52 protein-coding genes (1 of these 52 cut by a window edge) are annotated in these 56,560 nt (G+C 58.9%); 18 read left to right on the forward strand and 34 right to left on the reverse strand.

Going from position 1 to position 56,560, the window contains the following annotated elements:
* The first annotated feature begins 282 nt into the window (after nucleotides 1-282).
* Nucleotides 283-1,044: an NAD kinase gene (locus tag ACR0I0_RS00005; RefSeq protein ID WP_245217987.1), complete on the forward strand. Its 762-nt coding sequence runs from the start codon at nucleotides 283-285 to the stop codon at nucleotides 1,042-1,044.
* A gap of 241 nt (nucleotides 1,045-1,285) precedes the next feature.
* Here the strand turns inward: ACR0I0_RS00005 and ACR0I0_RS00010 are convergent, their stop codons facing one another.
* The 3 genes from ACR0I0_RS00010 to ACR0I0_RS00020 all read right to left on the reverse strand — a co-directional run bounded on the left by ACR0I0_RS00010 (nucleotide 1,286) and on the right by ACR0I0_RS00020 (nucleotide 7,356).
* A complete protein-coding gene (locus ACR0I0_RS00010; RefSeq protein ID WP_480489711.1) occupies nucleotides 1,286-2,737 on the reverse strand; it encodes an amidase family protein in 1,452 nt (483 codons plus the stop codon).
* Nucleotides 2,738-2,826: 89 nt separating this feature from the next.
* A complete protein-coding gene (gene prpE, locus ACR0I0_RS00015) occupies nucleotides 2,827-4,716 on the reverse strand; it encodes a propionate-CoA ligase PrpE (RefSeq protein ID WP_480489713.1) in 1,890 nt (629 codons plus the stop codon).
* 366 nt (nucleotides 4,717-5,082) lie between these two features.
* Nucleotides 5,083-7,356: an NADP-dependent malic enzyme gene (locus ACR0I0_RS00020; protein ID WP_171633733.1), complete on the reverse strand. Its 2,274-nt coding sequence runs from the start codon at nucleotides 7,354-7,356 to the stop codon at nucleotides 5,083-5,085.
* 185 nt (nucleotides 7,357-7,541) lie between these two features.
* Here ACR0I0_RS00020 and ACR0I0_RS00025 point away from each other — a divergent pair, with 185 nt between their 5' ends.
* The 7 genes from ACR0I0_RS00025 (at nucleotide 7,542) to upp (ending at nucleotide 13,929) form a co-directional block, all read left to right on the forward strand.
* Entirely contained in the window at nucleotides 7,542-8,246 is a 705-nt protein-coding gene (locus tag ACR0I0_RS00025) for a hypothetical protein (RefSeq protein ID WP_480489715.1), read from the forward strand.
* On the forward strand, nucleotides 8,209-9,312 hold the full coding sequence (locus ACR0I0_RS00030; protein ID WP_480489717.1) for a cupin domain-containing protein: 1,104 nt from the start codon (nucleotides 8,209-8,211) through the stop codon (nucleotides 9,310-9,312). Before ACR0I0_RS00025 ends, ACR0I0_RS00030 begins: the two co-directional genes overlap by 38 nt.
* 68 nt (nucleotides 9,313-9,380) lie before the next feature.
* On the forward strand, nucleotides 9,381-9,797 hold the full coding sequence (locus ACR0I0_RS00035; protein WP_171723615.1) for a cytidine deaminase: 417 nt from the start codon (nucleotides 9,381-9,383) through the stop codon (nucleotides 9,795-9,797).
* Nucleotides 9,798-9,801: 4 nt separating this feature from the next.
* The gene (locus tag ACR0I0_RS00040; RefSeq protein ID WP_210092785.1) at nucleotides 9,802-11,109 is read left to right on the forward strand and encodes a thymidine phosphorylase; all 1,308 of its coding nucleotides are present in this window, start codon (nucleotides 9,802-9,804) and stop codon (nucleotides 11,107-11,109) included.
* Nucleotides 11,106-12,317 (forward strand): phosphopentomutase, encoded by a 1,212-nt coding sequence (locus ACR0I0_RS00045; protein ID WP_480489719.1) that lies wholly within the window; start codon nucleotides 11,106-11,108, stop codon nucleotides 12,315-12,317. Before ACR0I0_RS00040 ends, ACR0I0_RS00045 begins: the two co-directional genes overlap by 4 nt.
* Nucleotides 12,314-13,300, forward strand: coding sequence for an adenosine deaminase (locus ACR0I0_RS00050; RefSeq protein WP_171723612.1), 987 nt, complete (start codon nucleotides 12,314-12,316; stop codon nucleotides 13,298-13,300). Before ACR0I0_RS00045 ends, ACR0I0_RS00050 begins: the two co-directional genes overlap by 4 nt.
* Nucleotides 13,297-13,929, forward strand: a complete 633-nt coding sequence (gene upp, locus ACR0I0_RS00055; RefSeq protein ID WP_171633718.1) for a uracil phosphoribosyltransferase — start codon at nucleotides 13,297-13,299, stop codon at nucleotides 13,927-13,929. The genes ACR0I0_RS00050 and upp overlap by 4 nt, the downstream gene beginning before the upstream one ends.
* A 6-nt stretch (nucleotides 13,930-13,935) precedes the next feature.
* Here upp and ACR0I0_RS00060 read toward each other — a convergent pair whose 3' ends face one another.
* Nucleotides 13,936-14,949: a hypothetical protein gene (locus ACR0I0_RS00060; RefSeq protein WP_480489721.1), complete on the reverse strand. Its 1,014-nt coding sequence runs from the start codon at nucleotides 14,947-14,949 to the stop codon at nucleotides 13,936-13,938.
* A 147-nt stretch (nucleotides 14,950-15,096) separates the two neighbouring features.
* On the opposite strand from ACR0I0_RS00060, the gene ACR0I0_RS00065 reads away from it, so the two are divergent.
* Nucleotides 15,097-16,032, forward strand: a complete 936-nt coding sequence (locus ACR0I0_RS00065) for a DMT family transporter (protein ID WP_171723610.1) — start codon at nucleotides 15,097-15,099, stop codon at nucleotides 16,030-16,032.
* A gap of 282 nt (nucleotides 16,033-16,314) precedes the next feature.
* Nucleotides 16,315-17,088, forward strand: a complete 774-nt coding sequence (locus ACR0I0_RS00070) for a Hint domain-containing protein (RefSeq protein WP_480489723.1) — start codon at nucleotides 16,315-16,317, stop codon at nucleotides 17,086-17,088.
* Between the two features lie 56 nt (nucleotides 17,089-17,144).
* Here ACR0I0_RS00070 and ACR0I0_RS00075 read toward each other — a convergent pair whose 3' ends face one another.
* The 8 genes from ACR0I0_RS00075 to ACR0I0_RS00110 form a co-directional block, all read right to left on the reverse strand.
* On the reverse strand, nucleotides 17,145-19,346 hold the full coding sequence (locus tag ACR0I0_RS00075) for a 3-hydroxyacyl-CoA dehydrogenase NAD-binding domain-containing protein (RefSeq protein WP_209833648.1): 2,202 nt from the start codon (nucleotides 19,344-19,346) through the stop codon (nucleotides 17,145-17,147).
* Nucleotides 19,339-19,827 carry a cupin domain-containing protein gene (locus ACR0I0_RS00080; protein WP_152457419.1) on the reverse strand — a complete coding sequence of 163 codons (489 nt, stop codon included), beginning with the start codon at nucleotides 19,825-19,827 and terminating at the stop codon, nucleotides 19,339-19,341. The genes ACR0I0_RS00075 and ACR0I0_RS00080 overlap by 8 nt, the downstream gene beginning before the upstream one ends.
* Nucleotides 19,827-21,038, reverse strand: a complete 1,212-nt coding sequence (locus ACR0I0_RS00085) for an acetyl-CoA C-acetyltransferase (protein WP_171633703.1) — start codon at nucleotides 21,036-21,038, stop codon at nucleotides 19,827-19,829. Before ACR0I0_RS00085 ends, ACR0I0_RS00080 begins: the two co-directional genes overlap by 1 nt.
* 11 nt (nucleotides 21,039-21,049) lie before the next feature.
* Complete coding sequence (locus tag ACR0I0_RS00090) at nucleotides 21,050-21,688, reverse strand: glutathione S-transferase family protein (RefSeq protein ID WP_171723608.1); 639 nt, start codon at nucleotides 21,686-21,688, stop codon at nucleotides 21,050-21,052.
* A gap of 60 nt (nucleotides 21,689-21,748) precedes the next feature.
* Nucleotides 21,749-21,961 carry a hypothetical protein gene (locus tag ACR0I0_RS00095; RefSeq protein ID WP_152457422.1) on the reverse strand — a complete coding sequence of 71 codons (213 nt, stop codon included), beginning with the start codon at nucleotides 21,959-21,961 and terminating at the stop codon, nucleotides 21,749-21,751.
* A gap of 53 nt (nucleotides 21,962-22,014) precedes the next feature.
* Nucleotides 22,015-23,796 carry an acyl-CoA dehydrogenase C-terminal domain-containing protein gene (locus ACR0I0_RS00100; protein WP_480489725.1) on the reverse strand — a complete coding sequence of 594 codons (1,782 nt, stop codon included), beginning with the start codon at nucleotides 23,794-23,796 and terminating at the stop codon, nucleotides 22,015-22,017.
* 42 nt (nucleotides 23,797-23,838) lie between these two features.
* Nucleotides 23,839-24,240 (reverse strand): MerR family transcriptional regulator, encoded by a 402-nt coding sequence (locus tag ACR0I0_RS00105; protein ID WP_152457424.1) that lies wholly within the window; start codon nucleotides 24,238-24,240, stop codon nucleotides 23,839-23,841.
* Nucleotides 24,241-24,507: 267 nt separating this feature from the next.
* Complete coding sequence (locus ACR0I0_RS00110; protein ID WP_152457425.1) at nucleotides 24,508-24,876, reverse strand: MerR family transcriptional regulator; 369 nt, start codon at nucleotides 24,874-24,876, stop codon at nucleotides 24,508-24,510.
* Nucleotides 24,877-24,991: 115 nt separating this feature from the next.
* On the opposite strand from ACR0I0_RS00110, the gene ACR0I0_RS00115 reads away from it, so the two are divergent.
* From ACR0I0_RS00115 to ACR0I0_RS00125, 3 genes are read left to right on the forward strand one after another with little or no spacing between them, the layout of a single operon-like run.
* Nucleotides 24,992-25,411: a PaaI family thioesterase gene (locus ACR0I0_RS00115; RefSeq protein ID WP_171723606.1), complete on the forward strand. Its 420-nt coding sequence runs from the start codon at nucleotides 24,992-24,994 to the stop codon at nucleotides 25,409-25,411.
* A gap of 1 nt (nucleotide 25,412) precedes the next feature.
* The gene (locus ACR0I0_RS00120) at nucleotides 25,413-25,931 is read left to right on the forward strand and encodes a PaaI family thioesterase (protein WP_152457427.1); all 519 of its coding nucleotides are present in this window, start codon (nucleotides 25,413-25,415) and stop codon (nucleotides 25,929-25,931) included.
* A gap of 2 nt (nucleotides 25,932-25,933) precedes the next feature.
* Nucleotides 25,934-27,250, forward strand: a complete 1,317-nt coding sequence (locus tag ACR0I0_RS00125; protein WP_171723605.1) for an MATE family efflux transporter — start codon at nucleotides 25,934-25,936, stop codon at nucleotides 27,248-27,250.
* On the opposite strand, the gene arsC is transcribed toward ACR0I0_RS00125, so the two are convergent.
* From arsC to ACR0I0_RS00145, 4 genes are read right to left on the reverse strand one after another with little or no spacing between them, the layout of a single operon-like run.
* On the reverse strand, nucleotides 27,247-27,588 hold the full coding sequence (gene arsC, locus ACR0I0_RS00130; RefSeq protein ID WP_480489727.1) for an arsenate reductase (glutaredoxin): 342 nt from the start codon (nucleotides 27,586-27,588) through the stop codon (nucleotides 27,247-27,249). The genes ACR0I0_RS00125 and arsC overlap by 4 nt on opposite strands.
* A complete protein-coding gene (locus tag ACR0I0_RS00135; RefSeq protein WP_480489729.1) occupies nucleotides 27,585-28,643 on the reverse strand; it encodes a quinone-dependent dihydroorotate dehydrogenase in 1,059 nt (352 codons plus the stop codon). The genes arsC and ACR0I0_RS00135 overlap by 4 nt, the downstream gene beginning before the upstream one ends.
* Complete coding sequence (locus ACR0I0_RS00140) at nucleotides 28,640-29,071, reverse strand: DUF1330 domain-containing protein (protein WP_209547141.1); 432 nt, start codon at nucleotides 29,069-29,071, stop codon at nucleotides 28,640-28,642. The genes ACR0I0_RS00135 and ACR0I0_RS00140 overlap by 4 nt, the downstream gene beginning before the upstream one ends.
* Nucleotides 29,068-29,406: a DUF952 domain-containing protein gene (locus ACR0I0_RS00145; protein ID WP_171633684.1), complete on the reverse strand. Its 339-nt coding sequence runs from the start codon at nucleotides 29,404-29,406 to the stop codon at nucleotides 29,068-29,070. Before ACR0I0_RS00145 ends, ACR0I0_RS00140 begins: the two co-directional genes overlap by 4 nt.
* Before the next feature lie 107 nt (nucleotides 29,407-29,513).
* Between ACR0I0_RS00145 and ACR0I0_RS00150 the strand changes: the two genes are divergently transcribed.
* Nucleotides 29,514-31,091 (forward strand): bifunctional metallophosphatase/5'-nucleotidase, encoded by a 1,578-nt coding sequence (locus tag ACR0I0_RS00150; protein WP_480489730.1) that lies wholly within the window; start codon nucleotides 29,514-29,516, stop codon nucleotides 31,089-31,091.
* A 61-nt stretch (nucleotides 31,092-31,152) separates the two neighbouring features.
* Here ACR0I0_RS00150 and ACR0I0_RS00155 read toward each other — a convergent pair whose 3' ends face one another.
* The gene (locus tag ACR0I0_RS00155) at nucleotides 31,153-32,649 is read right to left on the reverse strand and encodes a tetratricopeptide repeat-containing sulfotransferase family protein (RefSeq protein ID WP_480490740.1); all 1,497 of its coding nucleotides are present in this window, start codon (nucleotides 32,647-32,649) and stop codon (nucleotides 31,153-31,155) included.
* Between the two features lie 210 nt (nucleotides 32,650-32,859).
* Here ACR0I0_RS00155 and ACR0I0_RS00160 point away from each other — a divergent pair, with 210 nt between their 5' ends.
* Both ACR0I0_RS00160 and mnmH read left to right on the forward strand, forming a co-directional pair.
* On the forward strand, nucleotides 32,860-33,525 hold the full coding sequence (locus ACR0I0_RS00160; RefSeq protein WP_209547150.1) for an SOS response-associated peptidase: 666 nt from the start codon (nucleotides 32,860-32,862) through the stop codon (nucleotides 33,523-33,525).
* A gap of 47 nt (nucleotides 33,526-33,572) precedes the next feature.
* On the forward strand, nucleotides 33,573-34,625 hold the full coding sequence (gene mnmH / locus ACR0I0_RS00165) for a tRNA 2-selenouridine(34) synthase MnmH (protein WP_480489732.1): 1,053 nt from the start codon (nucleotides 33,573-33,575) through the stop codon (nucleotides 34,623-34,625).
* Here the strand turns inward: mnmH and selD are convergent.
* The 7 genes from selD to ACR0I0_RS00200 are packed head-to-tail and all read right to left on the reverse strand — an operon-like array spanning nucleotide 34,616 to nucleotide 42,708.
* A complete protein-coding gene (gene selD / locus ACR0I0_RS00170; protein WP_480489733.1) occupies nucleotides 34,616-36,775 on the reverse strand; it encodes a selenide, water dikinase SelD in 2,160 nt (719 codons plus the stop codon). The two genes, mnmH and selD, sit on opposite strands and share 10 nt — an antisense overlap.
* 5 nt (nucleotides 36,776-36,780) lie before the next feature.
* Complete coding sequence (locus ACR0I0_RS00175) at nucleotides 36,781-37,167, reverse strand: Na+/H+ antiporter subunit G (protein WP_171633669.1); 387 nt, start codon at nucleotides 37,165-37,167, stop codon at nucleotides 36,781-36,783.
* Nucleotides 37,168-37,174: 7 nt separating this feature from the next.
* Nucleotides 37,175-37,444, reverse strand: a complete 270-nt coding sequence (locus tag ACR0I0_RS00180) for a K+/H+ antiporter subunit F (RefSeq protein ID WP_152457439.1) — start codon at nucleotides 37,442-37,444, stop codon at nucleotides 37,175-37,177.
* Nucleotides 37,441-37,938: a Na+/H+ antiporter subunit E gene (locus tag ACR0I0_RS00185; RefSeq protein WP_171633666.1), complete on the reverse strand. Its 498-nt coding sequence runs from the start codon at nucleotides 37,936-37,938 to the stop codon at nucleotides 37,441-37,443. The genes ACR0I0_RS00180 and ACR0I0_RS00185 overlap by 4 nt, the downstream gene beginning before the upstream one ends.
* Nucleotides 37,938-39,482, reverse strand: a complete 1,545-nt coding sequence (locus ACR0I0_RS00190) for a monovalent cation/H+ antiporter subunit D (RefSeq protein WP_480489736.1) — start codon at nucleotides 39,480-39,482, stop codon at nucleotides 37,938-37,940. Before ACR0I0_RS00190 ends, ACR0I0_RS00185 begins: the two co-directional genes overlap by 1 nt.
* Nucleotides 39,479-39,838, reverse strand: coding sequence for a Na+/H+ antiporter subunit C (locus ACR0I0_RS00195; RefSeq protein ID WP_171633661.1), 360 nt, complete (start codon nucleotides 39,836-39,838; stop codon nucleotides 39,479-39,481). Before ACR0I0_RS00195 ends, ACR0I0_RS00190 begins: the two co-directional genes overlap by 4 nt.
* Nucleotides 39,838-42,708: a monovalent cation/H+ antiporter subunit A gene (locus ACR0I0_RS00200; RefSeq protein ID WP_480489738.1), complete on the reverse strand. Its 2,871-nt coding sequence runs from the start codon at nucleotides 42,706-42,708 to the stop codon at nucleotides 39,838-39,840. Before ACR0I0_RS00200 ends, ACR0I0_RS00195 begins: the two co-directional genes overlap by 1 nt.
* Nucleotides 42,709-42,964: 256 nt before the next feature.
* Here ACR0I0_RS00200 and ACR0I0_RS00205 point away from each other — a divergent pair, with 256 nt between their 5' ends.
* A complete protein-coding gene (locus tag ACR0I0_RS00205; RefSeq protein WP_480488124.1) occupies nucleotides 42,965-43,405 on the forward strand; it encodes a rhodanese-like domain-containing protein in 441 nt (146 codons plus the stop codon).
* Nucleotides 43,402-44,226 (forward strand): CE1 family esterase, encoded by an 825-nt coding sequence (locus ACR0I0_RS00210; RefSeq protein ID WP_171723596.1) that lies wholly within the window; start codon nucleotides 43,402-43,404, stop codon nucleotides 44,224-44,226. The genes ACR0I0_RS00205 and ACR0I0_RS00210 overlap by 4 nt, the downstream gene beginning before the upstream one ends.
* Here the strand turns inward: ACR0I0_RS00210 and mdoH are convergent, their stop codons facing one another.
* The 10 genes from mdoH to ACR0I0_RS00260 form a co-directional block, all read right to left on the reverse strand.
* The gene (gene mdoH / locus ACR0I0_RS00215) at nucleotides 44,227-46,098 is read right to left on the reverse strand and encodes a glucans biosynthesis glucosyltransferase MdoH (protein ID WP_480489740.1); all 1,872 of its coding nucleotides are present in this window, start codon (nucleotides 46,096-46,098) and stop codon (nucleotides 44,227-44,229) included.
* A complete protein-coding gene (locus ACR0I0_RS00220; RefSeq protein WP_480489742.1) occupies nucleotides 46,095-47,594 on the reverse strand; it encodes an OpgD/OpgG family glucan biosynthesis protein in 1,500 nt (499 codons plus the stop codon). Before ACR0I0_RS00220 ends, mdoH begins: the two co-directional genes overlap by 4 nt.
* Entirely contained in the window at nucleotides 47,591-48,808 is a 1,218-nt protein-coding gene (locus tag ACR0I0_RS00225; protein ID WP_171633647.1) for an OpgC family protein, read from the reverse strand. Before ACR0I0_RS00225 ends, ACR0I0_RS00220 begins: the two co-directional genes overlap by 4 nt.
* A 28-nt stretch (nucleotides 48,809-48,836) precedes the next feature.
* Nucleotides 48,837-50,207 carry a tetratricopeptide repeat protein gene (locus ACR0I0_RS00230; RefSeq protein ID WP_480489744.1) on the reverse strand — a complete coding sequence of 457 codons (1,371 nt, stop codon included), beginning with the start codon at nucleotides 50,205-50,207 and terminating at the stop codon, nucleotides 48,837-48,839.
* A gap of 179 nt (nucleotides 50,208-50,386) precedes the next feature.
* The gene (locus ACR0I0_RS00235) at nucleotides 50,387-51,571 is read right to left on the reverse strand and encodes a CaiB/BaiF CoA transferase family protein (RefSeq protein ID WP_209547179.1); all 1,185 of its coding nucleotides are present in this window, start codon (nucleotides 51,569-51,571) and stop codon (nucleotides 50,387-50,389) included.
* On the reverse strand, nucleotides 51,558-53,177 hold the full coding sequence (locus ACR0I0_RS00240) for a thiamine pyrophosphate-binding protein (protein ID WP_480489746.1): 1,620 nt from the start codon (nucleotides 53,175-53,177) through the stop codon (nucleotides 51,558-51,560). Before ACR0I0_RS00240 ends, ACR0I0_RS00235 begins: the two co-directional genes overlap by 14 nt.
* A gap of 78 nt (nucleotides 53,178-53,255) precedes the next feature.
* A complete protein-coding gene (locus tag ACR0I0_RS00245; RefSeq protein ID WP_171613504.1) occupies nucleotides 53,256-53,714 on the reverse strand; it encodes a DUF302 domain-containing protein in 459 nt (152 codons plus the stop codon).
* Between the two features lie 58 nt (nucleotides 53,715-53,772).
* Nucleotides 53,773-54,543, reverse strand: coding sequence for a precorrin-6A synthase (deacetylating) (cobF, locus tag ACR0I0_RS00250; protein WP_171633636.1), 771 nt, complete (start codon nucleotides 54,541-54,543; stop codon nucleotides 53,773-53,775).
* Nucleotides 54,536-55,264, reverse strand: a complete 729-nt coding sequence (cobA, locus tag ACR0I0_RS00255) for a uroporphyrinogen-III C-methyltransferase (RefSeq protein WP_209833613.1) — start codon at nucleotides 55,262-55,264, stop codon at nucleotides 54,536-54,538. Before cobA ends, cobF begins: the two co-directional genes overlap by 8 nt.
* Nucleotides 55,261-56,560, reverse strand: the 3' portion of a protein-coding gene (locus ACR0I0_RS00260) for a cobyrinic acid a,c-diamide synthase CobB (protein ID WP_480489748.1). The gene runs 23 nt beyond the window's last position; the window shows 1,300 of its 1,323 coding nt (coding positions 24-1,323); its start codon lies beyond the right edge, outside the window; it ends in the stop codon at nucleotides 55,261-55,263. Before ACR0I0_RS00260 ends, cobA begins: the two co-directional genes overlap by 4 nt.

A 56,560-nucleotide genomic window follows, 5' to 3' on the forward strand; every position in this document is an offset into this window, starting at 1 on the left:
CTCGATCTCGTCGCGCTGACGACCCAGTTCCGACGTGATCGAGCCAAAAAGCTCGGGATCACGATCAGAAAGGGACTGGGTAAAAAATCCGGTATCACGAAGATTGGCGTTCATGGGCGCTCCACATGGCTGGGTAAAAATCTTGCGGATTTCCTATCGGAAACGCCACATTCGCAAAAGGCTTAAAGCGACGATTTGGCCCGCTGCGGCGTCAAGACTGGCCTATCGGGGAAAGGTATGTTTGTTTCGGAACCAAATGTGCAGCACCGGAAACCGGAAAACATGAAAAAAAGAATCGCCTTTCTTGCCAGTGAGGTCAAAGTGGCGCAAACGGCCCGGGATATTCTGGTGTCCAAACACGGTAATGTGGCGCCCCGCGACGCAGATGTTGTGGTTGCTCTTGGGGGTGATGGCTTCATGTTGCACACTTTGTACAATGTGCAGCATCTCGATACTCCGGTTTACGGGATGAATCGCGGCACGATCGGCTTTCTGATGAATGAGTATCACGAAGACGATCTGATGGCGCGGTTGGAGGATGCCGAAGAAGAGGTTATCAACCCGTTGGCCATGCAGGCGATGGACCAATCAGGAAAACTGCACCAAGCCTTGGCGATCAACGAAGTGTCATTGCTACGCGCCGGTCCTCAGGCAGCAAGGCTCAAGATCAGCGTAGACGACCGGGTGCGCATGGCCGAATTGGTCTGTGACGGGGCATTACTTGCCACTCCTGCGGGATCGACCGCCTATAACTATTCCGCGCATGGGCCGATTGTTCCGATTGGCGCTGACGTTCTGGCCCTGACACCCATCGCGGCGTTTCGCCCACGGCGGTGGCGCGGTGCCTTGTTGCCGAAAATGGCGAAAGTCAGGTTCGATGTGGTCGAAGCTGACAAGCGACCCGTCATCGTGGCTGCTGATTCCGTTTCTTTCCCGGATATAGACTGGGTCGAGATCAGGTCGGAACCAGCCATTGCGCACCGTATCCTTTTCGACCCCGGCCATGGGTTGGAAGAACGTCTAATATCCGAACAATTCACGTAAAATCGGCCATCTCCAAATTTTTTCTCACGCCTATGTGAAGCAGTTCACAGGAATTCCCTTAACGATTGGCTAATGTGAAATAGCCCGGAGAACACGCCAAGGTGGGAGTGAGTGGCCACCTGAACGGCGTATTCGAATGATTGCGCAGATTTTGCGCTGGCGAGGGTGGGTGGTGCTACGCTCGTCATCAGAAATCCGGGCTTATTTTAGCAGTCGGACCCCGGGTACAATGTCCCGGGGTCTATTTTTTGCAGCCGCCCTGCAACTCTGACTTCTCCCAAAGCGGCAGGCACATTTGGCCCACGCGTGCCTCGATTGCCGAGGCCGCATCCACCGCCAGATCTTCGCGCCAGCGCTGTGCTGCAATCTGAACATTGATCGGCTGTGGGCCCTTTGGCAATTCAGCCAGCCGGGCCGGGACACATGCCGCAGGCAGGCCCAGAAAGTTCATCGCATAGGAATAAACGGCGCACCCCAGAACCTCATGCACTCCGTCGGCGCCTTCGGTGTCCCGGTCAGGTTTGAAGAACGGCTGTGGCAGGAAAGGCGACAGCACCAAAGGGTAATCTTGTAAAAACAGGGACCATTCCCGCGCATAGTGGCTTCGTTTGGCCAGCATCTGAACCATCTCGGTTTCGACAATTGGCGGGAACTCCTGGAAATAGACCGCAAAGATATTCTGAATGGTTTTCGAGCCGACCGTTTCGATATCTGATTGCATGAGCGTGAGCACTTCGCCCATCAGCGTACGGTAACCGATCCGACCGCATTCAAATACATCAGGCGGGTCAATCTCTTGCACCACATAACCCGCATCGGTCAGTGCGTCCCGTGCCGTGTCGAGCGCTTTTTCCACCTCGGGGTGCAGGGCATAGCCGAATGTGTTCTTGGTAAAGGCCACCTTGACGGGCGCGTCAGGATCGGGACCACGCCAGGGCATCGGCACGTGAAACGGGTCACGCGCGTCGGCGGCGATCAGGCTGGGCATGGACAGATGCAGGTCAGCAGCCGACCGGGTTATCAGACCCTGAACTGACATCGACTGCGCCAGCAAACCGCGTTCGACTTTCTGGCTTGGGTTCCACGCCGGGACACGCCCCAGCCCGGGTTTCACGGTCACGGCTCCGTTGGCCGCCGCGGGAAAGCGCAGGCTGCCGCCGATATCGTTGCCATGGGCCAGCGCGCCGATTCCGGCCATGACCGCGACGCCAGCGCCACCGGAAGAGCCGCCGGGCGAGATATGCCGCCCCCAGGGGTTGTGCGTACGCCCATACAGCGGATTGTCCGTGTCGGCGCGGAAAGAGAACTCGGGCGTGTTGGTTCGCCCGACAACAACAGCCCCTGCCTTTAGCAGATTGCTCACAACCGGGGCGTCATCCGGTGCAATCACATCTTTCAATGCGACGACACCGTTGGTTGTGGCATGGCCTTTTTGGTCAACGTTCACCTTGATCGTGACCGGCACGCCATGCAGCGGACCCGTGGGTTTGCCGCCAGCCCGCGCATTGTCCAGCGCTTCGGCACGTTCCAACGCTTGCTCGCGCAGGTTTTCCACCACCGCATTCAAACCGGGGTTGACCTCATCCATTCGCTCGATCGAGGCCCGAACCGCCTCGGTTGCACTCAGGTCGCCGCGTCTTGTCAGGGTGGTCAGGTCTGTGGCGCTGAGACGCCAGATATCGGTTTGTGTCATGGGTCCTCACTGTCTTAACGTGACAGTAGAGGGGCTGCTTCCGGTTGCAAGAGAAGACAAAAAATGGGCGGCTAATGCCGCCCCTCGGGTTACTTGGCGTAACCGATTGTCTGCAAGGCCTCTTTGATCTCGTCAAGAATGGCTGGATCATCGATCGTTGCAGGCATTTTGTAATCCTGACCGTCTGCAATCGACACCATCGTACCCCGCAGGATTTTACCCGAACGTGTCTTGGGCAACCTGTCGACGACGACGGCCAGTTTAAAGGCCGCCACCGGGCCGATCTTTTCCCGCACCATCTTGACGACCTCCTGAACCACGTCGCCATGATCCCGATCAGCGCCGGCATTCAGGCACAGGAACCCAACGGGCATCTGACCTTTAAGCTGATCCGATACGCCGATCACCGCGCATTCCGCGACGTCCGGGTGAGCGGCAAGCACTTCCTCCATCCCCCCGGTCGACAGGCGGTGACCCGCGACGTTGATGACATCATCGGTGCGGGCCATAATGTAAAGATATCCGTCCTCGTCGATCATGCCGGCATCGCCGGTTTCATAATACCCGGGGAAATGCTCCAGATATGACTTCCGGAACCGTTCTTCGGCGTTCCACAAGGTCGGCAGGGTGCCCGGAGGCAATGGCAGTTTGACCGCGATGGCCCCCAGTTCGCCGGCTTTCATTGGGTGGCCGCCTTCGTCGAGAATTTGCACATCATAGCCGGGCATCGGTTTCGCGGGCGAACCCAGCTTAATCGGAAGCTCTTCGATACCCAGCGGATTTCCGGCGATGGACCATCCGGTTTCGGTCTGCCACCAATGGTCGATCACCGGAACCTTCAGCGCATCCTGCGCCCAGATGATGGTGTCGGGGTCAGCCCGTTCCCCCGCAAGATACAGTGCCCGTAGATGAGACAGATCGTACTTGGCGATCAATTCGCCTTTGGGGTCTTCTCGTTTCACGGCACGGATCGCCGTAGGGGCGGTGAAGAAGCTTTTAACCTTGTGTTCCGAGATCACGCGCCAGAAGGTTCCCGCATCAGGGGTGCCGACCGGTTTGCCTTCGAACACAATCGTCGTGTTGCCGTGGATCAGGGGGGCATAGCAGATATAGGAATGTCCAACGACCCAACCCACATCGGAGGCCGCCCAGAATACATCACCGGGATCAACGTCATAGATGTTCTTCATGGTCCAGTTCAGTGCCACCAGATGTCCGGCAGTGGGACGCACGACACCCTTGGGTGCCCCCGTGGTGCCCGATGTGTACAGGATGTAGGCCGGATCATTGCCGTCGACGGGAACACATTCCGCCGGTTCGACACCGTACTGGAACCCGTGCCAGTTGTAGTCGCGGCCTTCGATCAGCTGCGCAACTTCCTGTTCGCGCTGAAAGATGACGCAGAAATCCGGCTTGTGCTTGGCAAGTTCGATGGCACCGTCCAGAAGCGGCTTGTAGTGTACGACCCGGCCAGGTTCCATACCGCAGGACGCTGCAATGACGGCTTTGGGTTTGGCGTCGTCGATGCGAACTGCCAGTTCGTTGCTGGCAAATCCGCCGAACACAACGGAATGCACAGCGCCCAGACGTGCGCAGGCCAGCATCGCCTCAAGCGCCTCGGGGATCATCGGCATGTAGATGATGACGCGGTCACCTTTCTCGATACCTTTCGCCCGCAGCGCGCCGGCAAGATTGGCCACGCGGTTGCGCAGCTCGACATAGGAAATCTCGCGCTTGGTATGGGTGATCGGGCTGTCATAGATGATGGCGGTCTGCTCGCCGCGCCCGTTTTCCACGTGGCGGTCCACGGCGTTCCAGCAGGTATTGACCCGTGCGTCGCTGAACCATTCGTACAAAGGCGCGTTGTCGTCGAACAGAGCTTTGCTGGGTTCTTTGACCCAATCGATCCCCTTGGCGGCGTTCATCCAGAATGCCTCGGGGTCTTTCTTCCAACTGTCATAAACGTCCTGATACGCCATCTCGTCCTCCTCACAACGACTTGGTCTTTGTGTTAGGACCCAGAAAACTATCGGGCAAGCGCGTCAAATGACGACGCGTCAGTTTATCGCAAAATATTTGCAGTAATTCGCGCAACAGCTTGCAAATTTTTGCAAACATCTTTTCCAGCATTGGATTTTCTGCGCCAAAGAGGCCATTTTGCAAACTTGCAAATTCGACTGTGCAAAAGATCACGTCCGAGGCGACTCGGCGCGAGGCCTATTCGTCCTTCTTCCGCGTACCCCACGGCTTCCACGGAGATGCAACGACATATAGCAGTCAAAAGGTGAGAATTGTGTTAACCGCACCCCCGTAGGGGATGCGGTTTTGGGCGTCGGGCGGTCGGCTCACCCGTAATGCGCCACCGGGGTCCCCGCGATGGCAGCCATGTTCAGCAATCCGCGTGCGGTAATGGACGGGGTGACGATGTGCGCCTTGTTGCCCATCCCCATCAGAATGGGGCCAACTTCGATACCGTCCGCTTTCATTTTCAGGATATTGCGCACGCCGCTGGCCGCATCCGCATGAGCAAAGATCAGCACATTTGCCGCGCCCTGTAGGCGAGAACCCGGAAAAATTCGTGCCCGAAGATCCGCATCAAGGGCCGCATCCAGGTTCATTTCGCCTTCATAGACAAAGTCACGCGGTTTCTGGTCCAGGATGTCCAATGCTGCGCGCAGGCGTTTTCCAGATCCTTCTGCCTGATTGCCGAATTGTGATTGCGAACAGAATGCGATCTTGGGTTCGATCCCAAATCGGCGAACATGCCGCGCGGCGCCAATGGTGGATTCCGCCAGTTCTTCGGGTGTCGGCAATTGCCGGACATGCGTATCGGCGATGAACAGAGGGCCGTCTTCCAAAATCATCAGAGACAACGCGCCGTGCGGACGCAGGTTTCCATCGTCAAGCACCTGTTCAACATAATTCAGATGCCAGCGATACTCGCCGAACGTGCCGCAGATCAGGCTGTCAGCCTCGCCCCGATGCACCATGATCGCGCCGATGGCGGTTGTATTTGTGCGCATGATCGCCTTGGCCAGATCCGGGGTCACACCTCGGCGCTGCATGATCTGATGATACGAGTTCCAGTAATCGTAATAACGCGGATCGTTTTCCGGGTTCACGATCTGGCAGTCTGTGCCCGGGCGAATGGTCAGGCCCAGTTTTTCGCATCGGGATTCGATGACTTCAGGGCGTCCGATCAGGATCGGTGTTTCCGTTGTTTCCTCAAGAATGGCCTGTGCAGCCCGCAGCACCCTTTCATCTTCGCCTTCGGCAAATACGATGCGACGGGATGCGACGGCCGCGGCCTCGAATACGGGGCGCATCAAAAGCGCCGACTTGAAAACAGACTGGTTGAGTTTTTCCTTATAGGCCTCAAGATCCTTGATGGGGCGCTTTGCGACGCCGCTTTCCATGGCTGCCTTGGCAACGGAAGACGAGACGACACCCACCAAACGCGGATCAAAAGGTTTCGGAATCAGGTAATCCGGCCCAAAGGTCAGTTGCTCGCCCTTGTAGGCGGCTGCCGCCTCGGCGCTTGTCGTCGCGCGGGCCATTTCCGCAATGCCGTCAACGCAGGCGATCTGCATTGCGTCATTGATCTCGGTCGCGCCCACATCCAGAGCGCCCCGGAAGATAAACGGAAAGCACAATACGTTGTTGACCTGATTGGGAAAATCGCTGCGCCCCGTGGCGATGATCGCGTCCGGTGCAACCTCACGCGCGGCCTGAGGCAGAATTTCTGGCGTTGGGTTGGCCAGTGCGAAGATGATCGGACGATCGGCCATTTTCTGAACCATTTCAGGCTTCAGGACATTCGGGCCACTCAGGCCCAGAAACAGATCCGCATCGCCGATCACATCATCCAGAGTCCGCAATTCCGTTTTCTGAGCAAACTGCGACTTGTGCGGGTTCATATCCTCGGCGCGCCCCTCGTAGACGAGCCCGTGAATATCGCACAGCCAGATGTTTTCCTGTTTCACGCCCAGTTTCACCAGCATGTTCAGGCAGGCAATCCCAGCAGCCCCGCCGCCGGTTGATACGACTTTGATGTCCGCAAAGGATTTCCCCGCCACATGCAAAGCGTTCTTGGCCGCGGCCCCGACGACAATGGCGGTTCCGTGCTGATCGTCGTGGAAAACGGGAATGTTCATGCGCTCGCGGCACAGCTTTTCGACAATGAAACAATCCGGTGCCTTGATGTCTTCCAGGTTGATGGCCCCGAATGTCGGTTCCAGTGCGCAGACGATATCCGCCAGCTTTTCCGGATCAGGCTGGTCTACTTCGATATCAAAACAGTCAATACCAGCGAATTTTTTGAACAGGACGGCTTTGCCCTCCATCACTGGTTTCGAGGCCAGCGCCCCGATATTGCCCAGACCAAGAACCGCGGTGCCGTTGGATACCACGGCGACAAGGTTGCCGCGCGCCGTGTACTTTTCCGCGTTTGCGGCGTCGGCTTTGATTTCAAGGCTGGCCTCGGCCACGCCGGGCGAATAGGCGCGCGCCAGATCGCGACCGTTGGCCATCGGTTTCGTGGCCTTGATCTCAAGTTTTCCGGGTTTCGGATGGGCGTGATAGTCAAGCGCGGCCTGTCGCAGGCTGGGGGTGTCAGACATTGAAGTTTCAGTTCCCTCTTAGAATTTGATTTAACATTAAACTATTCGTCCAAGCTTGGCTACGTTGCGTAATTTTGCCGACGTGGCGCAGTTGCACACCCGAAATGGGTTGAATTTTGACATATTTTTTTTAAATCTAGGCAACTTTGCGAAACGAACAAACACTCAGGCAAGACGAAGCAGTAATGACTTTCAAGGCAAATGATCAGGTCGATGGCCTGTTTTCCGGTTCTGTGTCGGATACCGGAGTTGTGCGGCTAACCCTTTGGTTTGCGGTGCTGTCAGGTGTTGTGCTTCTTGGTGCTGTTGGCATCTGGCCAGAACAGGCACTGGTTCTCAACCAGGAAGGCGGGTTGTTTGAAACAATTTCCGCCGCGTGTTTGTTTGCAGCAGGTGTGGCGGCTTTGTGGCGATATCCAGGTGTCACCCGGCTGTATATCGGGTTAGCATTCCTGTTGTTGGCCGAGCGTGAGCTGGAAGCAGACGTTTATCCTGAAGGCAGTTTGCCGTTCCTGATCCTTGACGGTCTGGATGTGGTGCTGGACGTCACTCTGGTCAGGGTCGTTCTGGCCTGCGTTGTTCTGGGCGGTGTCATCTGGCATGGGATCCCGACGGGATGGTGTGCTGTCAAACAGCGCGCGTCTTTTCTGATCGTGTTCATTGCGGCCGGCTGTCTTGCCGTCATCGCTCAGCTTCTTGAAGAATTCACCGGTCTGCACGGCCAAGCTTTGTCGTCAGTTGTGAAGACGCGCCTTTTTGTGATGGAAGAAACGCTCGAGATGTTCTTTTCGATTGGCATTTTGGCCTCTGTTCTGATCGGATGGTCAAAATCGAATTCTGACGAGACATCTCATGACAAAGACATACGTGCCTTCCCGGACCCAAGCTGAATTCCGGTTGCCTACCCAGGAAATTCGAAACGACATCCCCTTTTATACCAAGGTGTTGGGGATGCAGATGGACATGATCTATCCCGCGGACGATCCGCGCGTCGCAGTGTTTTCGGGGCACGGTCTGCGGCTGCGGATTGAAAAAGACGCGCCCGAAGCTCCGGGAACATTGCGCATCCTGACAGATGACCCGGAAAGCTTTGCAGATGGCCAACGCGTTCTTGTCGCGCCGAATGGGACCCGGATCGAAATCGAAGAGCGTAATCCGCCGCTGGTGATGCCTGAAACAGTTCATTCCTTTGTGGTGCGCCGGCTCAAGGATCAGGCGCCATGGATCATCGGTCGGGCGGGGATGCACTATCGCGATCTGGTGCCGGATCGTCTGGGTGGATCGATCATCGCCAGCCATATCCGCATCCCGGACGGGGGCCCGGTGCCCGATATGGTGCATTTTCACAAAGTCGGGTTCCAGCTGATATTCTGCATTCATGGCTGGGTGGATGTCGTCTACGAGGATCAGGGAGAGAAAATGCGCCTGATCGCAGGGGATTGCTTTATCCAGCCGCCGGAAATTCGTCACCGCGTGCTCGAGGCGTCAGACAATGTTCAGGTCATCGAGATAGGTGTGCCAGCGGAACATGTCACGGAAATCGACCATGATATGCAGCTTCCCACGCCGCATTTTCGCCCGGACCGTGAATGGCAGGGGCAGCGCTTTGTCTACAACCAGGCCAAGGATGCTGAATGGGTGCCATTCCGTCTTCCAGGTTACATCTGCCGCGATACGACAATTGCCGAGAACACCAAAGGGGTCGCTGGCGTCCAGGTCGTACGCAAAGGGCAGGGCGATACCGAATGGGCCAGTCACGATACGGACATTCACTTTACCTTCGTGATGGACGGGGCGGTAACACTGGAAGGCGAGGGGCGCGAGCCCTACCGGCTGGAGCAAGGAGATGCCTTTGTCATCCCGCCCGGGATGCGCACGCGCTTGTCCTCGCCCTCGGACAACATCGAGTTGCTGGAAGTAACCTTGCCCGGTACGTTCACGACAACACTGGGCTGACTGAAAAACACTGGCTGGGGGCTTCAATTCCTCGGCCTTTTTACGTAACGATCCAAATTTCTGACCAGATGATCAAAAAACGGGGAATCGCCATGTCGCTCAAAGACGCTGCCTTGTCAGTCCGCGAAAACGCCTATGCGCCTTATTCGAATTTCAAGGTTGGCGCAGCGCTTCGGACTTCGACGGGTCAGATCTTTTCCGGGTGCAACGTTGAAAACGTGGCCTATCCCGAAGGCACTTGTGCCGAGGCCGGCGCAATTGCCGCGATGGTCGCCGCAGGTGAGCAGGAACTGACCGAGGTCTATGTGGTCGCCTCCAGCCCTCAGCCTGTGCCGCCTTGCGGTGGGTGTCGCCAGAAACTGGCCGAGTTTGGCAAGCGCGACGTTAAGGTTACTCTGGCAACCGTGGACGGTGCTGAATTTAAGACAACCATCGGGGATTTGTTGCCGGGCGCATTCGACGCGTCTCATATGGAGGATGTCTGAACGCATGGATGCCCGCTCGATCATAGCAAAACTGCGCAGGCAGGAGGTGCCCGGTCGCGAGGAGCTGACCTGGTTTGCGCAGGGGCTTGCGGATGGAAGCGTCAGCGACGCGCAGGCCGGGGCATTCGCCATGGCTGTCTGCATGGGCGGATTGGGCCCTCGGGGGCGTGCGGATCTGACGATTGCGATGCGCGACAGCGGTGACGTTCTGACGTGGGACGTGGACGGGCCAGTGATCGACAAGCACTCGACCGGAGGGGTCGGGGATAGCGTCAGTCTGGTTCTTGCTCCGGCGCTGGCGGAATGTGGGGCGTATGTCCCAATGATCTCGGGCCGGGGTCTTGGGCATACCGGCGGAACGCTGGACAAGCTAGAGGCGATACCGGGAGTCAGCACTCAGATCGGGCAAGACCGCCTTGCGCAGATTTTACGCGATACCGGCGCGGCCATCGTCGGGGCGACCGGCCAGATCGCGCCGGCAGACAAGCGCCTTTATGCGGTGCGGGATGTGACCGCGACGGTCGAGAGCCTGGATCTGATCACGGCGTCGATCCTGTCCAAGAAACTGGCCGCCAGCCCGGACGCGCTGGTTCTGGATGTCAAAACCGGCAGCGGTGCTTTCATGAAAACGATGGAAGATGCCCGCAAATTGGCCACCGCATTGACCGAGACAGCAAACGCAGCAGGCTGCCGCACGTCGGCGGTGATCACGGATATGAACCAACCATTGGCCCCGGCGTTGGGGAATGCCTTGGAAATCGCGGAAGTGATGAAGGTGCTGACCACGTCGAATGCGTCCCCTTTGGCAGACATTTCCGCCGAGCTGGGGGGGGTCCTGCTGACCGATGCAGGAATGTGCGGAACGGTTGAGGAAGGGCGTGAGAAGATCTTTGAAACCATCCGTGACGGCCGCGCTGCCGAACGGTTCGGGCGTATGATGGCAGCGGTTGGTGGCCCGGTTCAGTTTGTCGATACCTGGGCCCGCTTCCTGCCTGAGGCGAATGTCATCCAAGAGGTTCCGGCCCCGCAGGACGGCTTCATCTCGGCCGTTGACGGAGAAGCTCTGGGTCTTGCCGTGGTTGCGCTGGGCGGTGGCCGTCAGGTCGAAAGTGATGAGATCGACCCCGCCGTCGGAATATCCAGTGTTCTTCGGCTTGGGGATCGCGTGTCAAAAGGCGCGCCGATTGCAGTGATCCATGCTGCTCGGGAAGATGCCGCGCGCCGAGCAGCTGAAACCGTGCTGAGCGCGATTGAGATCAGCGATATGGCTCCGACGTTTCCGGATCTGATCCACGAAAGGATCAGCGTATGAGCCGTGCATTTCTCGTCGTCATGGACTCCGTTGGAATAGGCGGTGCGCCTGATGCCGATCGTTTTTTCAATGGCGACGTCCCGGATAGTGGGGCAAATACGCTGGCCCATATCGCGCAAGCCTGTGCCTTAGGGCGGGCCGAAGACGGGCGCTCGGGCCCTTTGATCCTACCGACCCTCGATGCGCTGGGTTTGGGTGCGGCTGCGCGGCTGGCGTCTGGGGACGCAACCCCCGGATTGAACGCGAAACCCAATGGGCTGTGGGGCTGCGCGCGCGAGCATTCGCCCGGCAAAGACACGCCGTCGGGCCACTGGGAACTGGCAGGTCTGCCGGTGCCGTGGGATTGGCACTATTTCCCCGATACTGTTCCGGCTTTTCCCGCGGGCCTGAGCCGCGCAGCGGCCCAGGCCGCCGGGACCGAAGGCATCCTTGGCGATTGCCATGCCTCGGGCACGGCGATCATCGCCGAACTGGGTGCCGAGCATATGCGAACCGGCTGGCCGATCTGCTACACCTCAGCCGACAGTGTGTTTCAGATCGCAGCCCATGAAGAGAGTTTCGGACTGGACCGTTTGCTGGGTATGTGCCGCGCACTTGCACCGCGCTTGCACAAGATGAAAGTGGGCCGTGTCATTGCGCGCCCCTTTGTCGGCTCGCCAGAGGTGGGATTCGAACGGACTGCCAACCGCAAGGATTTCGCCATTCTGCCTCCCGCACAGGTTCTGACCAATTGGGTGCAGGATGCCGGGCGGAAGGTGCACGCGGTGGGCAAGATCGGCGACATCTTTTCCATGCAGGGTATCGACACGCTGCGCAAAGGGTCGGACGCTGAACTTATGCGGCACCTTTCAGAGCTGGTGGATGACGCCGAACAGGGCAGCCTGACTTTTGCCAACTTTGTTGAATTCGACAGTCTTTACGGCCACCGCCGCGATATCAGCGGCTATGCCCGAGCGTTGGAATGGTTCGATCACGAGATCGGCAAGATTCTGGCCAGGCTGCGCCCCGACGACCTGTTGTTGTTGACCGCCGATCATGGCAATGATCCCAGCTGGACCGGGACAGATCACACACGTGAACAAGTGCCGGTTCTGATTTCCGGGTCGGGCACGGGGCAGATCGGCCAAGTGGACTTTGCCGATATTGCCGCCAGCATCGCCCATCACCTGAACATTCCGGCGCAAGGGCCGGGAAGGAACTTTCTATGAGCGTCGCCGATCTGCCGAAAATAGAACTGCACCTGCATCACGAAGGCGCCGCGCCACCGGCATTCATACGTCAGCTTGCGCATGAAAAACGAGTGGATCTGAGCGGTATCTTCAAGCCGGACGGATCCTATGATTTCCGCGATTTCGCGCATTTCCTGAATGTGTATGAAGCTGCTTGCGAAGTCCTGAAGACGCCCGAAGACTTCCGGCGGCTGACATTGGCCATTCTTGAAGAAAGCGCCAAAAACGGTGTCGTCTATTCTGAGACTTTTCTGAGCCCCGATTTTTGTGGCGGCGGCGACCTGCACGCCTGGCGGGACTATCTGAACGCCATTCAGGACGCGGCGGACGAGGCCGAGCGCAAGTTTGACATCACCCTGCGCGGCGTCATTACCTGTGTGCGCCATTTCGGCCCCGATCAAGCCAAGCGCAGCGCCTATTGCGCGGCAGAGACTGCGGGCGACTGGATCACCGGTTTTGGCATGGGTGGCAATGAATCCGTTGGCACTCAGGGCGATTTCAAATGGGCGTTTGACTGCGCGCGCGAGGCCGGCCTGCGGCTGACGACACATGCCGGTGAGTTTGGAGGCCCTCAAAGTGTGCGCGATGCCGTCCGCGATCTGGGGGTCGAGCGCATCGGGCACGGTGTTCGCGCCATCGAGGATCCGGACCTTGTTCGCGAATTGGTCGACCGGGACATCACTCTTGAGGTCTGTCCGGGATCGAATGTGGTTTTGGGGCTTTTCCCGGATTTTGCGACACATCCAATCGCGGCCTTGCGTGATGCGGGCGTGAAGGTCACCGTCTCAACGGATGACCCGCCATTTTTTCACACGACCATGCGGCGGGAATATGAAATGCTGAACGCAGCTTTCGGCTGGGAGGCCGAAGATTTTGCGGCCCTGAACGAAACCGCCCTGGAAGCGGCCTTTTGCGATGACGCCACCCGTGCGCGGGTCAAGAAGAGACTGGAGAAAACATGAGCGAACATCTGACCATCGTCGATCACCCTCTGGTGCAACACAAACTGACGCTCATGCGGGACAAGGGCACTTCGACCGCCGTGTTCCGGCAGTTGCTGCGCGAAATAACGCTGCTGCTGGCCTATGAGGTCACGCGCGACATTCCCCTGACCACGCGTAATATCGAAACGCCGATGGAAGAGATGGACGCTCCCATACTGGCGGGCAAGAAAATGGCGCTGGTGTCGATCCTGCGTGCCGGAAACGGAATGCTGGATGGGGTGCTGGAGCTTGTTCCCTCTGCGCGTGTCGGCTTTGTCGGTCTGTATCGCGACGAAGAAACGCTGAAGCCCGTGCAGTATTACTTCAAGGCACCCGAGAGCCTGAAAGACCGTTTGGTTATCGCGGTGGATCCGATGCTGGCCACCGGCAACAGCTCGGCCGCGGCGATTGACCTGCTGAAAGAGGCGGGGGCGACGGATATCCGGTTTCTGTGCCTGTTGGCCGCGCCGGAAGGTGTGGCGCGTATGAAAGAGGCGCACCCGGATGTGCACATCGTCACTGCCGCATTGGACCGCGAGCTGAACTCGAAAGGCTATATCATGCCGGGTCTGGGTGACGCGGGCGACCGGATGTTCGGAACCAAGTAACCCGGCTTATTCACCGCATATGTTTTGTAGCCGGACCCAATCACGGTCCGGCAACACCTGTTCCAGTGTCCGGCCGGCCATGGGATCGGCCTCGATCAGACCCAGTACTGATTCACCGGTAATGTCCTGAGCGTAGGCGTAAGGGGTAGAGGGCAGGGCGTTTTGCGAGAACATCGCCAGCAAGTCATCGTCCGGAAGGGAAGGTCGGGGCTGCGAAAGGACCTGTTCGGTATAGGTGTCGATGATCTCAGGTGTCAGTTCCCCGGTCGTCAACAGCCGAAAGGCCGAGGCCGCTCCGGTTCTGTCCAGCAGATCATCCAGCGGGTCGTTGAGCGCCGCCCGCGCGCGTTCTGCAATAACATAGCCTGCTGCGACAGCAGGGTCTTCGTGGTCTTCAACCAGCGCCCGGTTCAACAGAACGGTGCCACCCGGCAAGCTGAGACTGTACTGAACGCCAGCGGGCAGAATAATGATTTGCCGTACGCCCGTACGACTGGCCAACCGATCCAGTGACGCCTGCGCATCCACAGACGAGCAGGCCTGTCCCGAGACGCGCTCGATCCGACGCAGTATCGTGTCTCCGATTTCCTGTCGTTTGATTTCGGGCACGACCGAGACAACATGGTTTTGCAACGCACCGGGCAGCCAAAACAACAATACGGCCAGAACCGCGGCCACAACGCCTCCGACGCTCATCCAGCGCAAACGGCCGGGATGGGGGCGCGAACGTTCGATGGCATGTTGCAGCCGATCGATCGCTTCAAGCATCGTGGTTTCGGATTCTCCCAGTTCCAGTGTCTCATCCGGATCACCGTCGGGGCAAAAAACAGCCGGAAAGACACCGGGGTTCTGTCTTTCAAGCGCCGCCAAAGACCAATGCGTCAAAGCCCTGTCATTGAAATCGGAGATGGTCAGGGTCGCCTTGCCAATCGATACCACAACTTCGCGCCGCTGTTCATCGGGCGAAGGGCGCCACAGACCGGTGGCTTCGATCCGCTGGTACTGTTTCAGGGCCGTCATCTGGTTGGGGTCTGCTCGAAATTGTTTTGCCGCAGCTTAGCATGGTGAAAACGCCGTGCGCAAACCTGTTGCGCAGGTATTCCGATTTGTGCTGGATACCCGTCAGGAAAAAGATCGCCGATCTTTGATCGCAACAAGGGCGCGAACATGCAGGCAGATACGACCACCTCTCCGGTGCTGGCTTCAGCCCTTATGGTAGCAGCAATGGCAATTATCGGCGTGATCGACAATGTTGTGATCCTGCTGGCCGAGACGGTCGGGCTGTGGCAGTTCCATTTTATGCGGGCATTGCTGATGCTGCCGCTGATTGTCGGGCTGTCCCTATTGGGGCTGGGCGGGCTGAGGCCGCAACGGTGGAGGGCGGTCATCTTACGCAGTCTTCTGATTACGACGGCCATGTTTTTCTATTTTGCATCGCTGTCGATGATGCCGATTGCGCAAGCTCTGGCAGGGTTGTTCACCTCGCCGATTTTCGTGCTGTTGATTTCGTCCATTGCGCTTGGGCAAAAGATCGGGCCGTGGCGCATTCTGGCTGTGTTGGTCGGTTTTTCGGGCACTCTTCTGGTTTTGCAGCCAAACCCTGTCGAATTTGACATGCGTTCGGTTTTTCCAGTTGCGGCAGGTTTTTTCTATGCTTTGAGTTCGATCATGACGCGGACATATTGCGCGCGTGAAAGCACGGTTGCGATGCTGGCTGCGATGGTCATTACCCTTGGGCTGTCGGGGGCCGTGGGCGCCGCCTTGTTCACGCTTGCACCCGTTGCCACGCTGGACGGGCCGGACGGCTTTGTTACACGGGGTTGGGTCTGGGAAGTGGGGCCCGCGCTGCAATGGATTGTTATTCAGGCGGTCGGGTCGACGATTGCGGTCTTCATGCTCATCAAAGCCTATCAGATAGGCGAGACCTCTTACGTGGCCGTGTTCGAGTACTCGGTGATGATTTTCGGGCCGCTCTTTGCATTCGTCGCACTGGGTCAGACCCTCGATTTGATGCAAGTGTCCGGGATTGTCCTGATCGCGACGGCAGGGGTTTTGCTGGGCTGGCGGGCCAGGCGGTCATCCACCCAGCAAGATTTTGCCTGACACGTACAATAGCGCTCTGCCAACGTTTTTTGCACGCTGCAACCTCAACAAGCAGGTTCATTTCAACGGAACAGGTGCAAATGGATTCGTAAGATCCATTCATGCTGACCGTTTCGGAAATTGCACAAAAGCCTGTTTATGTCTTGCAAGTGTTTACCAAATCGCCCCGGCAATGCGCTGAGACGGCCCAAAATGGGCAAAAATATGTCTGAAATAAGACAGTCCCGATTTTTGATGTTAGCTGTTTGGCATAGTGAGTTTGTGCCAAAGGGGGTTAGGCACGTGTCTGAAGTTACGAGTATTTCTGTTTATCTTGATCAGTCGTCCGACACTGATCCAACCAGTTTGAACCATGCCGTGAACGCGCGCCGTGGTGGTTTTTTGAGCGGCACGAAGGTTGCGACAACCAGCGGGTGGAAACCTGTTGAGCGCATTGCAGTCGGCGATCTCGTCCGAACTCTGGATCACGGGTTCAAAGAGGTGCGCCGCATCTCGACCAGCGTCGTGGTCATTCCTGCCGAAGAGCGCCGTTCCGAGTATTTGCCGGTTTTCGTGCCGGCACGCGCCGCGTATAACGGGCGCCCCGTTTGGCTGATGCCCGAGCAGGGCATCGCTCTGAACCTGTCGCAGTTTGATGCCAATGTCAGCGGATGTTCCGTCGTATCCGCAAGACTGCTGAATGGCGTGGGTCGGCTTATGTCGCAGGCACCGGGATCGTCGTTCGAGGTCCGTTCCCTGTTTTTCGACGAAGATCAGGTGATCTTTATCGAGGGCGGCCTGCAAGCTTACTGCCCTTCCGGCCTGTTTAACATGCGCGGCAGGGTCAGCGGGGCTGGTTACGATGTCGCCGATGAAGAGACCGGCCCAAAGCTGGTCAACCTGATTGCAAGCAGGGGAGATATGTCAGCCCTTGCCAACCCATTGGGTGCCCTGCCTGCACCCATTCCGCAGGAACCGATATTTCCGATCCGTCCGCCCTCTGGGGTCAGGCGGCCGGGTCGACCGGGGCGTCCAAACGCGCCGGTGCTGTTTCTGCGGCCCGAATGGCAGATCTAACCAAACACTGACAAAAACGATGCAGGCGCGTGATCTCACGCGCCTGCGTCACTGATTCAGGCAGCCTTTGCTTCGGGGTTGAAACGCCCGTAGAAGGTTTGACCCTTTTCTGCCATCTCACGCAGCAGCGGAGGGCAGGCAAAGCGTTCGCCATATTTCTCGGCCAGCTGATCACATCTTTCGGCTGCGTAGGGCGTACCGATTATGTCGAGCCAGCTGAGCGGACCACCGGACCACGGCGCAAAGCCCCAGCCCAGAATGGCGCCCACGTCGCCTTCACGGATGTCTTCCAGAACACCCTCTTCCAGCGCGCGGACAGCTTCCAGAACCTGAGCAAACATCAGACGTTCCTGCACTTCGATCAGGTCAGGCTGGTCATCGGCAAGCGGATACTTGTCTTGCAGGCCCTTCCAGTATTCGACGCGCTTGCCCTTCTCGTCATAGTCGAAGAAACCGGCATTCGCCTTGCGGCCCAGGCGGCCCTGTTCTTCCATCCAGAAGATCAGATCGTCCGAGGGGCTTTCCGGATAGGCATTGCCCATGGCTGCCTTGGTCGCCCGAGCGATCTTGGCCCCCAGATCAATCGAGGTTTCATCGGTCAGTTGGATCGGACCAACCGGAAAGCCCAACTGACGCGCAGCGTTGTCGATCAGCACGGGGCTCACGCCTTCGGTGATCATCCGTGCGCCTTCGTTGATGTACGGAATGATGCAGCGATTGGCGTAGAAGAAGCGCGCATCGTTGACCACGATCGGCGTCTTGCGGATCTGGCGCACGTAGTCTAGCGCCTTGGCAACGGCGCGATCACCGGTTTCCTTGCCCTTTATGATCTCGACCAGCAACATCTTCTCGACCGGTGAGAAGAAGTGGATGCCGATGAATTGGTCGGGACGCACGCTTGCCTTGGCCAGATCGGTGATCGGCAGGGTCGAGGTGTTCGAGGCAAAGATGCAGTCCTCGGGGATGATTGCCTCGACCTTTTTGGTCATCTCGGCCTTTACGCCCATGTCTTCAAACACGGCTTCGATGATCAGGTCACACCCATTCAGATGGTCCAGATCCGGTGTCGACGTGATGCGGGCCAGCATGGCCTCTTTCTTTTCGGCCGTGACCTTGCCGCGCTTGATACCCTTGTCCAGATAGGTTTCGGTGTAAGCTTTGCCTTTGTCGGCCGCCTCTTGATCGCGGTCGACCAGAACGACTTCCATGCCAGCTTGGGCCGAAACCAGCGCGATACCGGCCCCCATCATCCCAGCGCCCAGAACGCCGATCTTCTTAACACGCTGATCGGGCACACCTTTCGGACGGACCGCGCCTTTTTCAAGCGCTTCCTTGTTGAGGAACAGTGACCGGATCATCGCCGACGAGGACGGGTTCATCAGAACGTTGGTGAACCAGCGGGCTTCAATTTTCAAAGCGGTGTCAAAGTCGACCAGCGCGCCTTCATAGATTGCGCTCAGAAGGGCTTTGGCCGCGGGGAAGGCGCCTTGCGTTTTCCCATGAACCATGGCGCTCGCGCCCACGAAGGTCATGAAACCGGCAGGGTGGTAGGGCGCACCACCGGGCATCTTGTAGCCCTTCGCGTCCCAGGGTTTCACCAGGTCGGCGTCCTTGGCATTCAGAACCCATTCCTTGGCCGCAGCGACCGGATCGTCGGCAACTGCGTCGATCAACTGCGCGCCCTTGGCCTTGGCCGGGTCCATCATCTTGCCTTCAAGCAGTACCGGGGCCGCCGCCATGGCGCCCACCATGCGGCTGTAACGGATGGTGCCGCCGCCGCCGGGGAAGATGCCCAGCAGGATTTCGGGCAGCCCGATCTTGGATTTTGGGTTGCTTGTCATGACGCGGTGATGGCAGGCCAGTGCGATCTCGGTCCCGATCCCGGCGCAGGTTCCGTTGATCGCGCAGGCGATGGGCTTGCCACCTTTCTTGGTCTTGGGGTCCATGCCCGCCAATTCCAGTTTGCGCAGGATGTGATGCCCGCCCATGACGAAATCAAACAACGCCTGCGCAGGTTCGTCCCCCGCTTCCTGACGGATAGTGGCCAATGTGTTCAGGTCCATTCCGCCGGCAAACGAGCCTTCCTTGCCCGAGGTAATGACAACACCTTTGATCTCGTCGTCGCTCAGGGCCTGATCAATCAGTTGGCTGACTTCTTGAAAAGCCTCGCGGGTCAGCACGTTCATGGATTTTCCCTGGGCGTCCCAGGTCACAAAGGCGACGCCGTCCGCGTCTTTGGTCAGAGTGAAATCAGTCATTGTCATCTCCAATCTGGTCAGCCGTCAGCGGGCTGCCGTCTTTCCGGGTGAAAGAGAATCCGTTTTCATCATCCTTCACCATCATGTCTATGTCGCTGTAATAGCCAGTCTCGGTCGGGGTCCGTGTGCCCACCACCAGAAAGGTCGCGGGCGCATCGGTCTTGTTCACAAGGTGGTGGCCATTGGCCTCACCAGCGGGCCAAGCGGCGCAGTCACCGGGCAGCATCTCATGCTCACCATCGTCATCGATCAGCACGCATTTGCCGCTGAGCATGATGGCAAACTCGTCCTGCTCCATATGGTAGTGGCGCAGCGACGAGAGGCCCTGAGGCTCCAGCCGCACGATGTTGACCCCGTATTGGGTCAACCCGCCCGCATCCCCGACGCGCTGCACGAAACGACCAGCGGTCGCCTCGGCCAGCTTGCCCGGATAGGACGAGCCCCCCTTGAACGGGATCTGAGAGAGATCCAGCTTGGGCATCAGACCCGCTCGATAATCGTTGCCGCACCCATGCCGGACGCAATGCAAAGCGTGGCCAGACCGGTTTCCTTGTCCTGACGCTCCAGTTCATCCAGCAAGGTGCCGATGATGATCGCGCCGGTTGCGCCCAGCGGGTGACCCATCGCGATTGACCCGCCGTTGACGTTCACCAACGCCGGGTCGACATCAAACGCCTGTTGGAACCGCAGTACGACCGAGGCGAAGGCTTCGTTCACTTCGAACAGGTCCAGATCGCTGATCTTCATGCCGTTGTCGGCCAGAATTTTCTCGGTCACTGGAACTGGGCCGGTCAGCATGATGGTCGGGTCGGTACCGATTTTGGCGGTGGCCTTGATGCGGGCGCGCGGTTTCAGGCCGTATTTCTCGCCGAATTCCTTGTTGCCGATCAGCACGGCCGCAGCCCCATCCACGATGCCCGAGCTGTTGCCCGCATGGTGGATGTGATTGATCCGCTCAAGATGTGGGTATTTCAGCATCGCCACCTTGTCGAAGCCAGGCATCTGCTCGCCCATCATCTGGAAGGACGGGTTCAGCGCGCCAAGGCTTTGCATGTCGGTGCCTGGGCGCATGTACTCGTCGCGGTCCAGAATGGGCAGGCCGTTCTGGTCTTTCACTGTGATGATCGACTTTTCGAACCGGTTGTCGGCCCAAGCTTCGGCCGCGCGCTTTTGCGATTCAACCGCCAGAGCGTCTGCGTCATCGCGGCTGAACCCGTATTCTGTGGCAATGATGTCGGCCGAGATGCCCTGCGGCACAAAGTAGGTCTCCATCGCCAGAGAGGGGTCAACGGCAATCGCCGCCCCGTCGCTGCCCATGGGAACACGGCCCATCATCTCGACGCCACCGGCGATATAAGCGTCGCCCGCGCCGCCCTTGACCTGGTTTGCGGCCAGGTTCACGGCTTCCATCCCGCTCGCGCAGAAGCGGTTGATCGCCAGGCCGGGGATCGACTGGTCCAGATCCGAGGCCAGAACCGCCGAACGTGCCAGACAGCCGCCTTGCTCCATCACCTGCGTGACGTTGCCCCAGATCACGTCCTCGACGGCGTGGCCTTCCAGGTTGTTGCGTTCCTTCATCGCGTTCAGGGTCAGGGCGGACAGGCGTACCGAGGTCACCTCGTGCAGGCTGCCATCCTTGCGGCCCTTGCCGCGCGGGGTGCGCAGGGCGTCATAAATATAAGCTTCGGTCATGGGTCTTCTCCTCAAGCTCGATCCGACGGGTTGCCGGGCATCAGGTCATAGGGGTGTTTCCAGCCGGGCTGTTCGGACAGGCGAGTCAGCCAGGCGTCGATGTTGGGCCAGTCGGCACGGTCAAAGCCGAATGGTTCGGGGTAATACAGATAGCCGCAGCAGCTGAGATCGGCGTTGGTCACGCCGTCGCCGACGATCCAGTCACGGCCTTCCAGATGCGCGTTCAGCACCTGATAAGCGGCCTTCAGGCGGCCCTGGTTGAAGGCGATCACATCCGGGTTGCGATGCTGTTCGGGCAGAAAGTTGATCAGGAACCGGGTCAGGCCCGCCATCGAGCTAAGCTTGTGATTGTCCCACAGCACCCAGCGCAGGATGTCATAGTTCTCTTCCCGGTTTTTGCCTCCAAACTTGCCTGATTTTTCAGTTACATAGGCCTGAATGGCACCGGATTGGGAGGTTTGGAAATCGTCATCGACCATGAAAGGCGCTTCGCCCATCACGTTGATTTCCGAACGGAACTCGGGGCTTCGGGTGACGCCGTTGAAGAAATCGACAAAGACCGGTTCCCAATCGAGGCCAGACATTTCCAGCGCCAGAGCGGCCTTGTAGGAATTGCCGCTTTCTCCGAAGCAGTGCAGTTTTATGGTCATGCAATCGCCCCTCCCGTGGCGTTTAGTGCATCTTTCATCCTAGCTTGGCGGTTCTGGTGCCTAGCGCTTGCGCGCCTCCAACTCGGAATTGAAAAGACGCAATCGATGGGTAAGGTTGTCTTCATCAATGACGCTGTTGAAATTTTCGAACAGAAAAGACAGCGCTTCGCCTTCATCTAATCCTGCCTCACGGGCAAAAGCCCTGAGCTTTCGATAGCCGTCCTCGGTCATGGCGACCGGGAATCGGCGGGTCAGGCGAAATCGTTTTGGCATTGTATCTCCTCCGAAAACCGGCTCCGGGGCGGGGCCCCGGAACCGGAGAAAGATCAGAAGTTTGCAGCCTCCAGCGCCATGACCGTATCTGCGCCAGTTTGAATGCGCGACAGATGCAACGCCGTGGCGGGCAGACGGCGGGCCATGTAGAAGCGGCCGGTGTCGATCTTGGTCTCGTAGAACTCTTTGTCCGACGTGCCACTGTCCAGCGCTTCTTGTGCGGCCTTGGCCATACGGGCCCACATCAGGCCCAGGCAGACATGACCGAACATGTGCATGAAGTCATAGGAACCGGACAGCGCGTTGTTCGGATTTTTCATGCCTTCCTGCATGAAATACATACCAGCCGCCTGCAGATCCTTGGACGCAGCCTTCAGCGGTTCGATGAAGGCTTTGTCATAAGCCTCGTTCTGGCCTGAGTTTTCCTTGCAGAAGGTTTTGACCATGTCGAAGAAGGCCATGACGTGCTTACCGCCATCCTGCGCCAGTTTGCGGCCAACAAGGTCCAACGCCTGTACGCCGTTGGCGCCTTCATAGATCATGGCGATCCGCGCATCGCGGGTATATTGCGACATGCCCCATTCCTCGATGTAGCCGTGCCCGCCATAGACTTGCTGCGCCTGAACGGTCATGTCGTAACCTTCATCCGTCAGGAAGCCCTTGATGACCGGGGTCAGCAGCGAGATCAGCCCGTCCGCATCCTTGTCACCCGACCGGTGCGCCTTGTCGATCATGGTCGCGCCCCAAAGGATGAACGCGCGTGCGCCTTCGGTGAAGCTTTTCTGATCCATCAGATTGCGACGGATGTCAGGGTGAACGATCAGCGGATCAGCCGGGCCATCGGGGTTCTTTACACCGGTTACATCGCGGCCCTGCAGGCGGTCTTTGGCGTATTCCAGAGCGTTCTGATACGCCGCTTCGGCCTGCGACAGGCCCTGCATACCCACACCCAGACGCGCTTCGTTCATCATGGTGAACATGGCGCGCATGCCCTTGTGCTCTTCGCCCAGCAGCCAGCCGGTGGCTTCGTCATAGTTCATGACGCAGGTCGAGTTGCCGTGGATGCCCATTTTCTCTTCGATCTTGCCGACCGAGACGCCGTTGCGTTCGCCCAAAGAGCCGTCTTCGTTGACGATGAACTTGGGGACGATGAACAGCGATACGCCTTTGATACCCTCGGGGCCGCCCGGAATCTTCGCCAACACCAGATGGATGATGTTGTCGGCCATGTCGTGATCGCCAGCCGAGATAAAGATCTTCTGGCCCGAGATTTTGTAGCTGCCGTCGCCCTGCGGTTCCGCTTTGGTGCGCATCAGGCCCAGATCGGTGCCGCAATGCGGTTCGGTCAGGTTCATGGTACCGGTCCATTCACAGCTGACCATTTTGGGCAGGTACTTGTTCTTCTGCTCGTCCGTTCCGTGCGCCAGAATCGCCGAGGCCGCGCCGTGCGTCAGGCCCTGGTACATGGTGAAGGCCTGGTTAGAGCCCGAGAACATCTCACCCACAGCAGTGCCCAGCACATAGGGCATGTTTTGGCCGCCATACTCTTCCGGCATGTCGAGGCCAGTCCAGCCGCCTTCCTTCATCTGCTCGAAGGCTTCCTTGAACCCGGTCGGGGTGTACACAATACCGTTTTCCAACCGGCACCCTTCGGTGTCGCCAACCACGTTCAGCGGATGCAGAACATTGGTGGCAACTTTGCCAGCTTCTTCCAGAACCGCGCCGGTAAACTCGGCTTCCAGTTCGTTATAGCCGGGTATGTCCGACTGCGAGACATGCAGTACGTCGTGCAGGATGAACTGCATGTCTTTGGTTGGCGCGTTGTAAACGGGCATGTGAAGCTCCCTTAATTCATATGTCCGGATGACAGGTCGAGGTTACTCGGCTGCCTTCTTTTCCTGTTTCATCGAGGCGATGACTTTCTCGCCCCAGCGCAACTGCTCTTTCAGATCGTCGATGGCCTGCGTCAGCTCTTCGCGGCGCGCTTCCATGTCCTCCAGACGCTCGCACGCGATTTCATAGGTGCGGGTCATCTGTGTGACCTGCTGGTCGCCGACATGGTACAAATCCAGCAATTGCCGAATTTCTTCCAGGCTGAACCCAAATCGTTTGCCGCGCAGGATCAGTTTGAGCCGCGCCCGATCACGCTTGGTGAACAGACGTTTCTGGCCTTCACGGATCGGGAACAGAAGTTCCTTGGCCTCATAGAACCGCAAGGTGCGTGGCGTGACATCATAGGTCTCGCACATCTCACGGATGGTCATCACATCTTCGGTCATTCGTCATACTCTCGTCACTGGCGTCATGAGATATGAGTTGCGCAGTTGGTACGCGCTTTACAACACGAGAGTGACGTTTACGTAATCCAGACGCTGCGTCATTTCAAAGTTGACGTAACATCCGGTCACGTAAGCACGGTCTGACGCAATTTTCTTTCCGTAGCGTCATGCGGAATTTCCCGCCAAATCTGGCGCAATTGAGGAAACACCGCGCATCTGTTTGCGCAGATTCAGGGTGATCAACTCGAATTTTCGGATTGGGGGCGGCTATCCCAAGGACTTGGCCGTCTGGTCGCGCAGACGCTTGAGCTCGTCCATGGCTTCGTCCAGTTGCTGGCGCTGCTGCTGAAGCTCGTTCATCTGACGATCTGCCATTTCGACAAAAGTGGCCATCTGCGCCTCATTGCCCTGATCTTCGTAGATCAAAAGCCATTGGCGGATCTCTTCCAGGGGGAATCCGAACTTGCGGCCGCGCATGATCAGCTTCATCCGCGCGCATTCGCGCGGGCCGTAAAACCGAGACCGACCTTCACGGTCCGGTTGCAAAAGCTCGATGTATTCGTAATAGCGCAGAGTGCGCGGGGTCACGTCGAACTCGGCGCACATCTCTTTGAATGACAAACGGTTGTTGGACATTCCCGATCTCCTTGTCAGCAACCTAGGCGGTCCCGATCCCAAGCGCAACAGGTGGGCTTGCCCTTTGCGGAAACAGCGGCTCATAAAGGAGGGGCAGAGAACAGGACGTAAACCTATGGTCGACAAGACAGTTTTAGCCCGCCAGTTTATCGAGGCGATCCCCCATGCGCGGGCATTGAACCTCAAGCTCACGCAGATCGGCGAGGGCGAGGCAGAGATCACGTTGCCCTACAATGAGGATCTGATCGGTGATCCGCGCACAGGGGTAATTCACGGTGGGGCGATTTCCACAATTCTGGACACGTGCTGCGGTGCTGCCGTGATGAGCCACCCGTCGGCCCCCGGCGGGACAGCCACGATTGATCTGCGCATTGACTACATGCGCGCGGCGACACCGGGTCAGACGGTTACAGCGCACGCCGTCTGCTATCACATCACGCGAAACGTGGCGTTTGTACGCGCGACGGCTATGGACCAGGACAAAGACCTGCCGGTGGCCACGGCCTCGGGGTCCTTTACGGTTGAGGGGAAATAACATGGCGAGACCTCGTCCCGAACCAATGCAGGTGGTCAAGCAGCGACGCGATGCAGCGTTGCGAGCGCTGGTTGACGGCGTCCCGTATATCCGCTTTCTCAATATCAGCTTCGACCGGCGCGGGGACGAACTGACCGGTGTTCTGAACTTCGACGACAAGTTGATCGGCAACCCGTTTCTGCCTGCGATTCACGGCGGTGTAACCGCGGCATTCCTCGAAGTGACCGCTGTCATCACCCTAAGTTGGGAACATATGTTCCCACGTATCGAAAGTGGCGAGATCGACGGAGAGGCGATTGTGACCGACCCGAATATCCGCTTTCCCAAGACCATCGACTTTACCGTCGACTATCTGCGCTCGGGCCTTCCACGGGACGCATATGCACGGGCCTTCATCAGCAGATCCGGGCGGCGGTATGCCTCGGTCCGGGTCGAAGCCTGGCAGGATAACCATGCGAAACTGTTTGCGCAGGCTTCCGGACATTTCCTGATGCCGCAACCTCCCAGAGATAAGAGCTGACCGTGCAGGACACCTCGGCGCCCATCACGCACAGGCGGGTGCTGAAGATCGCGGTGCCCATAGTTCTGTCGAATGCCACCGTGCCGATACTGGGTGCGGTGGATACGGGCGTTGTCGGTCAGATGGGCGAGGCGGCCCCGATCGGGGCGGTCGGCATCGGGGCTGTGATCCTGTCCACAGTCTATTGGATCTTCGGTTTCCTGCGGATGGGTACGACCGGGATGGCGGCGCAGGCACGCGGGGCAGGCGATACCGTCGAAACCCGGGCGCTGCTGATGCGCGGCCTGATCCTGGGAGGCGCGGCAGGGCTGTTCTTTATCCTTGCGCAGGTGGCCGTGTTTGCGGGTGCGTTCGCGCTTTCCCCGGCAAGCCCCGAAGTCGAAGCCCTGACCCGATCCTATCTGGAAATCCGCATCTGGGGGGCGCCCGCCACCATCGCGTTATATGCCGTTACCGGCTGGCTGATCGCCGTCGAACGTACGCGCGGCGTGTTCATCCTTCAGGTCTGGATGAACGGGTTGAATATCGGTTTAGACCTGTGGTTCGTTTTGGGCCTTGGCTGGGGGGTCGAAGGGGTTGCCATTGCCACCCTGATTGCAGAATGGACCGGATTGGCTTTGGGGTTGTGGCTTTGCCGGGATGGGTTCGCAGATGGAATCTGGCGCGATTGGGCTCGGGTTTTCGATGCCGCCCGGCTGCGGCGTATGTTGCAGGTCAACGGTGATATCATGCTGCGCTCGGTTCTGTTGACCGGATCGTTCACGACATTCCTTTTTGTTGGTTCGGATCTGGGTGACGTGAATCTGGCGGCCAATCAAGTTTTGCTGCAATTTCTTGAAATCACCGCCTTTGCGCTTGATGGGTTTGCCTTTTCCGCCGAAGCGCTGGTCGGAGGCGCAGTCGGTGCCAGAGACAGGTATCAGGTGCGTCGCGCCTCTGTCATGGCCTCGCAATGGGGTGTCGGGGGGGCGCTGTTGCTGGCGGCGGTTTTCTTCGTTGCCGGACCGGCACTGATCGACCTGATGTCAACTTCACCACAGGTGCGTGAAGCCGGGCGCGAATACCTGTTCTGGGCCGCGATCGCTCCGGTGATCGGGGTGGCAAGCTGGATGTTCGACGGTATCTACATCGGCGCCACCTGGACCCGCGCTATGCGAAACGCGATGATTCAGTCGGTGGCGATCTATGTGGTCGCTTTGTTCATGCTGGTGCCTGTCTTCGGCAATCACGGCCTGTGGGCGGCGCTGATGGTTCTCAATATCGCACGTGGTGTGACAATGGGTTGGCGCTATCCCAAGCTTGAAGCCCAGGTGGCCTAGAGCAACGTCAACAGATTTTCCGGCGGGCGTCCGATGGCGGCTTTGTCTCCGGCAATTGCAAGAGGGCGCTCGATCAGGATCGGGTTTTCGGCCATGGCACGGATCAGGTGTTCGTCGGGCGAGGTTTTGGCCAGCCCCAGTTCCTTGAACCGTTTTTCTCCTGTGCGCATCATTTCGATCGGCGACAGCCCAAGGGCGGATTGTGCAGCGCGCAACTCGTCGATTGACGGCGCGTCTTCCAGGTACTTTCGAACGCAGATCTGCGCACCGTTTTCTTCCAAAAGCGCCAGACCGACGCGGGATTTGGAACAGCGGGGGTTGTGCCAGTATTCGATCACAGCCAATCCTCTCGTTTGCTGCCGACGGCTTGCGATACAGTGTCAAAACCGTCACGCGCCAGCAAGTCATCCAGCCCTTTGGCGATGTCGGCCGCCAGGGAAATGCCGCCATACACCATTGCGGTATAGAACTGCACGGCCGATGCCCCGGCACAGATCTTGGCATAGGCTTGCTCGGCAGTGCCGATGCCGCCCACGCCGATCAGGGGGATATCCCCGTCCGTCAGTTTGCTCAGCCGAGCCAGTACGCGGGTCGACTTTTCAAACAGCGGGGCGCCCGACAAACCACCACTTTCGTTTTTCTGCGCGCTGCGCAACCCGTCGCGGGACAAGGTGGTATTGGTGGCGATCACAGCGTCCACCCCGGTTTCGCGTGCGACCTCGGCAATGTCCTGCAATTCCGCCTCGGTGAGATCCGGAGCGATTTTCAGGAAGATCGGCAGCGGGCGCGGCAGCGCGTCACGTGTCTCGATCACACCGCTCAACAACGCGGTGAGAGCGGCTTTGCCCTGCAAATCCCGCAGCTTCTCCGTATTCGGGGATGACACGTTGACGGTTGCAAAATCTAGGTGTTCGGCACAATGGGCCAGCACTTTGACAAAATCTCCGGCACGGTCTTCGCTGTCCTTGTTGGCCCCCAGATTCAGGCCGATGACCGCGTCTTTGGGGCGGTCTGCCAGCCGTTTGGCCATCACCTCCATGCCTTCATTGTTGAAGCCAAAGCGGTTGATGGCTGCCTTGTCCTCGGTCAGGCGAAACAGGCGGGGTTTGGGGTTTCCCGGTTGCGGGCGCGGCGTGACCGCCCCGACCTCGACAAAACCGAACCCGGCGCGGGACAGCGGGGCCAAAACCTCACCATTCTTGTCGAACCCGGCGGCCAGCCCAACCGGGTTCGGCAAGGTCAGCCCGGCAACGACCGTTTTCAGGCGCGGCGTCGTTACCGCCCCGGGTGCGGGTGCAAGCCCAGCCTTCAACGCCCTGATCGACATCCCGTGGGCGGTCTCGGGGTCCATGCGGTGCAGGGCGGCAAGGCCCAGTTTTTCTATCAGTTTCATCCGAATGTCGCCCCGGCTTCACCAGAACCGCATCGGATCAGGCGCGACGTTTCCACCGCCGCCTGACGGTGGATCACCGCCGCCTGATAGGCCGGGTCGGTGACCATTTCCAAAAATGCATGTGCCGTCGGATAGCGGGCAATGAAAACGGCATCCCACACCTCGTCCGCCGGGCCAATCAGGGTTGATTCAAACACCCCACGCCAGAGGATGCGCGCCCCGATACGTTCAATGATCGCAGCGGTTTCAGCCCCGTAGTTCTGATAGGCTTGCGCTCCGGTCAGGTCTGCATCCGCCAGTTCATGCGCGGGTGGGTACTGCGCCTTGGCCCGAAAGTTCACCAGGTTGAGCATTTCGATCGGCTTGTCCCGATCCAATGCCTTGAAGGCCTCGAACTGGTCGCGGTCCGGGTCAATATAGGATGTCATGACATATCCTTTGGGAACTGGTGCGCGGTGCCGTCAAACGGCAGAGGGCGTGACCAGACAACATCGCTCATCCGGATCTGGCGATAGAGATGCGGGAACAGGGCACCGCCGCGCGAGACCTCCCATTTCAGGTCGTCGCCCATCGCATCTGCGTCACAGGCCAGCAAAACCAGACCATCGACACCGGCAAAATGTTTGGCTGCTGTTTCAGCGGCTTGTTCAGCGGTGGAAAAGTGGACAAACCCGTCAGCGACGTCGATCGGAGCACCGTCCGAGGCACCTTGGTTCTGCAAGGTGGCCCACTCTTCGGCTCGGAAAATCTTGTAAATCAGCATACGGACCTGATGCCCCGCGCGGAAGATGGAATCAAGTCGGATTTCTTCTTTGACTCTCTGCCGTCATGCGCGCACGATCACCACAAATAATAACTGGGAGTACCATAATGCAGACCCGAATTTTGACTTCAGTCGCGGTTCTGAGCCTGACCGCCGGAGTTGCGGCAGCCGACTACAAGTTGACAATTTTGCACACCAACGATTTTCATGCTCGTTTCGAGCCGATCAACAAATACGACAGCGGATGCGATGCGGAAGACAATGCCGAAGGGAAGTGCTTTGGTGGATCGGCGCGCCTGGTCACAGCCGTGAAAGACGCACGTGAACGTGCCGACAATTCGATTTTGGTGGATGGCGGCGATCAGTTTCAGGGGTCTCTTTTCTACACGTACTACAAGGGCAAGGTCGCTGCCGAGTTCATGAACAAGCTGGGCTATGATGCCATGACCGTGGGCAATCACGAGTTTGACGACGGCCCGGAAGTGTTGCGTGGCTTTATCGACTCGGTTGATTTCCCGGTCCTGATGTCCAATGCCGATGTTCGCGACGAAGAACTTCTGACTGACCACATCAAGAAATCCACCGTGATCGAGGTGGGGGGCGAAAAGATTGGCCTGATCGGGCTGACGCCGATCGATACGCACGAACTTGCGTCGCCCGGTCCCAACGTGACCTTTTCAGACCCGGTGCCCGCGGTTCAGGCCGAGGTCGACAAGCTGACGGGCGAAGGCGTCAACAAGATCATCGTACTCAGCCATTCGGGCTATGGCGTCGATCAGCGTGTCGCGGCTGAGACAAGCGGCGTCGACGTGATCGTTGGCGGCCATTCGAACACCTATCTTTCGAATGCATCGGACAAGGCCGTGGGCCCTTATCCGACGGTGGTCAACGGTGTGCAGATCGTTCAAGCCTATGCCTACGGCAAGTTTCTGGGCGAACTGAACGTCACGTTTGATGATGACGGCAATGTGGTCGAAGCGGTTGGTGAACCCTTGATCATGGACAACACCGTGACCGAGGATCAGGCCGCATTGGATCGAATCGCGGAACTTGCTCAGCCTCTGGATGAAATCCGAAACAAGGTTGTCGCCAGCGCGGCCGAGGCCATCGAGGGGGATCGCTCTGTATGTCGCGTACAGGAATGCCAGATGGGCAATCTTGTTGCCGATGCGATGCTGGCGCGGGTTGCCGATCAGGGCGTTCAGATTGCCATCGCGAACTCGGGTGGTTTGCGGGCGTCTATCGACCCCGGAGACGTGACCATGGGCGAAGTGCTGACCGTGCTGCCGTTCCAGAACACGCTGTCCACTTTTGAGATCACCGGGCAGACCGTTATTGACGCGCTGGAAAACGGCGTAAGCCAGGTGGAAGAGGTCAAGGGCCGGTTCCCGCAAGTGGCAGGCCTGCGCTTTACCTGGGATCCCAGCGTAGCGCCGAACGAAGGGCGTATCATTGATGTGATGGTCGCCGAGGGTGATGGGTTCGTTCCGATCGACCCGAACAAAACTTACCTGGCAGTAACCAACAACTACGTCCGCAATGGCGGCGACGGGTATTCAATGTTCGAAGGCGATAACAAGAACGCCTATGACTTCGGTCCGGATCTTGCGGATGTAACCGCGGAATATCTGGCCGAAAACGCGCCGTACCAGCCTTATGTCGACGGACGCATCCAGCAGAAGTGACTTTGTTTTTGAAAAGAACAAAAGCCGCGTCATCATGATGCGGCTTTTTTATTATTGCGGATCAACTGAAATCGTATTCCGGCCAAAATTCCGGGTCAAAGCCATCCAGCATCGGTTTGATCTGATCCGCGACCTCGCGCCAGCGTCCGATTGACTTGGTCGAGATCTTGTTGCGCACCTGATCCACGCTGGCCGTTCGCACCTGTCTGGTGTTCTTTTCGGGATGTACCATGGATTGGCACCACTCAATACCGCAAAACTCGGCAACGCGCTGGCTGTGGGTCAGGGGGTCCGCCACCAGTTCTTCATAGGGCATTGTCAGAATGCGGTTTCCGAACAGCTTATCCCAATGAGACATGTAACGGCGATACAGATTTGCGGTATGCGCGATCGCTTCAAGGTTGGATGTGTCGTTCATGCCATCTGCTAGGAACCGCTGGATCCATTTTGACAAACCGACATCGCGTGGATCCCGCAACATGTTGATGATCCGGGCATTCGGGAAGGCCGCAAGAATGAAGCCGACATTTTGATAGTTGTGCGGCATCTTGTCGACAAAGGCGATTGAATCCGCCGGAATCCCAGGCATCTGGTCCAGGTAGCTTTGGGCAATCGCCTTCGCGGCTTCTGAATCGAGTGACGTGCCAGACGAATAAAACTTGGCGGAAAGGTCGGTCATCAGCATTAGCTCGCCGCAACCGGCGATACCGGGCGCAGAGCTCAGCATCATCTCCATCAAAGTGGTTCCGGATCGCGGCTGACCGATAACAAAAATTGGTACCGGCATACTGTTTTGCTCTGCACTGACCCCAGGCGACCCTTCAGGGAACAGGTTCAGAATATCGGATATTTTGTTCTCTTCGATTTCGGGGTCGTAGGGCAGAATACTCTGTTGGATTGCGTTTGCCTTTGCAAATTGCGGCAAAGCCTTGGCCAAGCCTTCGCTTTTTTCGATCAGATGTGCTTTGGCAAACTCGAGCTCTTGCAATGGTTGATCTGTCTGAGCGATGGCCTCGTTCAACGCAGGGATCATCTGCGGCACGTTTTCCGGTGCGGTCAATATTGCGGATTGCAACAGGGCATTCGGGTTGTGGGGATCGGTTTCCAGTATGTTTTGCAGAACTTTGATCGCTTGGGCTCTGTCACCGGCCTGATGCAGATTGATGGCCGTTTGCAATGCAATCGTTGTGTTCTTTGGTGCCAACTCGTACGCGCGTTGGATATCCCGCGTGCTTTCTTCGACAAAACCGATGCTTTGGAAGGCGCGGGCACGCTTTGAAAGCAATTCCGCGTTGTCCGGATCTGACGCCAGTTTGTGTGTTGTGAACTGGATGATGGATCGCCAGTTTTCCCCTTGGCGCTGAATTTCGTCGATGACTCTGGTGAGTTCCCGATTGTTTGGAAATCGTTCAATCTTTTTCTCTGCGTAGGTCAATGCCTGCACAATTTGCCCTGTTTGCATCAAGGCGTTAGCCAGATTCTCGGCAAATTGTGGATCATCGGGCTTCATCCGCGAGGCTTCAATGAAATGCGGAATGGATTTCCTGTACTGCTTCATTTCGGTCAAAACGAAACCGGCGATGGCTTGGTAGTCAGCGTCCTTTGGGAATTTCTTGATACCCAGCTGGGCCTTTTTCAGCGCCTGTGGCAGCTTGCCGCATCCAAAAGGGCCATTGCTTTGCTCTTGAGGGATTGCGTTATTTGGTTATCCATATGACCCCGTAAGATCCTGTGCCAGTATCAAGATTGTATCGTCGGTTGATTACCCATGTGCGGACGGTTTGCAATAACTCTTCCCAATGACGCGATGGCGCAGCTGTTTTCCGCGCGCCCGGCGAACGCATTGCCAACCGTGCCGAACTTCAATGTTTGTCCGACAAATCAGGTGCATGTGGTTCGGGGTGGTGACTCAGGTCGGCGTCTGGATGCGCTGCGCTGGGGGTTTTTGCCGCATTGGTACAAGACGGAAACCGCCGGGCCTTTGCTGATCAACGCCCGTGCCGAGACTTTGGCGGAAAAGCCTGCCTTTCGCGATGCCTGCCGGTCGCGTCGCTGTCTGATTGTCGCAACAGGGTTCTACGAATGGACCAAGACGGACGAGGGAAAGCGCTTGCCCTGGTACATCCATCGCAGGGACGGCGCCCCCACTGCCTTTGCGGGGATCTGGCAGGACTGGGGGGTGGATGAAAACCGTCAGAGCACCTGTGCCATCGTGACGACGGCGGCCAACGAAAACCTTGGCACCATCCATCACCGGATGCCCCTGATCCTCGAACCCGAGCATTGGTCATTGTGGTTGGGAGAAGCGGGAAAGGGCGCTGCTCGTCTGATGCAGCCGGGGGCAGAGGATGTGCTGACGTTTCATCGCGTTGATCCGGTCGTGAACTCGAACCGGGCCAGCGGACCTGATCTGATCAAGCCTTTGCACGAGTGAGGGCGTGCGGCCTTTTCTTTGCAAACGCGGCAAGCTAGACCTTCGGCATGGCCCTGACCTTTTCTGATCTGACACAGCTTTATGCGCATGGTTTTGACACGGTCATCGATGTGCGCAGCCCGGCAGAGTTCGCTGAAGATCATCTGCCAGGCGCGATCAACCTGTCGGTTCTGAACAACGAGGAACGCGCCCGTGTCGGGACCATGTATGTACAGGAAAGCCCGTTTCTGGCGCGTAAACTCGGGGCCGCTCTGGTGTTCCGCAATGCGGCCAACCACATCGAGCAACATCTAAGCCACCACGAAGGAAGCTGGCGCCCTCTGGTCTATTGCTGGCGCGGCGGACAGCGTTCCGGGTCGTTCACATGGATGCTGCAACAAATCGGCTGGCGCGCGGATGTAATCGAGGGCGGCTATCGCACCTACCGCAGGCTGGTGAATGCTTATTTGTACGATGATCCGTTGCCCCATCGGTTGGTGGCGCTGGATGGCTATACCGGAACGGCCAAGACAGAATTGCTGGCACTTTTGCAGTCACGCGGAGTGCAGGTTCTTGACCTCGAAGCACTGGCCAATCACCGGGGTTCCCTGCTGGGGGAAAGGCCGGGCGGCCAGCCCAGCCAGAAAGCTTTTGAATCGGCCCTGGCAGGGGCGCTTTGTGCGATGGATACGGCGCGCCCGGTCGTTATCGAAGCGGAATCGTCCAAGATCGGCAGCCTGATATTGCCGCCCAGCCTGTGGAACGCTTTGTGTTCAGCCCCACGGGTGAACATCACGGCTCCGCTCGAGGCGCGCGCCGCCTATCTCGTTCAGGCCTACGACGACATCCTGTCTGACGGCGACCGTTTGCGGGACCGGTTGTCGCCGCTGCGCTTTCATCGCGGGCACGAGGTCGTGGATGGTTGGATGCAGCTGATCGAAGCAGGTCAAAAACAGGTGCTGACCCAGGCCCTGATGGAGCAGCATTACGACCCGGCATACGCAAAGGCGCGGCGATCCCGTTCCGTCAAGGTTCTGGCCGATATTGAGATCGCCCTTTTGAACGATGCCGGCCTGAGCGAGGCGGCCACCCGGATCGAAACCCTGCTGGATCAGTCCTGAAGGCGCAGTCCCGGTGCATCGGTGAGCTCGCCGATTGCCATGGCCGGATATCCGGCGTTCCTGAGGTCTTCCAGGACGGTATCGGCATCCTTTGCCGCCACTGCGGCCAGCAGGCCGCCTGCTGTCTGCGGGTCGAAAATCAGGGCGGCTTTGCCCTCGGGGGGCAGGGCAGGTGCTATTGCCCGGTTGTCTGCAAAAAGGGTTGATCGAACACCCCGGTCCGTCAGTTCCTGCGCGCCATCCATCAACTCCACGGCATCCAGATCCATCGTGGCCCCGCATCCGGAAGCGTCGCAGATACCTTGCAGATGTCCGGCCAGACCAAACCCGGTCACGTCGGTCATCGCATGGGCCCCGGCCAATATGCGGGCCGCCTTTCCCTGCGGCTGCGCCATGTGCCGGTAGGCTGCGGCGACCCAGGCACCATTGGCCTGGCCTGCCATCTCGGCCGCCATAAGAACGCCGCTTCCTATGGGTTTGGTCAGGATTAGACAGTCGCCCGGTTGCCCGCCGGCCAGTGTTATCGGGTCGCCGTCGCACAGGCCGGTCAGTGTGAATCCGATTGTCATCTCGTCACCCATGGAACTGTGCCCGCCCACGATATCGGCACCGGCGTCCCGCATGACGTCTCCTGCGATCGACATGATTTCCGACATGGTACGGCGTTGCAGGGCAGCAGACATGCGCGGAAGGATGATCGTTGCCGTGGCAGCCTGAGGTGCGGCCCCCATGGCCCACACATCCCCCAGGGCATGTACAGCGGCGATGCGCGCCATAAGTGCGGGATCATTGGTAAAAGCCCGCAGGTGATCTGATGTCATGACCTGCCGAACCCCGCCCGTCTGAAGCAGAGCCGCGTCGTCGCCGGGCAGGGGGATGATATCCGGGCGAACGGGATCGGGCTGCGATTTCAGCGCCACCTGCAATGCTCCGCGCCCGACCTTGGCACCGCATCCGCCACACATCGGTTTTTCACCCAGCGCCTCGACAAGCCCGGCGGCATGTGCGCGCGGCAGCGCGGGGGGCTTCATCTGCGGCAGGTCCCGGAACTTGTTCATGAAAGTTTGGTCGATGTGGTTCTTCCATTTCCACATCATCGCTCCGCTGTGGGACAACCCCAACCGCTCGCCCAGCGCTGATTTGCCGCCCAGCGAAATCAGCTTCAGGTAATCTTTCTGCGGGATGTACTTGCGCATCCGTCCAGCCCCCAGCGCCGCGCGCAGATTGTCGAACAGAACCGGTGCTTCGCGCACTGCATAAACACCGGCTTTGGGTCTGGGATTGTCCGTAAGATGGGCGCAATCACCGGCGGCAAAAACCACGGGATCGCTGGATTGCAGGTAGCTGTTTACCCGGAGGAAGCCATCCTCAATGTCCAGCCCGGTCTTTTCGATCCAGCCATAGGGGCGGGCTCCGGCCGCACCAGTCACGAAACCGGCCGGGATCTTGCGCCCATCCCGCAATGCGACGTGATCCGAAGCGATCCGGCTGATCGCGGCGTTTTCGATCACCTCTACACCAAGATCCTGCATCGCACGGCGGATCGTCTCTGCCGCTTTGGGTTTGGTGGCCGTCAGGGCAAAGGCATTGTCGATCAGCGTAACCTGCGCTGACCGACCCTTGGCCCTGAGCGCATGAGCCATCGCCATGACCAGTTCAACCCCGGCGATTCCACCGCCGATCACGACGACCGAGGCAGGGCCGTTGCCCGCCAGATAAGCAGCCCATTCTGCCGCGAATGGTCCCAATGGTTTGGCCGGTACGGCATGTTCCGCAAAGCCGGGCATTGCGGGCATCTCCGAAGTGATCCCAACATTGATCGATGCCACATCGAAACCCACCGGAGGACGCCCGGGAACATGGATTTCCTGACGTTCGGTATCGATTCCATCGACCGCGCCCAGAATGACGCGTGCGCCTGCGAAGCGGGCCAGTCTGACCAGATCGATGTCCAGCCGCCACCGGTCATAATGCCCGGCGACATAGCCTGGCAGCATTCCGGAATACGGGGCCGTCGGGCCGGGGTTTATCACGGTCACACGCGCCCCGGGCAACGGGTCCATCCCCCATTTGCGCAGCAGCAGCGCGTGGGTGTGGCCTCCGCCAACAAGAACCAGATCGCGGGTCAGGGGCAGCGGAGGAATATGCATCGGTTTCAATTCGCGCTATGATCCGGAACGTCTTCGACCTGCTCGACGGCGTGGGTGGCCCAAAGTTCATCCTCGCCGGCATCCGGCAGGTCTTCGGGTTTTTCATGCCGGTGTATGTGCCATTTTGCAATGAACAGGGCCGTGATCGGAGCGGTCAGGAACAGGAACAGAGTGATCAGCAGCTCGTGCAGGGACAGCTTTCCTTCCAGAAGAACAGAATGCACGATCGAAGCCAGAAGCACGCCGCCCACCCCCAAGGTCGTTGCCTTGGTCGGGGCGTGCAGGCGGGACATTGGGTCATTCAGCTTGATCATGCCAAAAGACCCGACAAAGCCGAAGATACCCGAGACGATCAGGAAAAAGGCGATCAGCAGTTCCACGATGAATGTCATCCCGCCCTCATTCGATAATGTTGCCGCGCAACATGAAGCGCGCATAGGCCACGGTGGAAACAAAACCGAGCATGGCAATGATCATGGCGGCCTCGAAAAAGATCTCGGTCCCCTGATCCAACCCATATAGGATCATCAGGGCGATTGTGTTGATTACCATAGTGTCCAAGGCCAGAACCCGGGTGCCGACCCCGTCAGCGGTGATGATACGCCACAGACACATCATGATCGCCGCACCGAAACAGGCAAATGCAAAATAAATCGCGTAGTCGATCATTCGAAAATCTCCTTCAGGCGACGTTCATAGCGCTGTTTGATCTGGTCCCGCACGGCCTCGGGGTCGGGGGCATCAAGACAGTGCACCAGCAGATTATGCCCCTGAGCTGACAAATCACAACTGACGGTGCCCGGAGTCATCGTGATGGTGCCCGCAAGAACCGTGATCGCTTCGGGTGTGCGCAGCTCAAGCGGGACACAGACCCAGTTGGGCTGGCGGTTGTCATTGCGTTTGAACAGGATGATCCGGGCCACCGTCACGTTCGCAACCACGATATCCCAAAGCACCACCAGCATGTATTCCACAACCATTGGCCAATTGCGAAGTTTGGGACGATCCGGCCAGTAGGGTTGTGTGACGAATGGAATGATGATCCCGAGGATCAGGCCAAAGATCAAAGAATTCAGCGAAGGCTTGTTCGCCAGCAGAATCCAGACAAGCGTCAGCAAAATCGTCAGGTGAGGGTGCGGGAAAATTCGGCGCAGCAGTTTCATCACTCTTCCCTTCCCAAGACGGCAGAAATGTAGTTTTCAGGGGTAAACAACTGCTCTGCGGTTTTGCTCGTGTACTCCAGGGCCGGACCCGCAAACAGGGTCAGCAGGACCAGACCTGCCACGGCCCCGAACACAGCCGTAAAAGCAAGGCCGGGTTGCGGTTCGGGGGCGGCGGCGGCAGACGCGTTTTCGCCTTCGGCGGTTTCATCGGTTGTGACAACCTCAGCGTCGTAGCTTTTCCAGAAGATCAGCGTCCCGGCACGGGCCAGCCCGACGATGGTGACGAATGATCCAATCAGGATAACGGCCCAGACCGAGGTGGCATCGGATGCATCACGCGAAGCGTCCAGAACCAAAAGCTTGCCAACAAAGCCGGACAACGGCGGCATTCCAGCCATCGCGATGGCGCCGACAAAGAACAGGGCGGCAATCAACCCGCTTTGCGGCATCGGCGGCTTGGGGGCTATGGCCCCTCCCTGCCGTTCCATGATCAGGTCAGCAATGAGGAACAGCAACGCGGTCGCAAGTGTCGAATGGAACACGTAATAAAGGGCGGCTGCCGTCGCGCCGGGCGTGAACTGTGAAATCGCGATCAGCAAAGTACCCATGGACGCGATGGCGCAAAAGGCAACCATGCGGGCAATATGCTGCGAACCCAGAATGCCGATGGCACCGACGGCAAGCGTCAGCAGCGCCGCGGGTTGCAACCAATCGCCAACCAGACCCTGCGTGACTTCGACGTCGGGACCGAAGGCCAGAGTGTACATTCGCAGGATCGAATAGGCTCCTACCTTGGTCATGATTGCAAACAGGGCCGCAACCGGCAGCGGGGCGTTGGCATAGCTGGCGGGCAGCCAGAAGTGCAGCGGCAGAACGGCAGCCTTGATGCAGAAGACCAGCAGCAACAACACCGCACCAACCCGCAACAATGCGGTATCTTCGGCTGGGATCTCCGCAACGCGCACGGCGATGTCCGCCATGTTCAGCGTTCCGGTCACGCCATAGATCGTGCCAAGGGCAAACAGAAACAGGGTCGACCCCAACAGGTTATACGCCACATACTGCACACCCGCTTTCAACCGTACCGCGCCACCGCCATGGGTCATAAGGCCGTAAGACGCGATCAGCAGCACCTCGAAGAACACGAAAAGGTTGAAGGCGTCGCCGGTCAGGAAGGCGCCACAGACGCCCATGAGCTGGAAATGAAACAGCGCGTGGAAATGCTTGCCCCGGTCATCCCAGCCCGAGGCGATGGCATAAAGCACGATCGGCAGGGCCAGCAGGGCGGTCAGCAGAACCATCATTGCGGACATGCGATCCAGCACCATAACGATGCCAAAGGGGGCGGGCCAGTCGCCAAGCTCGTACACCTGAATTTCCCCGCCCGAGGCCTGAGCCGTGATTGTCAGCGCAATCCCAAGCAAAGCCACGACACCCGCGACCGAGAAGATACGTTGCAAGTCCAGATGGTATCGCAGGACCATGATGATGAAAGGGGCCAGAATCGCGGGCAGGACGATCGGCGCAACGATCCAGTGGTTCATGCGTCATCTCCCGGCGCGTCAACACTGTCCTGGGCGGTCATGTCGATATGGTCATTCTTGGCGGACAGGTATGCGCTGAGCGAGATCATCACGATCACGGCGGTCATCCCGAACGAGATCACGATGGCCGTCAGGACCAACGCCTGTGGAAGTGGGTCGGTATAGGGCACGTCCTTGTACTTGTTCAGAACCGCAGGCGCGTTCAGCGCCAGTCGTCCGGTCGCGAACAGGAAGACATTCACCGCGTATGTGATCAGAGACAGGCCCAGAATGACCGGAAACGTTCGGCGGCGCAGGATCAGGAAGATCCCGGCGGCGGTCATGATACCGACGGCAGAGGCTACGAGCGCTTCCATCAAGCCTGCTCCTTCTCTTGTTGCTCTTCCGGTGGGTTGTCTCGCAGGGGATTGATATCCATCGGGAATTCCTGTGCCATCCCCGGTTGCCACGCAAAGCGGGACAGGCTGTCCAATGCCAGCATGACCGCACCCAGAACCGCCAGGAATACGCCTGTATCAAACAGCATGGCGGTGGCCCATTCGAATTCCTCAAGCGGAGGCCAGTTGATGTAGCCGAAATCGCTGGTCAGGAAGGGGCGTTCGTTGAACCACGCGCCCAACCCGGTTGCCGCAGCGATCAGAACACCCCAGCCGATGGTGCCGTGGTAATAGAACCTCTGCCGCTCGATGGCCCAGGTATAGCCGCTGGCCATGTATTGCATCAGATAAGCGATGGCGACGATCAGGCCGGCAATAAAGCCTCCGCCGGGCTGGTTGTGCCCGCGGAAAAAGATATACGCCCCGACCATCAGTGCGATCGGCATCATGACGCGGGTGACCACAACCATCATCAGCGGATGCGAATCCCCGGATTGCGGCCAATGCGGTTTGCGGTTCAGCAGGTAACTGCGGACATTTGTACCGAGAACGGATTCCGTCAGCGCAAAGATGATCAGCGCGGCGATGCCCAGAACGATGATCTCGCCAAAGGTATCAAAACCCCGGAAGTCGACGAGGATCACATTGACCACATTGGTGCCGCCGCCGCCTTTGTAGGAATTGGCCAGATGGAACTCTGAAATCGTCGGGAACGCGAAATCGCGCATCATCATCGCGTAGATCAGCGCACCGGTGCCAAGGCCCGCGACCACGGAAATCGCCGCGTCCCGCCAGCGCCGCGCCGCTGAACTGTCCCAGGGCGTTTCGGTCGGCAGGAAGTTCAGCGACAGCAACAAAAGGATCATTGTCACCACCTCGACCGAGATTTGCGTCAAGGCAAGGTCCGGGGCCGAGAGATAGTTGAAGGCAATCGAAACGATCAGGCCGACGACACCGATCAATACCAGTGACAAAAGACGATTCCGGTGGAACCACATAATGCCCAGCGTCGCACCCACAAGGCAGATCCAGCCAATGATCGGAATGATCTGAGCCGGCAGCGGAACGCGGGTTTCAATGCCGATGGTTCCGGTCGAATACGCATAATAGCCCAGGCCAACGGTAAAGGCGACAAAGATGATCGCATAGCGGCTGAGGACCCCGTTGTGCATCTCATCGGTGATCCAGCGGCTCAGCCTGGTCAGCGCTTCTATTTTTGTTTCAAAGATCTGCTTGGCTTCGGGGCGGGGCAGGGCGTTCCAGATCCGCTCACCTCGTCTGTGCAACGCCAGCAGGAATAGACCGCCCAGCGTGGCCACCACCGACATGTAAAGCGCCGGTGTGAAGCCATGCCAGAGTTTCAGCGAGTAATACGGAAGCTTCTCGCCGCCGATCACCGCGCTGGACACTACTGCGACCAATGGGCCGACAATGGTCGCGGAATAAAGGCCGATCAGAATGACAAGTACGACCAGGAAAGCGGGCGCAATCCACAACCCTACGGGCGGATCATGCGGATGTGCCGGATAATCTTCCCGCTGAGGTCCAAGAAAGACGTGGCTGACGAAGCGGAAGGAATACGCGGCCGAGAACAACGCAGCCAACAGCGCCAGCCCCGGCACCAGGTAATGAGAGTGCATCCATGTGGTGTGCACGGTTTCCTCAAGCATCATTTCTTTGGACAGGAAACCGTTCAGAGGCGGCAGCCCGGCCATCGAGAGGGCGGCAATCGTGCCAATGGTGAAGGTGATCGGCATCAGGTGGCGCAAGCCACCCAGTCTTTTGATATCGCGTGTGCCGGTTTCGTGATCCACGATCCCGGCGGTCATGAACAAGGCGGCTTTAAACGTTGCATGGTTGATGATGTGAAACACGGCAGCGACGGCTGCAATCTTTGTGCCAAAGCCCAGCAGCATGGTGATGAGGCCCAAATGCGAAACGGTCGAAAACGCCAGCAGCGCCTTAAGGTCGTCCTTGAACAACGCGATAGACGCGCCAATCAGCATGGTGACCAGCCCCGTCGTGGCGACGATATAGAACCACGCATCCGTGCCAGCCAGAACCGGCCACATCCGTGCCATCAGGAACAGGCCCGCTTTCACCATGGTGGCAGAGTGCAGATAGGCTGAAACCGGTGTCGGCGCGGCCATGGCGTGCGGCAGCCAGAAATGAAACGGGAACTGCGCCGACTTGGTAAAACAGCCCAGCAGGATCAGGATCAGCGCAGGCATGTAGTAGGGTGAGGCCTGGATCAGTTCTTTGTTCTGCAAAATGACGCTGAGATCGTAAGACCCCACGATATTGCCGAGGATCAGCATCCCGGCGATCATCGCCAAGCCGCCAGAGCCGGTGACGGCCAAGGCCATGCGCGCGCCCTGCCGACCTTCGGGAAGGTGCTTCCAATAGCCGATCAGCAGGAATGAGCTGAGCGATGTAAGCTCCCAGAAAACAATCAAAAGCAGGATATTGTCGGACAGGACAATACCAACCATCGCCCCCTGAAACAGCAGCAGGTAGGTATAGAACTGCCCCATCGGATCTTCGCGCGACAGGTAGAACCGTGCGTAGAGAATGATGAGCAATCCAATGACGAGGATCAGCAACGCGAACAAAAATCCCAGGCCGTCCAGCATGAAGTTCGCGTTCAGCCCCAGCCCCGGTATCCAGTCGAACCGGGCGGTCACGACGTCTCCGCGCATCACCGCAGGGGCATGGATCAACAGGCCCATCAGGGCCAGGAATGTGGTTAACCCGGCGGCGGAGGCGGCTGCGTTCCGACCTGCCCGGATCAGCAGGGCAGGAAAAACAGCGCCGAGGAAGGGAAGGGCCGCGATAAGGAATAGGGACAAGTGCGATACTCCGGTCTGGGCGGTCAGTGTGAAGCCAATTTTGTAAGGATATTTTCCCGACTGTCCAGATATTGTAACTTTTTTACAGAGTCCTATTGGCCCCATCAGAAACTCTGCAAGGATTCGAAAAAATGACGTGATCTTGATGCGGGCCGGGTTTTTCAACGCCCCCGTTTCAGACCATCTGTGATAGAACACATGTCAGCGAACAGGAGGCTGAAGCTTGGCCGAGAAAGTGAACCGAGCCCGAAGATGGATGTTGATCGGCGCATGCGCGGCGATTGCAGGCGGGTTTGCGATCAGGGAATACCGTTTGATCCCCGAAGACCACGACGGCGGCCGGATAACGGTTGCCGAGGCCCATGAGCAGGCCTCGAAGGGAAACGTTCTGTTGATCGATATCCGCACGCCGCGTGAATGGCGCGCATCGGGCATAGCCGAAGGTGCCGTGCCGCTGGACATGCGGCGCGAGGATTTTGTCAAAGCACTGACGGAATTGGCTGGCGGCGATCCGGCGACCCCGGTGGCCTTGATTTGCGCGCGCGGCGTTCGCTCGGCACGCCTGAGCAACCGCCTGATCGAAGCTGGATTCACCAATGTGATCGACGTGCCCGAGGGTATGTTGGGTTCGGCCGCAGGGCCGGGATGGGTTCGGGCCGGATTGCCGGTGCGCAAATATGATGAGGATGCAGGATGATCCGGGAATTCAGTCTGGCGTTGGCCTTGGCAGTGACCGGGCAGACCGCTTTCGCGGGGTGTGCCGGTCAAGAGGATACCTGTGAGACACCCATGGGTGCCTATCACATCGAACTGCCCGACGCGGACAATGCGCCAATGGTGGTGTTCCTGCATGGGTATGGCGGCAGCGGGTCGGGCACGATGCGCAATCGCGGGATGGTCGAACCGCTGTTGGAGCGCGGCTATGCGGTGATGGCCCCTGAGGGGTTGGAAAGGCCCGACCGGGGCGGCACCAAAAGCTGGAATTTCTATCCCGGTTTTGGTGAGCGGGACGAAGCCGCCTTTCTGACCGAAGCGGTGCAAGACGCGGCACGGCGGTTTGGCATCGACACTGACCGTGTCCTGCTGGGCGGGTTTTCCGCCGGAGCTTTCATGGTCAACTATTTGGCCTGCGAGAGCCCCGATACGTTTTCGGCCTATGTCCCGGTGTCCGGTGGTTTCTGGCGCCCGCACCCTGAAACCTGCAAAGGTCCGATCCGCATGTTCCACACGCATGGCTGGACCGACAATGTGGTGCCGCTGGAAGGGCGCTTGCTGGGCGGAGGACGCTTTCAGCAGGGTGATATCTATGCGGGTCTCGAAATCTGGCGCGATGCGAACGGTTGTGTCGATCACAAACCAACCGGGTTCAGCGCGACGGGTGATTTCATGCGCCGCCGCTGGACCACCTGTGCCGAAGGCAGTGCGCTGGAATTTGCTCTGTTCCCCGGAGGGCACACCGTTCCCGCGGGCTGGGCCGACATGATAATCGATTGGTACGAAGGGCTTCCCGGCAGTTGATCACTCGGCCGGGGTCATGTTGCCTTTGCCTTCGACCAGTCGCTTCAGTTCATCGCGATAGCGGCGCGCTGACCGGGTAATGGCGGGTTCGCTGAAGTCTTCCCGCATTCCGACCATCTTGCGCGCGGCACCTGCCGAGACACCGCTGAGCGCGGACAATGGGATAGCCAGCGCAAGGCTGATGGCGATCGGGGCCAGCCAGACCGACACCAGACCGGACAGGATACCGACGCTCAGCGCCACTCCGCTTACGGTTTCCAGCGCATGGCACAGGATCAGCGTTCGCAGACCATAGGTGCCACCGTCGCGGGCCTGAGGCGACCAGCCGCGCTGAATGCCAAAAGCCGTACGTAACACAGCGATCATCTGTTGAACCATCAGGATCGGAGCGTAAAGGATCGACAACAGAACCTCGGCCAGGAAAGAGGCAAGGAATTTGCGCCCGCCACCGAAATCCGCGTAGCGTACACCGCTCAACGGCAGGGCCAGAACGCCCAGAACCTTGGGGGCCAACAGCATCGCGTACATGACCAGAATGATCAGCACGTGACGGGTTTCCGACATCTCGGGCCATTGCGGGAACAGAGGATTGTCGGGGCTGAAATAATGCAGGACAGAGGCATCCTGACCCTGACCGATCAGCGCCCACATCAACAATAGTGCAAACCACAACGGGGACATCAGATAGCCGACCGCGCCGTGGAACATGTGGAATCGCGATACGGCACGGAATCCGGAAGAACCCAGCAATTTCAGGTGTTGCAAGTTACCCTGACACCAGCGGCGGTCCCGCATGGCGTGATCGATGAGGGTCGGCGGTGTTTCTTCATATGACCCGCGAATACGCGGCAGAAATCGCACGGCCCATCCGGCACGGCGCAGCAGGCCGGCCTCGACGAAATCGTGGCTCATGATCAGCTTGTCCTGACCGCTGAACGAACGCAGCTTGGGCAGGCCGGCGCTGGTGGCAAAGGCCTTGGTGCGGATAATCGCGTTATGGCCCCAATAGTTGCCTTCTTGCCCGCACCAACGGGCCAGACCTTCGGCAAAGGCGATGCCATAGACACCATTTGCAAATTGCTGCATCCGGGCAAAGACTGACTGTGCGCCTATCAACTGCGGATAGCTTTGAATCAAGCCCGCACCCGGATCGCATGCCAGTGCATCAGTCAGGCGATGGATTGCGCGCCCGGTCATCAGGCTGTCAGCATCCAGCACCAGCATGGCATCCCAATCCGCGCCCCAACGGCTGACCCAATCGGCGATGTTGCCAACTTTGCGGTCGGTATTCTGTTCGCGGCGGCGATAATACAGCTCAAGCCCGGGTGCCAGGGTGGTGCGCAGTGCTTCGACGCTGGCCTGTTCCTGCGCCGCAATCTCGGGATCGCGCGTGTCCGACAGAATGAACATGGCATAGTGGTGTTTACCGCCGCGCGCCTGAAGATCCTCCAGCATGGTGCGGGCATTGCCCAACACGTTCCAGGGGACTTCATTGTAGACCGGGGTCAGCAGGGCCACCCGCAGGGGTTGCGCCGCGGTCCGACGCTCAGGCCGTTCCTGTTTCGCCAGCGACACCATGCCCAGCAAAACAGTGCAGACGGTGAAGGAAATCCAGAAGAAGTTGAACGAAATCAAGGTCAAAAGGATGGCTTCGACCACGTTGATGCCTTCCGCGCCGAACCAGTCGCTCATGACCCACAGCAAGGCCAGAGTGGCGGCCATCGCGGGCGAAAAAGCCAGCGCGCGCCAGAAACCGGCAGCGGATTTGTGCTGACCGGAAGGCGCATCGGCATCCCGGAACCGTGCGCTGAAGTTCTGCGCAGGCATCGCCAGAGGGGCCTCGGGCGGCATGATATGCAGATCGCGGCTCATGTGGTCCAACGGTACAGCCAGACCTCTGAGGCAGGCTGTTTGTCTTTCAACAATTGTGCGCGCAACTCGACATGGTTGCGTTCGCCGGGCTGGAATGAAAACGCCAGCCGTGGACCGCCGGTATCCGGGTTGCGCTGCAAGACGCCTTCCGAAGTTTCCGCATGTGGCGAATCCACAAAGACCGTGATTGCGCCCAGGTCCTCGAACAGTTCGCTGTCTTCAAAATCGATGATGGCCAGCCGGCCTTCGCCAAAGGTGTTCTCGCCCATCGCGGTGTTGATCACGCGCGGCATCGGTGTGCGCTGGGGTTCTTCCCCCCAGATCAGGCGATAGGACAGATCAACCTGACTGCCTGCCGCATAGGGTTCAGCGGGCCTCCAATAGGCGACGATGTTGTCATAGATTTCCTGATCTGCCGGGATCTCGACCAGCGTGACCGAGCCTTTGCCCCAGTCTTCTTGGGGCTCGACCCACAGGCCCGGGCGCTTGTGGTAATTGGCCTCGAGATCGGCGTAGTCCGAAAACTCTCGTTTGCGCTGCATCAGACCAAACCCGCGTGGGTTTGTATCGACGAAGGATGAGACCTGCAATCGGGTCGGATTGGCCAACGGACGCCACAGGACCTCGCCCGCGCCATTGCGGATCATCAACCCGTCGCTGTCGTGCACAGCAGGGCGGAAATCGTCGAACCGGCTGTGGTTGGTCTGGTCGAACAGGAACATCGAAGTTCCCGGAGCGATCCCTACATGGGGCAGGTCTTCGCGCGGGAACAGCGTTGCCTCGACATCCATAATGCAATCCGCGCCCGCCGTGACGTTGAAACGATAGGCGCCGGTCACGCTGGGGCTGTCCAACAATGCATGCACGACCATGTTGCGTTGGCCCGGTTCGGGACGTTCCAGCCAGAAACGGATGAATTCGGGAAATTCCTCGCCATCCGGATCGCCGGTTTTCAACGCCAGACCCCGCGCCGACAGTCCGTAAACCTCGTGCAGGCCAATGGCGCGGAAATAGCTGGCCCCCTGCCAGACGCAGAATTCATCTGTCTTGCCGGTGCGGTGCATTTCAGTTCGAAGGCGCAGGCCCGAGAAGCCCAGCGTGTCATCGATCGGCAGTTGCGGCACGTCTTCTGACTTGTCGAACATTTCCAGATCGAAGGCGACCGGCTTGGTCATGCCGTTCTCGACCGTTTCCACCTTGACGGTGCGCGGGAAATAGAGGCCGGGGGTGAAGAAATCCACGTTGAAGGGCGTGTCGGTTTCATACCACAGCGCCCGGTCAAGCCGGAACCGGATGGAACGGTACTGCTGATAGGTCAGATCCTGCCATTCCTGCGGTACCATCTCGCGTTCCACATAGGGGCGGCTGGCCAGATCGCGGGCCACCTCGATTACATAGTCGCGGTCAAAAGGCGTCTCACCGCTCGTCGCATAAGCGGATGGAGCGAAGGCCAAAGCAGTCGTCGAGACGAGGAATGCGCGACGGGTAAAATTCATTTCTTCGACTTCCAGGGTTGTGACTTGAACCAAGCTGCCAGATAGGCAACGCCGATGATCATCGCAAACCCAATAATGTTGGCGACGAAGACAGTGGCGACATCCCGCCCAGCCTGATCCAGCGCGACACCGATAAGCCGTGCCGCAGCCATGGAAAACACAAATACGGCAAGCGATTGCTGGCCGACCTTGGTGACGACGGCCAGCAGGAATTGCCAGATACGTGCGCCCAGACCATGACCCGTCGCGATCAGGCGGTGGCCGTGTTCGCCCGCTGCAACCCATCCCAGATAGGCCAGCGACAGAAAGTGGACATATCGAAGAAGGCCGAACTCGGTTTTGCCACGCAGCTCTTCGGTCAGGGGCCAGCCCTTGCGGATCACTGCGCCAAGCTCGGGTGCAGCCGTGTTGATCCAGGTGAAGACTTTCCATGACCCGAACGGGGCTGACAACACGACAAAGGCAATCGCCACCCAGATCAAGGATTTCGACACGGGCGGGGCCGGAATCCAACCGCGCATGAAGGCGAAGCCGGTGAAAAACAGCAATTGCCATCCGAAGGGGTTGAAGAACCACTGGCGCTGGGACCAGGGTTCAGCGGGAAGGGCAAGCGCGCCGGTTTGCGCGACGAACCAGATGGCCACGCAAACTGCCGCCATCAGCCAGAAACTGACTCGATAGAGCGCCATGTAAAGCGGCATAAGCGCCAGTACGACCAGATACATCGGCAGGATATCGAAGTAGTTCGGCACATAGGTCAGTGTGAAAATCCCGACCATTTGCGGGGCCGGGTCATTGAAGAAATGCTGAAGGTTCAACGACGAGACATAGGTTTTCTCGAACGCGCCGGTCTGATCCAACGCGGCCATTGTCATTGCAACAAAGAAGAACAGGGCAATATGCGCCCAATAGACCTGCCAGATGCGGTAGGCCACTCGGGCGGTGCCCATCCACCATCCCTTGCGCAGAAATGCCCCGCCAAACGCAATGGCCGAGGCCATGCCCGAGCAGAACACGAAAATCTCGGTTGCGTCCGAGTACCCAAAGCGGGCAGGAATCCACTTTGCCCAGGGGTCGTTGGGAATATGGGCGATCAGGATGATGAACATCGCGATGCCGCGATAGAAATCCAGACGCGGATCACGCGCACTGGCAGGGGCTGCGGCCGGGGCCGCAGCGGGTACAAAATCAGAAGCGGGCGATATGGTCGCCATACGTTTTCTGTCCTTCTTGGTCTTCTTGTTATTCGGCGGGGACGCTTTGGACGTCACCGCTGTCGCGGGCCGCGTCGATCAGAGCGCGACGCGCGATGGCATAATTGTCTTCGCCCCCGGCGCGCTTGGCGCGACGGTCATCCAGAATGCGTTCCACCGCGTCCAGGCGACCTGCGCGCAGGCCGGAATCAATGGTAATGCGTTCAAATACATCACGTTGCGCGTGGCTGCCACCGGCCAGTTGCATGGAATCGCGCGCCGCGAGCAGATGATCAAAGGCGGTTCCATAGTGGCCGTCGCCAAAGGCCTCCAGGCCCATGGCCGCAGCGATACCGGGGTCTGCCATGCGGCGGGTGGTGTCGTCGTCGGCGCGGGCCGCATCCTTGTTCATGCGGTTTAGCATCTTGGCCGTGGCATCAGCGCGATTGTCACCGGTAAGCGCCAGCAGATAATGCAGATCCGCAAAGATCAGGCAGCCGTCTTCCGTTCGTGCGGCACTCAGATCAGCCAGCTCTTCCCAGCGATTTCCGACATTTACCCCCTCAAGTTCAAGCCGCATCAACAGCGAAGTGCCGTTTGAAATGTCACGATAATCGTCGGTTTTGTCCTTGCGGATATGGTTGTCATACAGTTCGATCACCTGATCGACCTGACCCAGATCCAGATGCATCAGTGCCTTGTGCCACCACACGTGGTAACGGAAGTTGTTGCAGTGGGCCCAGGCCGCCTCGCGACCGGCCAGCCAGTCAAGGCCCAGCTGCGCATTGCCCGTCATTTCGTGGACATGGGCCACCGCGTGCAGGCCCCAGGCATCATCGGACACCATCCACAGCGCCTGACGGCCCGCGATTTCGGCCTTTTCATAAGCGCCTGTTTCTTCCAGCGCGAAAGAATGACAGCCCAACAGATAGCCGCGCCCGGGGTGGTCCGGCTCATAAGCGGGCATCACACGCTCGATCGAGCGGCGCATCCCGTTTGCATCACCCAGAACGAAGCGGGTCGCATGGCTTAGTTTCATCGCCAGGGTGTCCTGCAGATGGTCACGCAGAATCGCTTCAAATTTCTGAACCGCCTGTGCCTGTTGTCCGGCCAGATACAAGGCCAGCGCATCCACGTAGAGACGTTCGCGTTCAGTTACAGGTTGACGTTCCATCGCTGCGTTGGCAGCAGCCAGCGCTTCGACAGCAACCGCCATCATCTCGCGCCGCCCAAGCAGCGCCATGAACAGACCTTTGACCGCTTGACCCAGCGCGAAGTCGGGCTCGAGTTCCAGCACTTTGCCCAAGTGCTGGGGCGTGACAGCGGCATGAGCCATGAACCCAAGCAGAACACCATTCCACGCTTCGACTGCCGCCGGCTGGGTCAGGGTGTTCATCTGTCCGAAAACGTCTTGTTTCATACTTGGGTCCAATCTGATTGCGATATTTGACACTGTTCGATGTACCAGAGTGTGCGAGAGGGACGTAACAGTATCGACGCTGCTCTCGAATTGGTGAAATGACGTGTGCGAAAAAGATGAAAAAAACCGCCGATTCAAGGGCATGTTTCAGCGACTTGTCGCCTAGATGTGCAAGTATTTCAATCCTCGAACGGGTTTTCGGCGCTCAGAACAGCCTCAGTATCGGCCCCGCAGACCGGTGGGGCGTTACGATATGTTACAGGTGTCCGAGACAGGTTCAGAGGATTCCCGATCAGGTTGACCTGACCCGGCTGGGCCTGCATGGCAATCTGCATCTGTCTTGCGGCCACTTGTTCCGTGTTGAACACCTGATCCAGCGTCTGCACCGGGCCGACGGGCACTTTGACAGCCTCCAGACCGGAAATGACGGTGTGGGTGTCCAGCGCCTTCACTGCGGGGCGAAGAATCGAATTCAGCGCATCACGATGTTCCAGACGGGCCGGGTTGGTCGCGAATCTCGGATCGTCTGCCAGTTCAGGAGCATTGATGAAGTTGCAGAGTTTTCTGAATTGGCCGTCGTTTCCAACCGCGAGAATCACGTGCCCATCGGCGGTTTCGTAGACGTCATAAGGAACGATGTTGGGGTGCCCGTTTCCGCGTCGTTGCGGAACATTGCCTGACGTCAGATAGTTGACGCCTTCATTGATCAGCCAGGCGATCTGAGAATCCACCAGCGCCAGATCGATCTGCTGGCCCTCGCCGGTCAAGTCGCGGTGGCGCAGCGCGGCCAGGATACCCACGGTTGCATACATCCCGCACATCACGTCAGCAATGCCAACACCCACTTTCATGGGCGCGCCCTCGGGGTCGCCGGTCAGCGACATGATCCCGCCATAGCCCTGCGCCATCAGGTCATAGCCGGGCTTGCTGGCATTCGGGCCGGTTTGACCATAGCCCGAGATTGAACAGTACACGAGGCTTGGAAACTCTTGCGACAGGGTGGCATAGTCCAGCCCGTATTTGGTCAGCCCGCCCGGTTTGAAGTTCTCGATCAGGATGTCCGCATGTGACGCCAAGCGTCTGATTTCCGCCTGACCCTCGGCCGAGGAGATATCCAGCGCCACGGATTTCTTGTTGCGGTTGGCAGACATGAAATAGGCGCTCAGATCCGAGCGGTTGCCCTGGGCATCGCTTACGTAGGGCGGGCCCCATTGCCGCGTGTCATCGCCACCGGTTGCCGGGTTTTCGATCTTGATGACGCTTGCGCCCAGATCGCCCAGAAGCTGCGTGCATGTTGGGCCTGCCAGGATCCGGCTAAGGTCCAGAACCTTGACACCCTTCAACGGGCCTTCAGATGCGGCCATCATAGCCTCCACGCTCAACTTCAGCAGCAATCACCGTAAATGTCTCAGCCTTTACAGCAGCTTCCAGTGCGGCGCGCAACTCTGTCCTGTTACGAACCGTATGGCCATTGCCGCCAAAGGCCCGGCCCATGGCAGCAAAATCATGATGGCCGAAATCCACGCCCGTGTTGCGCATCTGTCGCTGACGTTGTTTCAGCTCGATCAGGGCAAGACTGGCATCCACGAAGACCAGAAAAATCGGGTTGCCGCCCATTTCAGCCGCTGTCGACAACTCGCCCGCAACCATCAGGAACCCCGCATCCCCCGAGAAGCTGATCACCGGGCGGTCGGGTTCGGCCAGTTTCAGGCCAATGGCCATGGGTACGGCGCATCCCATCGTGCACAACGCCGAGGACTGGATCAGCCCGCGTTCTTCGCTGCACGCCCACATCTGGCTCAGCAGAATGCGGTGTGCACCGCTGTCGGCCGTGGCCAGTGTTTCAGGCGGCAGGACAGCGCGGGTTTCGGCAATGACGGCAGCGGGCCCCCAGCTTTCATCGGTGGGGAAGGCCTTTGCCAGCGCGGCTTTGACCTGCGCGGGCTCGTTGCCCGGCCATGTTTCACGGGCCGGGTTGCCTTTGGCTATTGCCTCCAATGTCTCGCCCGTGTGGGCAACAAGGTTCAATCCAGCCTGATGCATGTAGTGGTCGTTGACCACGGCAGAGATATCGATGACGCGCTGTTCTTCCGGATCCCAGATCTCACGCCAGCCGGGGCGCATTTCGATCGGGTCATATCCCAGGCACAATACCAGATCCGATTGTTCGATCAGAGGCACAAGATGCTTGTCAGCCAGCGGCGACAGCCCCGCGCCGCCCAGACACAGCGCGTGATCCTCGGGCACGACGCCTTTGGCCTTGTAGGTCGTCACGAAAGGAATGCCAAAATGCTCCAGGAACGCCTGCACGACACTGCGCGAGTCGTCATAGAGGACATCCAGACCGATGATGGCGATGGGGCGTTCGGCCTCGGCCACCCAGCGGCGGGCCTTCTCAAGGCATTCCCCACCGGGGCTGACCGGCGCGACCTTGGCCAGCCGGCGGCGTTTCACGCCGTTAACAGGCGTGTCGGCAACCGAGATCGGGACATCGATATGAACCGGGCCGGGTCGTGGCTGCATGGCCAGCGACACCGCCTTGTCGGCAATGATATCCGCGCCTTTGGCTGTCAGCGTATAAGTGCCTTTGGTGATCGAGCGATAAACCCGGCTGTGATCCATGACCTGATGGGTATAGGTCAACGCTTCGTCCGCATCGACGCATCCGGTCAGAACGACCATCGGCACACGATCCTGCAAAGCGTTCGCTACCACATTGATCCCGTTCATTGCGCCCGGACCCAGAGTGGCCACCAGAATCGCAGGTGCACCGTCGCGATGATGAACGGCCTCGGCCATGAACCCGGCAGAGTTTTCGTGCTTGGTCAGATGAAAGGTGATCCCAGCCTTTTCCAGCGCATCGACCAGCGTCAGAACCTCGCCCCCCGGCATCCCGAATGCGTGTCGGCACCCCGCTTCATATAAGCGTTGGGCCAGAATATCCGCAGCGCGGGGCGAGGGGTCTTGCATCAGTCATGCTCCGATAGAACCGTTTCAAGCAGATTGCGGAGGACGTTCCCGGACGCAAGGCGGTTCACGCCAGTGTGACTATTTGACTGCGCGTTCAGCGATCGATTGAAACGTCGAGTCAAGCTCTGCTGCAATATCCATCAGGTTCTGACCGCCTTCCGAGGCGTAGGGCGCAAAGACGAAACTGGGGGTTTTATACGACAGGTTCGCCGTCCCGTCTTTGTTCTCGGTAACGTAAAACCGGATCGGGGCCTCGATCATCGCGTGGACCGAGGTTTCCAGAACCCGCACGGCGTAGTCATTGTTGAAAGCGCCGATCACGCGATTTCCGGGAATCGATATCCCACGTGCTGCCGCCGCTTTGGTCGGGCCCGCCTGAGTCACGACGATCAGCCCGTTTTCCTTGATTGCGGCTTTGGTTGCGTCAACCAGTTCCGCATACGGTTTCTGGGTTGGGTATACGGCCCAGCCCTCGGGCGCATTCTGAGCCCACAGGGGCAACGCGATCAGGCAGAGCAGGGGAATGAAGGCTTTCATCAACGCGTCTCTGGTATCTTGCTCTGACCTGTGTGCCAGACTTGAGAGTTCTGCGCAGTCACGAATCCGTGTTCGCCGCGCGCTGCTGCACGTCGCGTTTCTTCAGCACGTAGATATCCATGATCCAGCCATGGTCGGCTCGGGCGCGGGCGCGCGTGTCAAGGATCCGCTGCGCGACTTGATCCAAAGGGCCGCTGATCAGCAGCTCTTCTTTCATGCCCACATAGGCCCCCCACCAGATGTCATACTCTGCCATCCTGAGGGACTGGAACGAGCATTCCCCGTCCAGCATGACGGCGACTTTCGAAGCGGTTTCAGGCCAGCCTTCATCCCGGATACGACGCCCGGTGGTCACGACATAGGGTGCGCCCAGGTCATTGATCGGGATCGCATGAGCCGCGGTCAAAGCCTGCAAGGCCGTGATGCCCGGAATCACCCTGGTGTTGGGCTTGGGGTCCAGCCGCGCCGCAATGCGCAGCGAACTGTCATACAGGGACGGGTCGCCCCAAATCAGCAGAGCAATGTGCTGCGCCCCCGGGTGAGCCTCGATCGCCTCGTGCCAGCGCAGCGCAATGGCGTCGTGCCATTCGTCCACGCCGCGCAGATAGCCATCGTCCGCCCGGCGCCTTGGGATGTCAAAATAGGCTAACCTTGGCGGTGTCTCGGTTACCCGGTCGATGATGTCCTCACGCAGCCCGGCCAGATCGGCCTTGTTTTCGCCCTTGCGGGGAATCAGGATCAGATCGGCCGACCGGATCGCCTGCGCGCCCTGAAAGGTCACGTGATCCGGGTTGCCGGTGCCGATGCCAATCAGGCTCAGATCAATCATCTTCGAACTCCGCCAGCGGCCCGTAAAGGATCAGGGCCGGAGCCGTGCCGATCTCGGATTTTAGCTGTTCGGCCAAAGCACCGATGGTGGTGCGCGTCAGCTTTTGATCCGGGGTCGAAACAGATTCAGCCATCAGGGCAGGCGTGTCCAATGACAGGCCGTGTGAATGCAGCGCTTCTGCCAGAAGCGGGAAAGTACGTTTGCCCATGAATACAACGGTGGTGGCCTGAGAATCGGCCAGTGCGGTCAGGTTCAGATCGTCCGGCAGCGCGCCGCTGACGTCATGTCCCGTCACGAACTGCACGCGCCGTGCGGTCAGACGGCGCGTCAGCGGGATACCTGCGGCAGCTGCGGCAGCCACCGCAGACGGGATGCCGGGGATGATCTCGAATTCAATGCCCGCATCACGAAGGGCAACAAGCTCTTCTTCAAGCCGCCCGAACATGCCGCCATCGCCGGATTTCAACCGCACGACATGTTGGCCGGTCCGGGCGTAGTCCACTAGCAACCGGCTGACATGGTCCTGTTTGGGCGAGGGGCGACCGGCCCGTTTGCCCACGCCCACAAGATCGGCGTCTTCGCGCGCGTGGCTCAGAATCGGCCCGCTGCTGAGGTCATCGAACAAAATCGCATCGGCCTTTTGCATCCTGTTGACGGCCTTCAACGTCAGCAACTCCGGATCGCCGGGGCCCGAGCCGATGAAAGACACAAATCCGCTCATGCAGTTGCCTCCGCAATCAGGTGAAAGAACGTACCTGTGACATTGCCGCGAATAGAGCCGGTCTGAGGTCCTTCTGCGCCTTCGGCATCGAACACACGGGCGAGTGGCGCGTCAGGCTGATCCACGATCGAGGAATAGTGGAACTCATGCCCGCGCAGCGCCGCATTCTGTGCAAATCCCGGCATCGGGGCCAAGAGTTCCGCTTTGCGATAGCCCAGGTTGAATTTGCGTTTTTGGTACGACGTCACCAGCCCCAGCAGGCCAGCCATTTCATGCCGCACGCCATCCTTGTCGATCAGCGCATGACCCAGCGCCATATACCCACCGCATTCGCCATGCACAGGCCTTGTTTCCGCGTGCTTGCGCAGACCCGCGAGGAACGTTTGGGCAGCAGCCAACGTCCCGGCATGCAGTTCCGGATAGCCGCCGGGCAGCCAGACCAGATCGGCATCCGCCGCCGGCGCTTCGTCAGCCAGCGGCGAGAAGGGCAGGATCTCGGCCCCAGCTGCGCGCCAGCCTTCCAGCAAATGTGGATAGGTAAAGGAAAATGCCGCGTCCCGTGCCAGTGCAATCCGCTGGGCCGGAGGGCGCGGCAGCGCGTCTGACGATGGCCCAATGGGGCCTGAGGAAGCCGCCCGTTTGATCGCCTCGAGATCCACATGTTCGCGCAGAAATGCGGCATAGCCTACGATGGCGCTTTCAAGATCCGGGTGTTCGACGGCCTGGATCAACCCCAGATGCCGCTCGGGGAGGGTCAGATCGCCTCTGCGCGGCAGCACACCCAGAACCGGCAGGCCTGCACGTTCCATCCCCAACCGGGTCAGGCGCTCGTGCCGGGGGCTGGCGCAGCGGTTCAGGATCACGCCGGCAAAGGGCAGATCGGGGTTGTACATCCTGAACCCCAGCGCGGTGGCCGCCGCAGATTGCGCCTGACCGCCGACATCCAGCACCAACACAACCGGCCAACCCATCCGTGCAGCGGTCTCGGCGCTCGACCCATGACCCAACTCACCCGGCTTGGCCACGCCATCGAACAGACCCATCGAACCTTCTGCCACCACGATGTCGGCACCTTCGGCCTGAGCTGAAATTGCGTTCAACAGCGGGTCACCCATCGCCCAACTGTCAAGATTAAACGAAGCCCGCCCAGCCGCTGCTCGGTGGAAGGCGGGGTCAATATAATCCGGTCCGCTCTTGAACGGTTGAACGGTCAGGCCATCCTCGGCCAGCGCTCGCAACAGGCCCAGCATGACCGTTGTCTTGCCCGTGCCCGAGGACGGTGCGGAGATCAGAAGG

Source organism: Ruegeria sp. AG6, from assembly GCF_056541565.1.

Excerpts from the sequence above, each read along its gene's own strand:
- ACR0I0_RS00005 (WP_245217987.1), top strand. The coding sequence starts at position 283 with ATGAAAAAAAGAATCGCCTTTCTTGCCAGTGAGGTCAAAGTGGCGCAA.
- ACR0I0_RS00010 (WP_480489711.1), bottom strand. The coding sequence starts at position 2,737 with ATGACACAAACCGATATCTGGCGTCTCAGCGCCACAGACCTGACCACC.
- prpE (WP_480489713.1), bottom strand. The coding sequence starts at position 4,716 with ATGGCGTATCAGGACGTTTATGACAGTTGGAAGAAAGACCCCGAGGCA.
- ACR0I0_RS00020 (WP_171633733.1), bottom strand. The coding sequence starts at position 7,356 with ATGTCTGACACCCCCAGCCTGCGACAGGCCGCGCTTGACTATCACGCC.
- ACR0I0_RS00025 (WP_480489715.1), top strand. The coding sequence starts at position 7,542 with ATGACTTTCAAGGCAAATGATCAGGTCGATGGCCTGTTTTCCGGTTCT.
- ACR0I0_RS00030 (WP_480489717.1), top strand. The coding sequence starts at position 8,209 with ATGACAAAGACATACGTGCCTTCCCGGACCCAAGCTGAATTCCGGTTG.
- ACR0I0_RS00035 (WP_171723615.1), top strand. The coding sequence starts at position 9,381 with ATGATCAAAAAACGGGGAATCGCCATGTCGCTCAAAGACGCTGCCTTG.
- ACR0I0_RS00040 (WP_210092785.1), top strand. The coding sequence starts at position 9,802 with ATGGATGCCCGCTCGATCATAGCAAAACTGCGCAGGCAGGAGGTGCCC.
- ACR0I0_RS00045 (WP_480489719.1), top strand. The coding sequence starts at position 11,106 with ATGAGCCGTGCATTTCTCGTCGTCATGGACTCCGTTGGAATAGGCGGT.
- ACR0I0_RS00050 (WP_171723612.1), top strand. The coding sequence starts at position 12,314 with ATGAGCGTCGCCGATCTGCCGAAAATAGAACTGCACCTGCATCACGAA.
- upp (WP_171633718.1), top strand. The coding sequence starts at position 13,297 with ATGAGCGAACATCTGACCATCGTCGATCACCCTCTGGTGCAACACAAA.
- ACR0I0_RS00060 (WP_480489721.1), bottom strand. The coding sequence starts at position 14,949 with ATGACGGCCCTGAAACAGTACCAGCGGATCGAAGCCACCGGTCTGTGG.
- ACR0I0_RS00065 (WP_171723610.1), top strand. The coding sequence starts at position 15,097 with ATGCAGGCAGATACGACCACCTCTCCGGTGCTGGCTTCAGCCCTTATG.
- ACR0I0_RS00075 (WP_209833648.1), bottom strand. The coding sequence starts at position 19,346 with ATGACTGATTTCACTCTGACCAAAGACGCGGACGGCGTCGCCTTTGTG.
- ACR0I0_RS00080 (WP_152457419.1), bottom strand. The coding sequence starts at position 19,827 with ATGCCCAAGCTGGATCTCTCTCAGATCCCGTTCAAGGGGGGCTCGTCC.
- ACR0I0_RS00085 (WP_171633703.1), bottom strand. The coding sequence starts at position 21,038 with ATGACCGAAGCTTATATTTATGACGCCCTGCGCACCCCGCGCGGCAAG.
- ACR0I0_RS00090 (WP_171723608.1), bottom strand. The coding sequence starts at position 21,688 with ATGACCATAAAACTGCACTGCTTCGGAGAAAGCGGCAATTCCTACAAG.
- ACR0I0_RS00095 (WP_152457422.1), bottom strand. The coding sequence starts at position 21,961 with ATGCCAAAACGATTTCGCCTGACCCGCCGATTCCCGGTCGCCATGACC.
- ACR0I0_RS00100 (WP_480489725.1), bottom strand. The coding sequence starts at position 23,796 with ATGCCCGTTTACAACGCGCCAACCAAAGACATGCAGTTCATCCTGCAC.
- ACR0I0_RS00105 (WP_152457424.1), bottom strand. The coding sequence starts at position 24,240 with ATGACCGAAGATGTGATGACCATCCGTGAGATGTGCGAGACCTATGAT.
- ACR0I0_RS00110 (WP_152457425.1), bottom strand. The coding sequence starts at position 24,876 with ATGTCCAACAACCGTTTGTCATTCAAAGAGATGTGCGCCGAGTTCGAC.
- ACR0I0_RS00115 (WP_171723606.1), top strand. The coding sequence starts at position 24,992 with ATGGTCGACAAGACAGTTTTAGCCCGCCAGTTTATCGAGGCGATCCCC.
- ACR0I0_RS00120 (WP_152457427.1), top strand. The coding sequence starts at position 25,413 with ATGGCGAGACCTCGTCCCGAACCAATGCAGGTGGTCAAGCAGCGACGC.
- ACR0I0_RS00135 (WP_480489729.1), bottom strand. The coding sequence starts at position 28,643 with ATGAAACTGATAGAAAAACTGGGCCTTGCCGCCCTGCACCGCATGGAC.
- ACR0I0_RS00140 (WP_209547141.1), bottom strand. The coding sequence starts at position 29,071 with ATGACATCCTATATTGACCCGGACCGCGACCAGTTCGAGGCCTTCAAG.
- ACR0I0_RS00145 (WP_171633684.1), bottom strand. The coding sequence starts at position 29,406 with ATGCTGATTTACAAGATTTTCCGAGCCGAAGAGTGGGCCACCTTGCAG.
- ACR0I0_RS00150 (WP_480489730.1), top strand. The coding sequence starts at position 29,514 with ATGCAGACCCGAATTTTGACTTCAGTCGCGGTTCTGAGCCTGACCGCC.
- ACR0I0_RS00155 (WP_480490740.1), bottom strand. The coding sequence starts at position 32,649 with ATGAAGCAGTACAGGAAATCCATTCCGCATTTCATTGAAGCCTCGCGG.
- ACR0I0_RS00160 (WP_209547150.1), top strand. The coding sequence starts at position 32,860 with ATGTGCGGACGGTTTGCAATAACTCTTCCCAATGACGCGATGGCGCAG.
- mnmH (WP_480489732.1), top strand. The coding sequence starts at position 33,573 with ATGGCCCTGACCTTTTCTGATCTGACACAGCTTTATGCGCATGGTTTT.
- selD (WP_480489733.1), bottom strand. The coding sequence starts at position 36,775 with ATGCATATTCCTCCGCTGCCCCTGACCCGCGATCTGGTTCTTGTTGGC.
- ACR0I0_RS00175 (WP_171633669.1), bottom strand. The coding sequence starts at position 37,167 with ATGACATTCATCGTGGAACTGCTGATCGCCTTTTTCCTGATCGTCTCG.
- ACR0I0_RS00180 (WP_152457439.1), bottom strand. The coding sequence starts at position 37,444 with ATGATCGACTACGCGATTTATTTTGCATTTGCCTGTTTCGGTGCGGCG.
- ACR0I0_RS00185 (WP_171633666.1), bottom strand. The coding sequence starts at position 37,938 with ATGAAACTGCTGCGCCGAATTTTCCCGCACCCTCACCTGACGATTTTG.
- ACR0I0_RS00190 (WP_480489736.1), bottom strand. The coding sequence starts at position 39,482 with ATGAACCACTGGATCGTTGCGCCGATCGTCCTGCCCGCGATTCTGGCC.
- ACR0I0_RS00195 (WP_171633661.1), bottom strand. The coding sequence starts at position 39,838 with ATGGAAGCGCTCGTAGCCTCTGCCGTCGGTATCATGACCGCCGCCGGG.
- ACR0I0_RS00205 (WP_480488124.1), top strand. The coding sequence starts at position 42,965 with ATGTTGATCGGCGCATGCGCGGCGATTGCAGGCGGGTTTGCGATCAGG.
- ACR0I0_RS00210 (WP_171723596.1), top strand. The coding sequence starts at position 43,402 with ATGATCCGGGAATTCAGTCTGGCGTTGGCCTTGGCAGTGACCGGGCAG.
- mdoH (WP_480489740.1), bottom strand. The coding sequence starts at position 46,098 with ATGAGCCGCGATCTGCATATCATGCCGCCCGAGGCCCCTCTGGCGATG.
- ACR0I0_RS00220 (WP_480489742.1), bottom strand. The coding sequence starts at position 47,594 with ATGAATTTTACCCGTCGCGCATTCCTCGTCTCGACGACTGCTTTGGCC.
- ACR0I0_RS00225 (WP_171633647.1), bottom strand. The coding sequence starts at position 48,808 with ATGGCGACCATATCGCCCGCTTCTGATTTTGTACCCGCTGCGGCCCCG.
- ACR0I0_RS00230 (WP_480489744.1), bottom strand. The coding sequence starts at position 50,207 with ATGAAACAAGACGTTTTCGGACAGATGAACACCCTGACCCAGCCGGCG.
- ACR0I0_RS00235 (WP_209547179.1), bottom strand. The coding sequence starts at position 51,571 with ATGGCCGCATCTGAAGGCCCGTTGAAGGGTGTCAAGGTTCTGGACCTT.
- ACR0I0_RS00240 (WP_480489746.1), bottom strand. The coding sequence starts at position 53,177 with ATGCAAGACCCCTCGCCCCGCGCTGCGGATATTCTGGCCCAACGCTTA.
- ACR0I0_RS00245 (WP_171613504.1), bottom strand. The coding sequence starts at position 53,714 with ATGAAAGCCTTCATTCCCCTGCTCTGCCTGATCGCGTTGCCCCTGTGG.
- cobF (WP_171633636.1), bottom strand. The coding sequence starts at position 54,543 with ATGATTGATCTGAGCCTGATTGGCATCGGCACCGGCAACCCGGATCAC.
- cobA (WP_209833613.1), bottom strand. The coding sequence starts at position 55,264 with ATGAGCGGATTTGTGTCTTTCATCGGCTCGGGCCCCGGCGATCCGGAG.